General features: G+C 67.4%; 31 protein-coding genes. 16 read left to right on the top strand and 15 right to left on the bottom strand.

Annotated features, from left to right (window positions below; genetic code table 11):
* Positions 1-2,565 (top strand): 2-oxoglutarate dehydrogenase E1 component (locus tag RKE40_RS04035; protein ID WP_316016941.1); only part of this gene is annotated, 2,565 nt, incomplete at its 5' end.
* A gap of 90 nt (positions 2,566-2,655) precedes the next feature.
* Positions 2,656-3,438 (top strand): helix-turn-helix domain-containing protein, encoded by a 783-nt coding sequence (locus tag RKE40_RS04030; RefSeq protein WP_316016940.1) that lies wholly within the window; start codon positions 2,656-2,658, stop codon positions 3,436-3,438.
* Between the two features lie 253 nt (positions 3,439-3,691).
* On the opposite strand, the gene RKE40_RS04025 is transcribed toward RKE40_RS04030, so the two are convergent.
* Positions 3,692-4,705 (bottom strand): LacI family DNA-binding transcriptional regulator, encoded by a 1,014-nt coding sequence (locus RKE40_RS04025; RefSeq protein WP_316016939.1) that lies wholly within the window; start codon positions 4,703-4,705, stop codon positions 3,692-3,694.
* Positions 4,706-4,861: 156 nt separating this feature from the next.
* On the opposite strand from RKE40_RS04025, the gene RKE40_RS04020 reads away from it, so the two are divergent.
* The 5 genes from RKE40_RS04020 to RKE40_RS04000 all read left to right on the top strand — a co-directional run bounded on the left by RKE40_RS04020 (position 4,862) and on the right by RKE40_RS04000 (position 11,730).
* Positions 4,862-6,139, top strand: a complete 1,278-nt coding sequence (locus tag RKE40_RS04020; protein WP_316016938.1) for an ABC transporter substrate-binding protein — start codon at positions 4,862-4,864, stop codon at positions 6,137-6,139.
* A gap of 5 nt (positions 6,140-6,144) precedes the next feature.
* Positions 6,145-7,173: a carbohydrate ABC transporter permease gene (locus RKE40_RS04015; RefSeq protein ID WP_390893215.1), complete on the top strand. Its 1,029-nt coding sequence runs from the start codon at positions 6,145-6,147 to the stop codon at positions 7,171-7,173.
* Positions 7,170-8,222, top strand: coding sequence for a carbohydrate ABC transporter permease (locus RKE40_RS04010; protein WP_316016937.1), 1,053 nt, complete (start codon positions 7,170-7,172; stop codon positions 8,220-8,222). The genes RKE40_RS04015 and RKE40_RS04010 overlap by 4 nt, the downstream gene beginning before the upstream one ends.
* Positions 8,222-9,289 (top strand): ABC transporter ATP-binding protein, encoded by a 1,068-nt coding sequence (locus RKE40_RS04005; protein WP_316016936.1) that lies wholly within the window; start codon positions 8,222-8,224, stop codon positions 9,287-9,289. Before RKE40_RS04010 ends, RKE40_RS04005 begins: the two co-directional genes overlap by 1 nt.
* A 152-nt stretch (positions 9,290-9,441) precedes the next feature.
* Entirely contained in the window at positions 9,442-11,730 is a 2,289-nt protein-coding gene (locus RKE40_RS04000; RefSeq protein WP_316016935.1) for a glycoside hydrolase family 31 protein, read from the top strand.
* A gap of 47 nt (positions 11,731-11,777) precedes the next feature.
* Here the strand turns inward: RKE40_RS04000 and pobA are convergent, their stop codons facing one another.
* The 8 genes from pobA to RKE40_RS03960 all read right to left on the bottom strand — a co-directional run bounded on the left by pobA (position 11,778) and on the right by RKE40_RS03960 (position 22,517).
* Positions 11,778-12,947, bottom strand: a complete 1,170-nt coding sequence (gene pobA, locus RKE40_RS03995) for a 4-hydroxybenzoate 3-monooxygenase (protein WP_316016934.1) — start codon at positions 12,945-12,947, stop codon at positions 11,778-11,780.
* Positions 12,948-13,085: 138 nt separating this feature from the next.
* Positions 13,086-14,678, bottom strand: coding sequence for a gamma-glutamyltransferase family protein (locus tag RKE40_RS03990; protein ID WP_316016933.1), 1,593 nt, complete (start codon positions 14,676-14,678; stop codon positions 13,086-13,088).
* Positions 14,679-14,851: 173 nt separating this feature from the next.
* Positions 14,852-15,736: a DMT family transporter gene (locus RKE40_RS03985; RefSeq protein ID WP_316016932.1), complete on the bottom strand. Its 885-nt coding sequence runs from the start codon at positions 15,734-15,736 to the stop codon at positions 14,852-14,854.
* Between the two features lie 210 nt (positions 15,737-15,946).
* Entirely contained in the window at positions 15,947-17,236 is a 1,290-nt protein-coding gene (locus RKE40_RS03980; RefSeq protein WP_316016931.1) for an ArgE/DapE family deacylase, read from the bottom strand.
* Between the two features lie 130 nt (positions 17,237-17,366).
* On the bottom strand, positions 17,367-18,974 hold the full coding sequence (locus tag RKE40_RS03975; protein ID WP_316016959.1) for an ABC transporter ATP-binding protein: 1,608 nt from the start codon (positions 18,972-18,974) through the stop codon (positions 17,367-17,369).
* A complete protein-coding gene (locus RKE40_RS03970; RefSeq protein WP_066476234.1) occupies positions 18,974-19,810 on the bottom strand; it encodes an ABC transporter permease in 837 nt (278 codons plus the stop codon). Before RKE40_RS03970 ends, RKE40_RS03975 begins: the two co-directional genes overlap by 1 nt.
* A complete protein-coding gene (locus RKE40_RS03965; RefSeq protein WP_390893214.1) occupies positions 19,807-20,784 on the bottom strand; it encodes an ABC transporter permease in 978 nt (325 codons plus the stop codon). Before RKE40_RS03965 ends, RKE40_RS03970 begins: the two co-directional genes overlap by 4 nt.
* Before the next feature lie 176 nt (positions 20,785-20,960).
* The gene (locus tag RKE40_RS03960) at positions 20,961-22,517 is read right to left on the bottom strand and encodes an ABC transporter substrate-binding protein (protein WP_316016930.1); all 1,557 of its coding nucleotides are present in this window, start codon (positions 22,515-22,517) and stop codon (positions 20,961-20,963) included.
* A 217-nt stretch (positions 22,518-22,734) separates the two neighbouring features.
* Between RKE40_RS03960 and RKE40_RS03955 the strand changes: the two genes are divergently transcribed.
* The 7 genes from RKE40_RS03955 (at position 22,735) to RKE40_RS03925 (ending at position 31,662) form a co-directional block, all read left to right on the top strand.
* Positions 22,735-23,547, top strand: a complete 813-nt coding sequence (locus RKE40_RS03955; RefSeq protein WP_316016929.1) for an IclR family transcriptional regulator — start codon at positions 22,735-22,737, stop codon at positions 23,545-23,547.
* 41 nt (positions 23,548-23,588) lie between these two features.
* A complete protein-coding gene (locus RKE40_RS03950) occupies positions 23,589-24,503 on the top strand; it encodes a LysR family transcriptional regulator (protein WP_316016928.1) in 915 nt (304 codons plus the stop codon).
* A 148-nt stretch (positions 24,504-24,651) separates the two neighbouring features.
* Positions 24,652-26,292 carry a hydantoinase B/oxoprolinase family protein gene (locus RKE40_RS03945; RefSeq protein ID WP_316016927.1) on the top strand — a complete coding sequence of 547 codons (1,641 nt, stop codon included), beginning with the start codon at positions 24,652-24,654 and terminating at the stop codon, positions 26,290-26,292.
* 16 nt (positions 26,293-26,308) lie between these two features.
* The gene (locus RKE40_RS03940; RefSeq protein WP_316016926.1) at positions 26,309-28,375 is read left to right on the top strand and encodes a hydantoinase/oxoprolinase family protein; all 2,067 of its coding nucleotides are present in this window, start codon (positions 26,309-26,311) and stop codon (positions 28,373-28,375) included.
* 147 nt (positions 28,376-28,522) lie between these two features.
* The gene (locus RKE40_RS03935; RefSeq protein ID WP_316016925.1) at positions 28,523-29,566 is read left to right on the top strand and encodes a TRAP transporter substrate-binding protein; all 1,044 of its coding nucleotides are present in this window, start codon (positions 28,523-28,525) and stop codon (positions 29,564-29,566) included.
* A gap of 189 nt (positions 29,567-29,755) precedes the next feature.
* Complete coding sequence (locus tag RKE40_RS03930; protein ID WP_316016924.1) at positions 29,756-30,376, top strand: TRAP transporter small permease subunit; 621 nt, start codon at positions 29,756-29,758, stop codon at positions 30,374-30,376.
* On the top strand, positions 30,376-31,662 hold the full coding sequence (locus RKE40_RS03925; RefSeq protein WP_316016923.1) for a TRAP transporter large permease: 1,287 nt from the start codon (positions 30,376-30,378) through the stop codon (positions 31,660-31,662). The genes RKE40_RS03930 and RKE40_RS03925 overlap by 1 nt, the downstream gene beginning before the upstream one ends.
* An 87-nt stretch (positions 31,663-31,749) precedes the next feature.
* Here the strand turns inward: RKE40_RS03925 and RKE40_RS03920 are convergent, their stop codons facing one another.
* Positions 31,750-32,517 carry an AraC family transcriptional regulator gene (locus RKE40_RS03920; RefSeq protein ID WP_316016922.1) on the bottom strand — a complete coding sequence of 256 codons (768 nt, stop codon included), beginning with the start codon at positions 32,515-32,517 and terminating at the stop codon, positions 31,750-31,752.
* 258 nt (positions 32,518-32,775) lie between these two features.
* Between RKE40_RS03920 and RKE40_RS03915 the strand changes: the two genes are divergently transcribed.
* Positions 32,776-34,962 (top strand): TonB-dependent siderophore receptor, encoded by a 2,187-nt coding sequence (locus RKE40_RS03915; protein WP_316016921.1) that lies wholly within the window; start codon positions 32,776-32,778, stop codon positions 34,960-34,962.
* A gap of 4 nt (positions 34,963-34,966) precedes the next feature.
* Entirely contained in the window at positions 34,967-36,151 is a 1,185-nt protein-coding gene (locus RKE40_RS03910; protein ID WP_316016920.1) for an ABC transporter substrate-binding protein, read from the top strand.
* A 43-nt stretch (positions 36,152-36,194) separates the two neighbouring features.
* On the opposite strand, the gene phnE is transcribed toward RKE40_RS03910, so the two are convergent.
* The 5 genes from phnE to RKE40_RS03885 all read right to left on the bottom strand — a co-directional run bounded on the left by phnE (position 36,195) and on the right by RKE40_RS03885 (position 42,592).
* Entirely contained in the window at positions 36,195-37,820 is a 1,626-nt protein-coding gene (gene phnE / locus RKE40_RS03905) for a phosphonate ABC transporter, permease protein PhnE (RefSeq protein ID WP_316016919.1), read from the bottom strand.
* Positions 37,817-38,605, bottom strand: coding sequence for a phosphonate ABC transporter ATP-binding protein (phnC, locus tag RKE40_RS03900; protein ID WP_316016918.1), 789 nt, complete (start codon positions 38,603-38,605; stop codon positions 37,817-37,819). Before phnC ends, phnE begins: the two co-directional genes overlap by 4 nt.
* A gap of 20 nt (positions 38,606-38,625) precedes the next feature.
* Positions 38,626-39,627, bottom strand: coding sequence for a phosphate/phosphite/phosphonate ABC transporter substrate-binding protein (gene phnD, locus RKE40_RS03895; protein WP_390893220.1), 1,002 nt, complete (start codon positions 39,625-39,627; stop codon positions 38,626-38,628).
* 146 nt (positions 39,628-39,773) lie between these two features.
* Positions 39,774-40,871, bottom strand: a complete 1,098-nt coding sequence (locus RKE40_RS03890) for an ABC transporter ATP-binding protein (RefSeq protein ID WP_316016916.1) — start codon at positions 40,869-40,871, stop codon at positions 39,774-39,776.
* Positions 40,872-40,873: 2 nt separating this feature from the next.
* A complete protein-coding gene (locus RKE40_RS03885) occupies positions 40,874-42,592 on the bottom strand; it encodes an ABC transporter permease (protein WP_316016915.1) in 1,719 nt (572 codons plus the stop codon).
* Positions 42,593-42,663 lie beyond the last annotated feature (71 nt).

Below are 42,663 nucleotides of genomic sequence, written 5' to 3'. Positions count from 1 at the left end.
CGCGGGAATGGCGAGGCTCTCGGTCTGCGGCTGGTCGACACCTATCGCCGCTTCGGACATCGCGAAGCGGCGCTCGATCCGCTCGAGATCACGGCACCTACGCCCGCCGTGCCGCTCGAGCGCCTGCGCGCCGAGGTGGCGGCCCAGCCGGGCCTGACCACCCGCGTCACCCTCGCCGGCGAGACATGCGAGACCAGTCTCGGAAGCCTCGCCGGCGATTTGCAGCGCCTCTATGCCGGCAAGGTCGGGCTCGAGGCGCAGCAGGTCGAGGACGACGAGGCTCGCGACTGGCTCTACGGCGCCTTCGAAGCGCTGTTTGCGGCGCAGACTCCGGTCGACCTGGCTAACCGCGCGCTCGACGCGATCGTGCTGGCCGATACGTTCGAGACTTTCATCAAGGTCAAGTTCCCGTCGAAGAAGCGCTTCGGCGTCGAGGGCGCCGAAGGCGCCATCGTCTTCCTGCGCGAATTGCTGCGCGAGGCCTGCCTCGCCGGCTTCGATGAAACCGTGATCGGCGGCATGCATCGCGGCCGCCTCGCGACGCTCGCCACCGTTCTCGGCAAGCCGGTCGGTACCTTGCTCGCCGAGATCAAGGGCCGGGACCTGACCGATGGCGGGCCCGACTTCACCGGCGACGTGCCCTACCATCTCGGCTATGCCGGCGAGGTCAGCCATGGCGGACGGCAGATGAAGCTGTCGATCTCGCCGCACCCGTCGCATCTGATGACCGTCGCGCCTGTGGTCACCGGGCTGGCGCGGGGCAAGCGCGGCAAGGTCGGCGACGACGTCCTGTGCCTGCTGCTCCATACCGACGCCGCCTTCTCCGGCCAGGGGCTGGTCGGCGAAGTGCTGCAGCTCGGCGGCCTCGCCGGCTACGAGGTCGGCGGCACGGTCCATCTCGTCGTCAACAACCAGATCGGCTTCACCACAAACGCCTCTGAAGGCCGGACGTCGCGCTATTGCACCGATATCGGCAAGATGGTCGGCGCGCCCGTTCTGCATGTGAACGGCGATGATCCGGTTGCCGTCGCACGGGTCGCCGCGCTCGCTCTGGCCTGGCGCAGGCGTTACCACCGCGACGTGCTGATCGACCTCGTCTGCTATCGCCGCAACGGCCATAACGAACTCGACGAGCCGCGCTTCACCCAGCCGAAGATTTGGGCCGCCATCGACGCTCGCCCCTCATTGCGCGACAGCTTCACCGCGGTGGTCGCCGGCCTCGATGCCGCGGCGCCGGATCGGGTCGCTGGGCTGGCGGAAGCCTTCAAGGCGGAGATGCAGGAGGGCTATGCCGCCATCGAGAGCCAGCGCCCGAATGCCTCCTCAGTGCGGCCCGAGGGTTGGGCCGGGATCGCGAGGGCGGGCGCGGCAGAGATGCTTGCCCGCATCGAGACGGGTGTAGCGATCGAGCAGCTGCGCGCGATCGGCCGTGAGGCCAGCCTGATTCCGGATGAGCTCAAGCCCCACGCCAAGGTCGCGCAGTTCTACCGCACGCGCCTCGAGACGATCGAGAGCGGAGGCGACATCAACTTCGCGACCGCCGAGGCACTCGCCTTCGCCTCGCTGTTGTCGGAAGGCGTGCCGGTGCGGCTCTCCGGACAGGATTGCGCCCGCGGCACCTTCACCCAGCGCCATCTCGGCGTGCACGATGTCGAGACCGGCCAGCATCTCATGCCGGTGGCGGGCCTTGCCTCCGGCGGCGCCGGTTTCGAGGCGGTGAACAGCCCGCTCTCCGAATATGGCGTGCTCGGCTTCGAATATGGCTACAGCCTCGCCGATCCGAACCGGCTGATCCTCTGGGAGGCGCAGTTCGGCGACTTCCTGAACGGTGCCCAGATCATGGTCGACCAGTTCATCGTTTCGGCGGAAGCGAAATGGGAGTTGATGTCCGGCCTCGCCATCCTGCTGCCGCATGGACTGGAAGGCCAGGGGCCCGACCATTCCTCGGCCCGGATCGAGCGCCTGCTGCAGCTCTGCGCCGGCGGCAACATGATCGTCGCCAATCCCTCGACGCCTGCCAATCTGTTCCATCTGCTGCGGCGCCAGGTGAAAGCGCCCTGGCGCAAGCCGCTCTTCGTGATCGCACCGAAGGCACTGCTCCGGCAGAAGGCCTGCGTCTCGACGCTGGAGGAGATGGCGGCCGGAACCGCCTTCCGCCCGGTCGTCTTCGAGAAGGCCGCAAAGCCGGCGCGGCGCGTCGTGCTCTGCTCGGGCAAGATCGGCTACGAACTCGCGGCCGCCCGCGCCGGGCTCGGGCTGGAGGACGAGATCGCGATCGTCAGGGTCGATCAGCTCTATCCCTTCCCGGCCGACGAACTGGCCGGGGCCCTGTCCCAGCATGGCGACGCGGAGCTGGTCTGGTGCCAGGAAGAGCCGGAGAACCAGGGCGCGCTCGCCCATGTCGCGCAGCAGCTCCGGCGCGATCCGCGTTTTGGCGACCGCGCGCCGGCGATCGTCGCCCGGCCGCCTTTGCCGGTCGCGGCGGGAGGCTCGATCGAGCGCCATGAAGCCGAGCAGGCCGCCCTGATCGCGCGCGCGCTTGACCTGACGGGAGGCAACGCCTGAAGTGGGACATGGCGCGTATGCGCCCCGCATTTTCCTTTTGTCGCCGGCCGGGGCCCGCCCCGGCGCATCACAGGGCCCGACAACGCCTCCATGCCCTCCTTTGAGCCTGTTCGCGCCATTACGCGCGGCCTGACGGTCCTTCGCCTCGTCAGCGAGCAGAGCCCGATCACCGCGACCGATCTGGCGCGGGCCGCCAAGCTGCCGCAGCCGACGGTGGTGCGGATCCTGGAGACGCTGATCGAGGCGGGCTATGTCTATCGCCGCACGGATGGCGTCACCTTCGGCGTGACCGCGCGGACCAAGCTGCTGAGCAACGGCTATGACGGCACTTCGCGCCTGCTCCAGCTCGCCGAGCCGCTGATCGAGAATCTGCGGGCCGAGATCGGCTGGCCCTCCAATCTGGCGACGCTGGAGGACGATGCGATGGTCATCGTCTACACCAACCGCAACGCCAAGGGGCTTTCCATTCCGGGCCGCCTCGGCGCGCGCATCCCGCTGCTCGCCACCGGCGTCGGCATCATGCAGCTCGCCGGGCTGGCGCCGGACGCACTGCAAGCCCAGCTCGAACGCCTCCGGCAGTCGAAGGAGATCTGGGACGCCTCGCCCGAACTCTGGGAGGGCCTCGAGGAGCGGCTCGCCACGGCCCGGCAGAATGGCTACGCCTTCGCGCATGAGCGCTATCTCGATGCGGTCTACCAGTCGCAGATCTGGGCCGTGGCCGTGCCGATCATCGTGGACGGGCAGACGGTGGCGGCCCTGAGCAGCCTTGTCCTGCGCGGAGCCGGGCCGCGCCAGCGCCTGCTGGACGGCATTCTGCCCGCCCTGCGCCGCACCTCCGCGACCATCGCCTCGCAACTTGCGGCGGAAGCTTGAAATCCTATCGGGCGCGGTTGCCCCGGTTACAATCCTGCTGCCGCCGTAGCTGAGGCTGCCCGCAAGGTTGGCTTGTCGCCCGGAAGATCGCCGCGCGCTTGTCCGTGCGCCGAACCGACAGAGGGATGGATCAGCAACTGCCCTAGGGCATCCGAGCAGAGAGCCAGCAAGCAACCTCGCCCGGCCTCGGACGGCAAGCAGCATGGCCGGCTGCCGCGCTCCGCAGCCTCGAATCGTTGGGTCTGGTGAGGTTTCAACTCGTCAGGCTGCCATGGGGGACGCGGATCTCGGCGGTCGCGGCGCCGCCCCAGAGCGAGCGCAGCTGGTCGACGACATGGCGCCCGAAATTCTCGTAGGGCACCCTGATCGAGGTCAGCCAGGGCGCGATCCAGGCATTGATCGCATTGCCGTCGACGCCGACCAGCATGCAGTCCTGCGGGACGCGCACGCCGGATTCGCAGGCCAGCCGATAGGCGCCATAGGCGATCATGTCGCTGACGCAGAACAGGCCGCGCGGCCAGTCGCCTTCGCGCACGAGGCTGCTCGCCGCCGCATAGCCGACCTCGACATGCGATAGCCCGGGCACGCTGGCGCGCCTGATCGCCTCGTCCGGCACACCGCGCGCGACCAGCCGGGCGATGAAGCCTTCGGCGCGCTCGGCGGTGCTCGAGGCATTCTGCGCCGCCATCAGCACCGCCGGACGGTCTATGCCCTGCGCCAGCAGGAAATCGGCGGCGTCGGCGCCGGCGGCCCGGTTGTCGATGCCGACATAGGCGCCGCCGCCGAGCGGGTTGTGGCGGGCGACGAAGACCATCGGGTCGCCGCGGCCGATCGCCTCTTCGAGACCGCGGCTGCGCAGCGCGCCGACCATGACGTAGCCGGCGACGTACTGGCCGCGCATCGCCCGCAGATAGTCGTCCTGCAGTTCGGCGCGGTCATGGGTGTCGCAAAGGATCATCACATAGCCGGCATCGCGCAGCGCGGCCTCGGTCGAGACCGCGATCGCCGCCATTGCGGGGTTGTCCAGGTTCGGCGAGAGCATGGCGACGACCCGGCTGGCGCGGCGCTTCAGGGCCCGGCCGACGGGATTCGGCCGATAGCCGAGGCGGGCGATCACCTCCTCGACCCGCGCCACGGTCTCGGCGGAGGCCCGTCCGTTCTTGCCGTTGACGATGCGCGAGACGGTGGCGACCGAGACGCCGGCATCCGCTGCCACAGTGGCAAGCGATGCCGTTGGCTCCATCGATTGTACAGGCCTCGCCCTCATCGGTTCCTCCGGCCGGCTCCCTTGCGCGGGGCGGGCTCATTTTCCGAGCGCGCAGCAATGACGCCGGCGGGGTCGGTTGACAATCTAGGCAAACGTTTGCCTTAATGATTGTCAAGACGCCCCGGGAGGCGTCGGTTCAAGCGGGATGGAACGCTCATGCACAGCAAGCATTGGATTTCGGCGCTCGCCTTGACGGCCGGCCTCGTCATGGGCGGGATCGCGCAGGCCCAGACCACGGTGCGCATCGCCTGGTACTCCGACGGCAATGAGGGCGAGGTCATTACCGACCTGCTCAAGCGCTTCGAGGCCCAGAACAAGGACATCAAGGTCGTGCTCGACCAGGTGCCCTACAAGGCCATCACCGAGAACCTCCCCGTCCAGCTCGCCTCCGGCCAGGGGCCTGACATCGCCCGCGTCGTCGATCTCGGCGGCGTCGCCCGCTACGCACTCGACCTGCGTCCTCACCTCAAGGACGCCGCCTATTGGGAGAAGAACTTCGGGCCGTTCCTGCCCTGGATGCGTCCGGAGGGCGACAACAGCGCCATCACCGGCTTCATGACGCAGCTCACTGTCTCCGGTCCCTTCGTCAACAAGACACTGTTCGAACAGGCCGGCATCGCCATGCCCGGCGCCAAGGCGACCTGGGAGGAGTGGGGCAAGGCGGTCAAGGATGTCGCCGCCAAGGTCCAGGCGCCGTTCCCGCTGGCGATGGACCGCTCGGGCCACCGCTTCTTCTCGGTCGCGATCTCCGAGGGCGCCAAGGTCTTCGACGCCAAGGGCGAGCCGGCCGTGATCGACGATGGTTTCAAGCGCGGCGCCAAGCTGGTCTATGACTGGCACAACAACGGCGTGATGAAGAAGGAGCTCTGGGGCTCGGTCTCCGGCACAGCCTACCGCGGCGCCAATGACGAGTTCAAGAACGCCCAGGTCGTGATGTACCAGTCGGGTTCCTGGCAGATCGCCCAGTTCGACAAGACGGTCGGCGACGCCTTCGACTGGGTCGCGGTTCCCGCGCCTTGCGGCGCCGCTGCCTGCTCGGGCATGCCGGGCGGAGCCGGCCTCGTCGCGATCAAGACGACCAAGAGCCCGGAAGCCGTCGCCAAGGTGATGGAATATCTCGCCAGCGAGCCGGTTCTGAGCGAGTTCTATGCCCGCTCGCTGTTCGTGCCCGGCCATCTCGGCATCGCCGCCAAGGGCCTCGACTATCAGGGCGCCAGCGCCCCGGCCAAGGCTGCGCTCAAGGTGTTCTCGGACCAGGTCGCCCAGCTCTCGCCGGTCGCCTATCAGCTGCAGGGCTATGTCAACAACCGCGTGATCTTCAACGCGGTGATCAGCCGGCTCGGCCAGGCGATCTCGGGCGAGGGCAGCCTCGACGAGGCCTTCAAGCGGATCGAATCCGACATCGCCCAGCAGATCGCCGAGCGCAAGAAGTAAGCCGGATGGCCTCCGACGCTCCCATCCCGGCGGCGCAGGCGGAACGCGCCGGCGCAGCGAGCCTCTTCGCTGCGCCGCTCGCGGTCCTGATGCGGCTGATTGACTGGCCGATGCAGGCGCTGCAGCGGCTGATCGGCGAGCGCCGGATGGCCTATATCTTCCTTCTGCCCAATCTTGCCTTCTTCTCGCTCTTCGTCTTCCTGCCGCTCATCATCAACTTCATCTTCTCGGTGACGGGCGGGGCAGGGCTGTTCCCCTCCGAGCGGCCTTTCGTCGGGGCGCAGCAATACGCCTATCTCTTCGATTGCGGCTCCTTCCTCGATCCGTCCTCCTGCCGCGAGGACCATTTCTGGCGCGGCGTTTCCAATACGGCGCGCTTCACCGTCTTCCAGGTCACGGCGATGGTTCTGTTCTCGCTGCTGACGGCGGTGGTGCTGAACATGAAGATCCGGGCGCGCGGCTTTTTCCGCGCCGTCTACTTCTTCCCGGTGCTGCTCTCGCCGGTGGTGGTGGCGCTGACCTGGAAGTGGATCCTGCAGCGCGACGGCCTGCTCAACGCCGCAATCACCTCGCTCGGCGGCGAGCGCATCCTGTTCCTGGTCGATCCGAGCTGGGCGATGTTCTGGATCGTGTTCGTTTCGATCTGGGCCCATATGGGCTTCTACACGCTGATCCTGCTCGCCGGCCTGCAGGCGATCCCCGCCGATCTCTATGAAGCCGCCGAGATGGACGCGACGCCGCGCTGGCGCGTGTTCTGGCGCATCACTCTGCCGCTGCTCTGGCCGAACATGATCGTCGTGATCGTGCTGGCGCTGATCCGTGGCGTGCAGACCTTCGACGAGGTCTTCGTCCTGACCGGCGGCGGCCCGGGCACCGCGACGCTGATGGTCGTGCACTACATCTACGAGACCGCCTTCGCCAATCAGGTGCAGAATTTCGGCCTCGCGGCAGCCGCCTCCGTCGTGCTCGGCGTCGTGCTGTTTGCGCTGACGCTCCTCCAGCTCGCGGCGAGCCGCCGCAAGGGGGCAGCATGAACAGGCTCGCTCGCATGGCGGTCGCCCGCCGCAATCCCGGCCGCTGGCACTGGACCGATATCGCGGCCTACGCCTATCTCGCGTTCGGCGTCGTGCTGATGTTCGGGCCGGTGCTCTGGCTCGGCCTGTCCTCCTTCAAGACGCAAGCCGGCCTGCTCGAATTCCCGCCCTCGCTTTTGCCGATGTCGCAGAAGGAGGTCCGGGTCGAGGGCCATGCTCAGCCGCTGCCGCTCTTCGAAGTGACGATGGAGGACGGCTCGAAGCGGGTGCTGGCGCAGGTTCGTCGCATCGGCATCCAGGCGCAGATGATCGACCCCGCCAATCCCGGCCAGAGCATCCGCGTGCCGATCGACAAGCGCGTCCCGGTGCGCGAGTTCAAGCTTGCGACCGAGAACTACACCGAGCCGCTGGAGCGCTTCGCCTTCACGCGCTTCCTGTGGAACTCGGTCTTTGTCACCGTGGTCGCGACGCTGATCACCCTCGTGATCAACTCGATGGCCGCCTATGCGCTCTCGATCTACGAGTTCCGTGGCAAGACGGCGGTGATGCTGATGGTGATCGGCACGCTGATGATCCCGATCACCATCATCCTGGTGCCGGTCTATCTCGTCATCACCAAGCTCGGCCTGGTCAATTCGCTCTGGGCGGTGATCCTGCCGGGCGCGGCGACGCCGACCGGCGTCTTCCTGCTGCGCCAATACATGCTGACCCTGCCGCGCGACCTGATCGAGGCGGCGCGCATGGACAAGGCCTCGGAGTGGCAGATCTACTGGCGCATCGTCATGCCGCTCGCCATGCCGGCGCTGGCCGTGCTCGCGATCTTCTCGATCATGTGGCGCTGGAACGAGTTCCTCTGGCCGCTCGCGGTGCTGACCAAGACCGAGGCCTATACGCTGCAGATCGGCCTCAACGCCTTCCAGGGCGAATTGCAGACGCAGTGGCATTACCTGCTCGCGATGACGGTGGTGACGCTGCTTCCGGTCGCGCTGGTCTTCGTCTTCCTGCAGCGCTTCATCACCACCGGCATCGCCAATACGGGAATGAAATAATGGCGGGACTGAGCCTCTCCGGCGTCCGCAAGAGCTATGGCGCGACCACGGTGCTGCATGGCATCGACCTCGATGTCGCGGATGGCGAGTTCGTCGTCTTCGTCGGCCCGTCCGGCTGTGGGAAGTCGACGCTGCTGCGCTCGATCGCCGGGCTGGAGAGCATCACCGGCGGCACGATCGCGATCGACGGTGCGGACGTCACCGGGCTGCCGGCTTCCGAGCGCGGCCTCGCCATGGTGTTCCAGTCCTATGCGCTCTACCCGCATATGAGCGTCTACGCGAACATGGCCTTCGCGCTGGAGAATATGGGCTTCAAGCGCGACGAGATCGACAAAAGGGTGAAGCGCGCCGCCGGCATGCTGCGCCTGACCGATTATCTCGAGCGCAAGCCCAAGGCGCTCTCCGGAGGCCAGCGCCAGCGCGTGGCCATCGGGCGCGCCATCGTGCGCGATCCAAAAATCTTCCTGTTCGACGAGCCGCTCTCGAACCTCGACGCGGAACTCCGAGTCGCGACCCGCAAGGAGCTCGCCGCGCTCCATGCCGAGATCGGCGGCACGATGATCTACGTCACGCACGACCAGGTCGAGGCGATGACGCTGGCGCACCGCATCGTCGTACTGCAGGGCGGCAAGATCGAGCAGGTCGGCACGCCGCTCGAACTCTACAACCGGCCCGACAATCTCTTCGTCGCCGGCTTCATCGGCTCGCCGCGGATGAACCTGCTGCCGGGCAAAGTGGTACGGTCAGGCGCGGTCGCACTGGGCGAGGCCGGCCACGAGGTCGCCTGCGCGACCGGGAGCCTCCCTGCAGGGGCGTCGGTCACGCTCGGCATCCGGCCCGAGCACCTTGCGCTCGCCGCGCAGGATGGCGGCGTGCCGCTCGCCATCGAGCTGGTCGAGCGGCTCGGCGGTGAGAGCTATCTCTACGGCGCATCACCCGGCCTGCCCCAGATCACGCTTCGGCTCGACGGCCAGAGCGAGCACCAGCGCGGCTCGGGCGTCGCGCTCGCCTTCCCGCAGCAGCATCTGCACCTGTTCGACGACGCGGGCAAAGCGGTCCGGGTTTGAATTTTCACGCTGTCATCCCGGACGGAGCGAAGCGGAGATCCGGGATCCATTCCTGAGCCTTTCCGAAAGAGGTTCCGGAATGGGTCCCGGGTCTCCCTCCGGTCGCCCGGGACGACGGCGCGGTTGAGATTGAGACGTTCGGAGACCTCCACATGAAAGCCCTGACGCAAGGCCGTTATCTCGGCCGCGACGGCGAAGCCGCCTTGTTCGATGTCGGCCTCGGCGCGACGATCGCCGTCCGCATCCTCGAAGGCGATATCGGCCGGGTGACGCTGAAGCCGCAGGACGGCTACCGGCTCGACCGCGGCTGGTCGATCGCGCCCGGCGGGCTCGAGCCGGCCTATGAAGGGCGTCCGCGCGACGATCTCTCCGGCTTCACTTGCCCGCAGGCGAGCGTCAGCGAGAGCGAGGGCAAGGTCACGCTCTCGGCCGGCGGCCTCATCGCCGAGGTCACGCTCTCGCCCTTCGGCATCGCCTGGCGGCGCGAGGGCGAGGCGAAGCCTTTCCTGCAGGACCGCACGACGCAGGCCTATCTGATCTCGCCGCGCACCGGGGCGCTGTCGCACTTCATGGCGCGCGACTATGCCGAGCGTCACTACGGGCTCGGCGACAAGGCCGGCCCGCTCGACCGGACCGGGCGGCGCTTTTCAATCGACGCGGTCGATCCCTGCGGCTTCGATGCCGAGCTCTCCGATCCGCTCTACAAGATGCTGCCCTTCTTCATCGTCGACGGGAAGGCGGGCGCCCATGGCGTCTTCTACGACAATCTCTCGACCGGCAGCGTCGACCTCGGCTGCACGCTCGACAACTACCATGGCCTGTTCCGCTCCTGGAAAGGCGACGATGGCGATCTCGACTATTACGTGATGGCCGGCCCGACCGTGCCGGATGTGGTCAAGCGCTTCTCCTGGCTGACCGGCGGGCAGGCTTTCGCACCGCGCTGGTCGTTCGGCTTCGGCGTGACCTCGATGGCGATCGCCGATGCTCCCGACGCCGATGCCAGGATCAGCGACTTCATCGCCAAGTGCCGCAAGCACGCCATCCCCTGCGACAGCTTCCATTTCGGCTCGGGCTACACCCAGATCGGCCAGCGCCGCTACGCTTTCAACTGGAATCGTGAGAAATTCCCGGAGCCGCTGGCGACGATGAAGCGGCTGAACAAGGCCGGCATGCACACCGTCGCCAACCTCAAGCCCTGCCTTCTCGACGACCATCCGCGCCTGAAGGAAGCGCTCGACCAGGGCTTCCTGGTCAAGGATTCCAAGACCGGCGAGCCGGCCGTGGCGCAGTTCTGGGACGGGCTCGGCTTCCATATCGACTTCACCAACCCGAAGGGCCGGGCCTGGTGGCGCGCCGGCATCGAGACGGCGCTGCTCGACCATGGCTTCACCACGGTCTGGAACGACAACAACGAATACGAGATCTGGGACGAGGACGCGGTCTGCGACGGCGATGGGCGGCCCTTCCGGCAGGCGCTGGCGCGTCCGGCGCAACCGCTGCTGATGACCAAGCTCTCTTATGAAGCGCAGGCTGCGCGCGAGCCGGGCAAGCGCCAGTATTCGATCACGCGCGGCGGTTGCGCCGGCATCTCGCGCTATGCCCAGACCTGGTCGGGCGACAACGAGACTGCCTGGAAGACGCTGCGCTACAACCTGACCCAGGGGCTCAATATGAGCCTCTCGGGCATGTTCTCGATCGGACATGATGTCGGCGGCTTCCATGGCCCGACGCCGGGTCCGGAGCTCTTCGTCCGCTTCAACGAGTTCTGCGCGCTCTGGCCGCGCATGGTGATGAACTCCTGGAACGATGACGGTGTCGTCAACCTGCCCTGGATGTATCCGGAGATGGTGCCGCAGGTGCGCGAGGCGATCTCGCTGCGCTACCGGCTGATGCCCTATCTCTACACGCAGATGTGGCGGGCGAGCCGCGACGGCATCCCGGCCGTGCGGCCGCTGCTCTATGATTTCCCTCGGGATGCCTCTGCCGTGGCGGTCGACGACGTCTTCATGCTCGGCCCGGACGTGCTGGTCGCGCCGGTGCTGGAGGAAGGCGCACGCGAGCGTTCTGTCTATCTGCCGGTGCATGAAGGCGGCTGGTACGACTGGCATAGCGGCACGCATCATCAGGGCGGTGCCATGGTCACGGTTCCGGCGCCGCTCGGCCGGCTGCCGCTGTTCGTGCGGGCCGGCGCGCTGATCCCGCTCGGCGACGCCAAGGGCATCAGCACTGAGCGCGAGGTCCTGGTCTGCGGCGTGATCGAGGGCGCCTCGGGCGAGCTCTACGAGGATGACGGCGAGACGACCGACTGGCGCGGCGAGGGCGCAACGATGGTGCGCTTCAAGGTGCGCGCCGGCGAATTGCTGATCCAGCACGAGGGGCAGGACAGACCGGGCCTCACCAGGATCGCCGTTCGGCAGATCGGCGATGGCGGCTTGTCTTGAACCCGTCGATTCTGCGCAGGGCAGGTTCCTCCTAAGGAACCTGCCCCTCAGAACGGCAGGCCGACATAGTTCTCGGCCAGGGCCGTCATGGCGGCCGGCGAGGAGATGAGATAGGCGCGCTCGGCCTGCTGGATGCGGCCGCCGAAGCCGTCATGGTCGGGGAAATGGTGCATCAGCCCGGTCAACCACCAGGAAAAGCGCTCGGCCTTCCAGACGCGGGCGAGGGCGCGAGTTGAGTAGGCGTCGATGCCGGCGGATGAGCGCTCGGCATAGTGCTCGCGCAGGGCCTCCGAGAGATAGTGGACGTCGCTGGCGGCAAGGTTCAGGCCCTTGGCGCCGGTCGGCGGCACGATATGCGCGGCATCGCCGGCAAGGAACAGTCGGCCGAAGCGCATCGGCTCGGCGACGAAGGAGCGCAAGGGCGCCAGCGATTTCTCGAGCGAGGGACCGGTGACCAGGGCCTCGGCGGTCGCAGGGTCGAGCCGGCGGCGCAATTCGGCCCAGAAGCGCTCATCCGACCAGTCGTCGACGCGCTCGTTCAGAGCGCATTGCAAGTAATAGCGGCTGCGGCTGTTCGAGCGCATCGAGCAGAGCGCGAAGCCGCGCTCCTCGCCGGCATAGATCAGCTCATGCGAAACCGGTGGAACATCGGCGAGCAGACCGAGCCAACCGAAGGGATAGACCCGTTCGAAGGTCTTGAGCGCGCGGCTCGGCACGCTGGCGCGCGAGACGCCGTGATAGCCGTCGCAGCCGGCGATGAAATCGCAGTCGAGGCGCTTTTGCTCGCCGCGGTCGAGATAGGTGACATAGGGGGCGTCGCCGTCGAAATCGTGCAAGGCGACCTTCTCCGCCTCGTAGACGGTGAGGGCACCCTGGCCGGCACGTAGCTCCATGAGGTCGCGGGTGACCTCGGTCTGGCCGTAGACGGTGACATGCTTGCCGCTCAGCCCGGCAAGGTCGATCCGGTGACGCGCGCCGTCGAAGAGCAGGTCGAAGCCGTCATGCGGCAGGCCTTCGGCATGCAGGCGGGCGCCGGCCCCGACCGCATCGAGCAGCCGGACCGTGCCGCTTTCGAGGACGCCAGCACGGATGCGCGACAGCACATAGTCGCCGCTGCGCTGCTCGAGAATGACGTTGTCGATCCCGGCCGCATGCAACAACTGGCCGAGCAGCAAACCGGCCGGCCCGGCGCCGATAATCGCGACTTGCGTGCGCATTCTGGTTACGTCCTCGGCCGTCCCGGCTCGGAGCTGGCCGGGTACGCGTTCCCCGCGCGCATCCTGCGCGGAGTTCCGAAGCTGCGTCCAGAGCGCCGACCGCCGGCCTTTCGTCGTAGTTACCGGCGCGGTAAAGGCTCAGAAGCCGGCGGCGTGGCCATCCTTGCGGAAATCCGAACCGCCGACATAGCCGCCCTCGATGCGATGGACGAGCTGCGCGCCGCCGAAGCCGAAGCTCGAATCGGGGGATTCGAGCGCGATGCGGTGGCCGAGCGCGCCGAGCTTCTGCACCACGGCAGGGTTCATCGCGCTTTCGATGGCGACATCGAGGCCCTCGATCACACGCCAGCGCGGCGCATCGGCCGCCGTCTGTGGGTCCTGCCCCCAGAGCTGGGTGCGCAGCATCATCTGCAGATGCCCTTGCGCCTGCATCGGTCCGCCCATCAGGCCGAAGGCCATGATCGGCTCGGAAGGACCCATGACGAAGCCGGGGATGATGGTGTGGAAGGGGCGCTTGCGCGGGCCGACCTCGTTGGGATGCCCGGCCTGCATGGTGAAGCCGAAGCCGCGGTTCTGCAGGCTGATGCCGGTGCCGGGCACGACGACGCCCGAGCCGAAGCCGGCATAGTTGGACTGGATGTAGGAGACCATCATGCCGTCGGCGTCGCCGGTGGCGAGGCAGACCGTGCCGCCCTGCTTCGGCGCGCCGACGGGGAACTCGGTCGCGCGGCTGCGGTCGATGAGCTTGGCGCGGGAGGCTAGATAGGCCGGGTCGAGCAGATGCGCCGTCGTGATCTCCTGCATGCTGCCCTCGTCGGCGACATAGGTGTCGACGTCGAGGAAGGCGAGCTTCATCGCCTCGATCTGGAGATGCAGCGCCTCAGCACTGTCGGGCGCGAAATCTGCGACATCGGTCTCCCTGAGCATGCCGAGCGCCATCAGCGCGGCGATGCCCTGGCCGTTGGGCGGAATCTCGTGCAGCGCGGCCTCACCGAAGCGCTGGCTGATCGTGCCGCACCAGTCGTTGCGATGCGCAGCGAGATCGTCCTCGGTCAGCGCTGCGCCGTGCTCGCGCGCGAAGGCGGCGATCTTGCCGGCGAGCTCGCCGCGGTAGAAGGCTTCGCCGCGGCTCTCGGCGATCAGGCGCAGGCTGCGGGCCATGTCGGGCGTGCGGAAGATCTCGCCGGCGAGCGGGGCCCTGCCACCCGGCATGAAATGCTCGGCGAAGCCGGGCTGGGCGTGCAGAAGCTTGGCGCCGCGCTGCCAGAGCTCGCCGATGATCGGGCTGACGTGGAAGCCCTTCGAAGCGTATTCGATCGCCGGCTCGAACAGCGTCTCGAAGGGTAGCTTGCCGAAGCGCTGCGACAGCTCGGCCCAGGCCGAGACGGCGCCGGGCACGGTGACGCTCTCCCAGCCGCGCTGCGGCAGGCCGGCCTGGCCGGCGAAGCGCTGCGGTGTCCAGGCGGCGGGCGAGCGGCCCGAGGCGTTCAGCCCATGCAGCTCCTTGCCGTCCCAGAGGATGCAGAAGGCATCGGAGCCTAGACCGTTGCCGGTCGGCTCGACCACAGGCAGCGTGATCGCCGCGGCGAGCGCCGCATCGAGCGCATTGCCGCCCTTGCGCAGCATCGCAAGCCCGGCCTCGGTCGCGAGGGGATGCGAGGTCGCGACGAGGTTACGGGCGAGGACGGGGGAGCGCCGGGACGGGTAGGGCGCATCGATCGGGAACTTCATGGCAAGGCCTTCAGCGGAGTTTTTGCGCACGTACGCGCGGCAAGACGGAGAGGCGGCGAGGCCGACCGGGTGATTGGTGAAATCCGGGTGCGACCGGAAATGACAAGGGCTCCGAACCTGCCGTGAAGCCGCGCCGTCAGCAAGCCTTCGAGGCTGTGTCCGGGGCTGGCCGGCTATGCCTTGCGCGAAGCCGGGATCATGATCGCACCGGAGGCGGCGACGACGAGCGCGAGGCCGAGCCAGTCCGTCGGAGTCGGGCGCTCGCCGAGCAGCAGCACGGAGCCGAGCACGCCGACCGCCGGCACCATCAAGGTGCCGAGGCTGGCAATGCCGGCCGGCAGGCGCGCGACCACGACGAACCAGAGGAAGTAGGCGAGGGCCTGCGCGCCGAGGATGTGGAAGCTCAGTGCCGCCACGACTTTCGGCGAGAGCAGCTTGGGCACGGGGAGCCCCTCGAAGACGAGCATGCCGAGGCCGGCTGCGGCGCCGCCGACCAGCAATTGCCAGGCAGCGATGGTGAGTGCCGGCGCCGCCACCGGCCAACGCTTGGTGACGATGGTGCCGAGCGCCCAGCTCAGCGCGGCGAGCAAGGCGAGCGCCAGCCCGGGCGAGAGCTGGCCGCTGCGGATCAAGGGCAGGCCGAGGCAGACGAGGCCGGAGATGCCGAGGCCGAGGCCGAGAAGGCGCCGCCGGTCGAAGCGCTCGCCGAGGATCGGCAAGGCGAGGAGCGTCGCCCAGATCGGCATGGTGAAGGTCAGGATCGCGGCGCGCGAGGTCGGCGCCATCAGCTGGGCGAAGGCGAGCAGGATGTTGAAGGCGGCGATCGAGAGGAAGCCGGCGATGATCAGCCGCGGCCATTGCTCCCTTGGCACGGCGAGCGGGGTGCCGCGGGCGAGCGCGACGGCGACCAGCACCAACCCGGCGAAGGTCATGCCGGCGGCGCGCAGCGTCCAGGGCGCGATCTCGGTGAGCGATATCCGCACCGCCGGCCAGTTGAAGCCCCAGAGCAGGCCGAGCAGCGGGACGAGCAGGAGCGAGCGGGAGGCGGTGGACGGCATGGCGGGACTATGCGGGATGGCGGGCCACGGGCGTCATGTCATTTCGATGGAGGCTCGATGCACGAACGATGCGCGCTCGTCGTCACCAACTGCGGCGTCATCCCGGCCGAAGCGAAGCATAGAGCCGGGATCCATGCCGGAGCCTTTCCGAAAGTGGTTCAGGCATGGATCCCGGGTCTCCCTCCGGTCGCTCGGGACGACATCGACGTATTAGCCGGCCACTGGCTCCACCCCGCACCATTCGGCGACGAACAGCGCCATGGTGCCGGTGATGCGCTTCAGCGAGGCGAGGCTGACGCGCTCGTCGAAGGCGTGGATGTTCTCCGAGATCGGCCCATAGCAGAGCGCCGGGATCTTGTCGTAGAGCGCGTAGACGCGGGTATCGAGATAGCCGGGGGTCATGAAGCTCTTGAGCGGCTTGCCGGTCGAAGCCTGGTGGGCGCGGCCGAGCACGGTCTCCGCCTCGCTGCCGGGCTCCAGCACATAGCCTTCGGAATAGAAGCCGTTGAAGGTCAGTTTCGGCGGGTTGTTGGCGAGGAACTTGTCGCCGCGCGCATAGGCGAGGACAGCCGCCTCGATCCGGCGCGCCAGTTCCTCGGCGCCGACGCCCGGGTAAAGCCCGATGCGGCAGTCGATCCTGCACCAGCAGGGCACCGAGGAGGCCCAGTCGCCGCCCTCGATCTTGCCGATGTTGAGGTTGATCGGGTGGGCGATCTCCTCGAAATGCTCGCGGCCGGCCTTTTCGCGGTTGAGTTCCTCCTCGAGCCCGCGCAGCGCGCCGATGACGCGGTAGGCGGCGTCGATCGCATTGGCGCCGGCCGCCATCTCGCGGACATGCATCGGCACGCCGCGGACCTCGACCTGGAACCAGAGCACGCCGGTGTTGGCGCGGACCAGCATCTCCTCTTCCGGCTCCGGGATCAGCACGGCATCGGCCTTATAGCCACGCAGATGGGCCATCAGCGCGCCATTGCCGGTCGATTCCTCTTCGACCACCGACTGGACATAGACGGTCGCCGCCGGCTGCAGGCCGATGCGACGGAGCGCGTCGAGGCAGAAGAGATTGGCGGTGCCGCCGGCCTTCATGTCGGCGCCGCCGCGGCCATAGAGCCAGTCGCCGTCGATCGCCGGCTCGAAGGGCGGATGCGTCCAGGAATCGGCCGGGCCGGCCGGAACCACATCGACATGGGATTGCAGGATCAGCGAGCGGCCCTTCTCCTCGCGCGGATGATGGATGCCGACGACGATCGGGGCTTCGGAGTGCGTATCCGAGAAGGGAGCACCGCCGGGATGGGCGGCGATCGCCTCACGGTTCATGGCGAAGCGGTCCATGGTGAAGCCGCGTGCCTTGAGGGCGCGGAAGACGAAATCCTGCACGGTGTGCTCTTCGCCGCGCACCGAGCCGAAGCGGATCATCTCCTGGGTGAAGGCGACCTGTTCGGCAAAGCCGGCCTCTACGGAGGCGAGGATGCGGTCACGAAGGGTGGGGTCGAGCGGCATGGGCATCTCCGGCAGATCGTAGGGCTATGCCGTCATGCTCGCTCTTGTGGCGAGCATCCACGTCTTGAACACCGCCTGTGAGCGGCGAAGACGTGGATGGTCGGGACAAGCCCGACCATGACGAGTTTGATCACCGCCCGAACCATTTGCCGCCGGGGACGGCGGCGAGGAGCTGGCGGGTATAGTCGTGCTGGGGCGCGGCGAAGAGCGCGGCCGTCGGGCCGCTCTCGACGATCTTGCCGCGCTGCATCACCGCGATCTTGTCGCAGATCTGCGCGGCGACGCGCAGGTCATGGGTGACGAACAGGATGGCGAGGCCGAGCCGCTGCTGGATGTCCTTGATCAGGGTCAGGATCTGCGCCTGAACGGAGACGTCGAGCGCCGAGACCGCCTCGTCCGCGACCAGCACGTCGGGTTCCAGTGCGAGCGCCCGGGCGATGCCGATGCGCTGGCGCTGGCCGCCGGAGAACTCGTGCGGATAGCGGTCGATCGCATTGGCCGACAGACCGACCAGCTCGAGCAGCTCCTTCGCCCGCGCCAGTGCCTGGGAGCGCGGCGTGCCATGCGCGACAGGCCCGTCCGAAATGATGCGGCCGACCGTCTGGCGCGGATTGAGCGAGGCGAACGGGTCCTGGAAGACCATCTGGATGCGCTTGCGGTGCTGGCGCAGAGCGGCGGCGCCGAGATCGCTGAGCACGAGATCGCCGAGCATGATCCTGCCGCCATCGGGCTCGATCAGGCGCAGGCAGCAGCGCCCGACCGTCGACTTGCCCGAGCCGGATTCGCCGACGAGCCCGAGCGTCTCGCCGCGCGCGAGGGTGAAGCTGACATCGTCGGCCGCCTTCACCTCTCGTCCGGGACGGAAGAGGGAGCGCTTGCGATAGACCTTGCCAAGCTTCTCGACGGTCAGCACCGGCTTGGTGTCGGGCAGCGCCGGCCGCTCGGGCGGAGTCAGCGAGGGCACGGCGGCGAGCAACTTCCGGGTATAGGGATGGCGGGCTGCGCCGAGCACCTCGTCGACCGTGCCTTCCTCGACCAGCACACCCTTTTCGAGCACGGCGATGCGGTCGGCGATCTCGGCGACCACGCCCATATCGTGGGTGATGAACAGCACCGCCGTGCCGTGCTTGTGGCGGATATTGTCGATCAGCTTGAGGATCTGGGCCTGGGTCGTCACGTCGAGCGCGGTAGTCGGCTCGTCGGCGATCAGCAGCTTGGGTTCGAGCGCCAGCGCCATCGCGATCATCACGCGCTGGCGCTGGCCGCCGGAAAGCTCGTGCGGGTAGGCGCGCGCCAGCCGCTCGGGCTCGGGCAGGCCGACCTCGGTCAGAAGCGCGAGGGCCCTGGCGTAGCGCTCGGGCTTGGCGAGCAGGCGATGCGCCTCGAAGGTCTCGACGATCTGGTCGGCGACCCGCATCACCGGGTTGAGCGAGGTCATCGGCTCCTGGAAGATCATGCCGACCTCGCGGCCGCGCACGCCTTCCATCGCCGCTTCGTCGAGCGAGAGCAGGTCGCGCCCGGCGAGCCGGATCGCGCCGCCGGCCGGCTTCACCGCCTTGGGCAGAAGCCCCATCACGGCATGGGCGAGCATCGACTTGCCGGAGCCGGATTCGCCGACGACGCAGAGAGTCTCGCCGGGCGCGATCGAAAGCGTGACGTCCTCGACCGCATAGGGACGGTCGGCGAGGGCGGGGAGCGCGAGCCGCAGCCCTTCGACGGCGAGAGCCGGAGCCACCATCATTCCCTCTCCCGGGCAAGACGCGGGTTGAGGGCGTCGTTCAGCCCTTCGCCGGCGAGGTTGAGCGCGAGCACGGTGAGGAAGATCGCCAGGCCCGGGAAGAAGCTGATCCACCAGGCGTCGAGCAGCCGGGTCCGCCCCGCTCCGACCATGTAGCCCCAGCTCATCAGGTTGGGGTCGCCGAGCCCAAGGAAGGAGAGCGAGGATTCCAAAAGGATCGCGGAGCCGATCATCAGCGAGCCCATGACGATGATCGGCGCCAGCGTGTTGGGCAGGACCTGGCTGAAGATGATGCGCGGCGTCGACTGGCCGATGGTGACGGCGGCTTGGACATATTCGCGCGTCCGTAGCGAAAGCACCTCGCCGCGCACCAGTCTCGCCACCGGTGGCCAGGAGACGACGCCGATGGCGAGCACGATCGAGCCGAGCTGCGGCTGCAGGATCGCGACCAGCACGATGGCGAGCGCGAAGGAGGGGATGGTCTGGAAGAACTCGGTGAAGCGCATCAGCGCATCGTCGACAAAGCCGCCGGCATAGCCGGCGACGGCGCCGAGCGGTACGCCGATCAGCAGGGCGACGAGCGTCGAGACCACGCCGATCATCAGCGAGACGCGGGCGCCGTGGACGAGGCCTGAGGCGAGGTTGCGCCCGAGCGTGTCGGTGCCGAGCGGGAAGCGCTCCATCACGAACGGCGCAAGGAAGGGGCGGCCGACGGTGCGCCAGGGCGATTGCGGGTAAAGCCAGGTCGCGAGCAGCGCGAAGGCGATCACGACGAGCAGGATCAGGACACCGATCAGGGCGCCGCGATTGCGGGCGAAGCGCTTGAGGAAGCTCATGAGGTCGCCTCGATGCGCGGGTCGACCAGGCGATAGACGAGGTCGGTCAGGATGTTGAAGCCGACGACCATGGCCGAGGAGATGAAGAAGACGCCGAGCAGCACCGAATAATCACGCTGCACCAGCGCGTCGAACATCAGCCGGCCGATGCCCGGCCAGGCGAAGACGGTCTCGGTCAGAACGGCGCCGCCGACGAGCTGGCCCGCTTGGAGGCCGGCCAGCGTCACCACCGGCAGGATCGCATTGCGCGCGACATGGCGGCGCGAGACGACCGCTGGCGAAAGCCCCTTGGCGCGCGCGGTCTTGACGAAGTCGGCGCCCGCAACTTCCAGCATCGAGGCGCGCATCATGCGGGCGTAGAGCGCGGTGAAGAACAGGCCGAGCGTCAGAGCCGGCAGGATGAGGTAGCGGCCGATATCGAGCGCGCGGGCAAGGCCGGTATAGTTCGCGCCGATGGTCTCGTAGCCGACATTGGGAACGAGACCGAGCTTCAGCGCGAAGGCGATCTGGCTCAGAAGCGCCACCCAGAACAGCGGCGTCGCGTAGAAGACGAGCGCCAGCGTCGTGATCAGACTGTCCTGCCAGCGCCCCGCCCGGCGGGCGGCGAGGGCGCCCATCAGGGTGCCCAGCACCAGCGAGACGATGAAGGCGGCGCCGGTCAGGAGCAGCGTCGCGGGCAGGCGCTCGAGGATCAGGTCCAGCACCGGGCGCTGCTGGCGATAGCTGAAGCCGAGATCGAGTGAGGCATAGCCCTTGAGATAGATCCAGAGCTGCTGGAGCAGCGGCTGGTCGAGGCCGAAGCGTTCGCGCAGCTGCTGCAGCAGCACCTCGTCGGCGGCGCCGGCCTCACCCGCCAGCACCTGCGCCGGGTCGCCCGGCGCGGCCCGGATCAGGAAGAAATTGAGCACCGCAATGGCGAAGAGGACGATGATCCCCTTCGCGAAGCGGCCGGCGAGGAACTGGGGCAGGTTCATTCAGACGATCCGAAGAGACTGGCGATCTGCCGATCGATCGCAGGCCGCCGGGGCCTCACCCGTCATGGTCGGGCTTGTCCCGACCATCCACGTCTTCATTGGTCGAGGGCGGAGTTCAAGACGTGGCTGCTCGGCACAAGGCCGAGCATGACGGGACGGTGCGACGGTCGAAGCCATCACTCCTTCCAGGCATCCCGGAAGCCGTCGTTGACGCCGACGCCCGTGGTGACGAGGTTCTTGACGTTGCAGCGATAGATGGTCGGGAAATCCATCTCGAGCAGCCAGAGCACCGGCAGTTCGTCGGCGAGCAGCTTCTGCACCTTGGTGTAGAGCTCCTGCCGCTGGGCGTCGGTCGGCGCGATCGCGGCCTCAGCGAAGAGCTTGTCCACTTCCGGGTTGGAGTAGCCGCCGACATTGGCGAAGGGATTGCCCTTGGCGATGTTGGACGAGATGTAGCTGCGGGCCACGCCCATTGCGGGGTCGCCGAGCTGGTAGAGGAAGTTGAAGTTGAGATCGAAGTCCCAGTTGCTGGCCTTCTGGGTCCAGCCGGGGACGTCGGTGTTCTCGATCTGGACCTTGACGCCGACATCCTCGAGGTTCTGCTTGATCGCCTCGGACCAGCGGCTCCAGGTCTCGCCATAGGGCAGGTTGAGCAGCTTGATCGTCTCGCCCTTGTAGCCGGAGGCCTTGATCAGCTCCTTCGCCTTCTTCGGGTCGAAGTCATATTTCGGCACGTCGGCGGAATAGAAGCGGGTCTTCGACGAGATCGGCCCGGTCGGCAGCTTGCCGAGGCCGCCCCAGACCACCTCGCGGCCGAATTCGCGGTCGATCGCGTGCATCAGGCCCTGGCGGAACTGCTTGTTGCCGAGGATGCCGTTGCGGACGTTCGGCGTCAGCCAGGCATGGGGAGCGAACATCTCCCAGCCCTTCGTCGTCATGCAGGTATTGGGCAGCTTGGAGAGGCGGGCGACGTCGTAGACATCGACCGAGCCGCCGGTCAGGACGTCGACCTTGCCGGTCTCGTAGGCGACGGCGCGGGCCGCCGCGTCGGGGATGATCTGCCAGTAGATCTCGTCGATGTTCGGCTTGCCCTTCAGCCAGTAGTTCTCGTTCTTGACGAGGTGGATATAGGAGCCCTTCTTCCACTCCTTGAACTTGAACGGGCCGGTGCCGATCGGCGTATTGTTGGCCGGGTTGGCGCGGTAGTCCGTGCCGTCATAGATGTGCTTCGGGATCATCGGCGCCGAAGCGACTTCCTGCGTCATGATCAGCGGCCCGAAGGGCTGCTTCAGCGTGATCCTGACGGTGAGGTCGTCGACCTTCTCGATCTTGTCGACCTGGGCGTTGACGATCGGGCGCCAGCGCGGATGGACCTCGCGCAGGAACTTGTCGAGCGTGAAGACGACGTCGTCGGCGGTGAAGGGCTTGCCGTCATGCCAGGTCACGCCCTCCTGGAGCTTGAAGGTGTAGACCTTGGCGTCCGGCGAAATCTCCCAGCTCTTGGCGAGCGAGGGCTGCGGCTCGAGCTTCTCGTTATAGCGCAGCAGCGATTCGTAGATGTTGCCGGCGACCATGTTGGTCGGGCCGTTCTGGTTCAGCCCCTGCATCAGCATTGGCGGCTCGGGCTGGACCACGACATGGACGGTGCCGCCCTTCTTCGGTTCCTGCGCGGTCGCGGCGCCGAGCGCCAGCACCGACACGGCGAGGGCGAGTCCCAATCTCGATACCGTCATCGTCGTTCTCCGTTCCCCGTGGCCTGCTCTCGGCTGCGACTGAAGCCCTGCCGAGGCGACTCTGTTTCGACCTGTTCTCTCAGCCTGACGGGATCGCACCCGATCATGCGCCGATTGGCAAGCTCCATGCCATTGAAAGCGAGAGTCAAAATTCGTGTCAATGATTGACATGCCGTGTTGTCAGACGACACGATAAGGCTGTGATGGTGGACCGGTCGTGAGCACAGCCGATAGGGTGAAGGAGGGGCGGGCTGCCCGCCTGCCGCCAGGTGTCCCGATCGTCCGGGCGGTCGACCGCGCGATCGCGCTGCTGCGCGCCTTTCGTCCCGACCAGTCGCGGCTGGGCCTCAGCGAGCTCGCGCGACAGGTGGGGCTCGACAAGGGCACGACGAGGCGGCTGCTGCAGACGCTGCAGCTCAACGAGCTGGTCGAGCACGACGAGCGCACGCAGACTTATGCGCTTGCGGTCGGTCTCGCCGAACTCGGCAGCGCGGTCACGACTGGGCGTGAACTGCGCGACATTGCCGGCCCCTATCTGACCGAAATCGCCGAGAAGACCGGCGCCACTTCTTTCCTCTGGGTCCATGTCGCCGGGCGCGGCCTCTGTGTCGACCGCGTGCGTGCCTCGCTGCCGCATGTCGACGCGACCTGGTTTGCCGTCGGGGCGCAGGCACCCCTGAATTGCGGCGGCGGCCCGCGCGTGCTGCTCGCCTATCTCGATGACGAGCAGCGCAGGCTCGCGCTGTCGATCGAAATGCCCAGGCGCGCGCCGGCGAGCCAGACCGATCCGGAACTGCTCCGGCGCGAGGCTGAACGGATACGCGCGCAGGGCTGGGAGCTGGCGGCGGATGATTTCTTCATCGGCCTGACCGGGGTGGGCGTGCCGATCTTCGACAGGTCGGGCGCGCTTGCCGGCGCGCTCAGCATCTCGTCGCTGACCTCGATCGTCGCGCCGGACGGCCATCCGGCGCATCTTGACGCTCTGTTCGATGCGGCCAGGCGTATCGGCAGCAAGCTCCTGCCGGCCTGAACGGGCTTGGCGGTTCCGGCTCCGGGCTGTATCAGCCAGCCATGGAACTGAGGCATCTGCGCTATTTCGTCGTGCTGGCCGAGCAGCGCCATTTCGGCCGTGCGGCCGAGATCCTGCACATGGCGCAGCCACCGCTGTCGCAGCAGATCAAGGCGATGGAGGAGGAGCTTCAGGTCACGCTGTTCGACCGCAGCGTGCGCCCGATCGAACTGACGCCAGCCGGCAAGACGCTTCTGCGCGAGGCCCGCCAGATCCTGCAGCAGATGTCGCGCGCCCAGGCGATGACCAAGCGCGTCGGCCGCGGCCAGGAAGGCAGCCTCGTCATCGGCGTCACCGGCTCGGCGGCGGCGGAGTTCCTGCCGCCGATCCTCGAGGCCTTCTATGAGCGCTGGCCGGATGTGACGCTGTCGCTGCGCGAGATGTCCTCTCCGGCCCAGCTGCTGGCGTTGGAGAAGGGCGAGATCCATCTCGGCTTCGTCCGCCCACCGATCCTCGACGACAGCCTCGGCATCCGCCTCGTCCATCAGGAGCCGTTCCTGGTCGCGCTGCCGGACAGTCACTCGCTGGCTGCCTCGCCTGCGGTCCGCCTCGCCGACCTCAACGGGGCGGCGCTGGTGATCTTCGACCGCGACGAGGCGCCGGGCTTCCGCGACCTGATCATGCATCTGTGCCAGAGTGCCGGCTTCTTTCCCGGACGCGTCCAGGAAGCGCACCAGATGGTGACGATCCTCGCTCTGGTCGCGGCGCGGGTCGGGGTCGCGCTGGTACCGCGCTCGGCCAGGCATCTCACTCCCGAGCGTGTCGTGCTGCGGCCGATCCTCGACGACACGCCGCTGATCGAGCTCTACGCCGCCTGGCCGCGCGACCGGCACTCGGTGCTGATCGAGGAGTTGCTGGCGGTGATCGACGAGGCGCGCATTACCCAGGCAGTCGATCTCGACCCGACGCCGGTATAGTGGCCGGCCGGCGCGATATGCGCAGCGCTATAATAGGATAGAAACTCGATATTGGACCGTGGTCCGAGCCGCCAACTAGCCTCATCGCGTCGGTGTTGCCTCGATAATCATATCGATCCCAGCGCCTTCAGCGATGAGAGGCCGAGGCGTGAGCAATTCCGTAGATCCGATCACCCGATCCGTCGTCCAGCACCGGCTGATTTCGATCGTCGAGGAAATGGGCGAGGCGATGCTTCGCACCTCCTACTCGCAGATCCTCAACGCCAGCCGCGACTTCTCGATCGGCATCTGCGATCCGCAAAGCCGGCTGATCGCGCAGGCCGACCATATTCCGATCCATGTCGGCGCTCTGACCTGGGCGGTGCGCGCGGTCGAGGAGAAGTTCGGCGACGCGGTGCAGCCGGGCGATGTCTACCTGCTCAACGACCCCTATTGCGGCGGCAGCCATCTGCCTGACGTCACCGCCTTCGTGCCGGTCTATGGCGACGGCAAGCGCCTGCTCTGGAGCGTGGTGCGGGCTCATATGGGCGATATCGGCGGCGCGACCCATGGCGCCTACAATCCGCAGGCGACGGAGATCTGGCAGGAAGGCCTGCGCATCCCGCCGATCCGCCTCGCCGAGGCCGGGCGGATGCGCGAGGACATCCTCGACATGTTGGCGCTGAACGTCCGCTTTCCCCGCGATTTCCGCGGCGATCTCGCGGCGATGATCGGCGCGGCCCATCTCGGCGAGAAGCGGATCGGCCGGCTGTTCGCCGATGTCGGCACCGAGACCGTCTCTAATGCGATCGAGGCGGTCCTCGACGGCGCCGAGCGCCAGTCCCGCGCCATCGTCGAGAGCTGGAAGGACGGCGTCTATCACGGCGAGGCGCTGCTCGACGATGACGGGCGCGGCCGCACCGACATCAAGGTGGTCGCCAAGGTCACCAAGCGCGGCAGCGATCTCGAGATCGACCTGACCGGCAGCGATCCGCAGTCGAAGAGTTTTGCCAACTCGCCCCATGCCAACACACAGGCGGCGGTGGCGATGGCCTTCGCCTATCTCGTCGATGCCGAGATCCCGAAGAACGATGGCTGCTTCCGGCCACTCTCGGTGAAGCTGAAGCCGGGCACGATCGTCTGCGCCGATAACAATGTGCCTGTGACGCTGTGCACCACCCATCCCGCCAACGAGATCGTCGAGGCGGTGATCCGCGCGCTGAGCCAGGCCTGCCCCGACCGCGCGATGGGCGGCTGGGGACGACGCTTCCGGATCTCGATCACCGGAGACAATCCGCGTACCGGCAAGCGCTTCATCTGGCACATGTTCCACGCCAGGCCGGGTGGCGGCGGCTCGCCGCGCGGCGATGGCTGGTCGGCGGCCGGCGAATGGCATTCGGTCGGCGGTATCAAATTCGGCAGCATCGAGGTCGCCGAGGCGCGCTTCCCCTTGCGCTTCGAGAGCCACGAGTTCCGCCCAGGCTCCGGCGGTGATGGTGAGCATCGTGGTGGGCTCGGCACGAGCATGGACCTCGTGGTCGAGGTTCCGGCCTATGCCCATACTGCGGGCGAGGGCGCCAAGCACGGTTCGGCCGGCATGCTCGGAGGGCAGGATGGCGCGCCGCATGACTACCGGATCGTCTCCGGGGACAGCAGCCGTGCCTTGAAGACCAAGGAGTTCGGCATCGGCATCGCGGCGGGCGACCGGCTCGAGATCCGCTCCTCCGGCGGCGGTGGCTGGGGCGCGCCGGAACGGCGCTCCGCCGAAGCGCGCCAGCGCGACATCGACACCGAATTCACGAGCGCCTGAGCGGAGCCCACGCGTCATGACCAAGCTTTTCCGCGTCGGCATCGATGTCGGCGGAACCTTCACCGATCTCGTCGCGATCGACGAGGCCGGCGTCACCACCTTCACCAAGTCGCCCTCGACACCGCAGGACCAGTCTATCGGCGTGCTCAACGGCCTCGCCGATCTGGCGGGGCGGGTCGGGCTCGACCTGCCGGGCTTCCTGGCGGCCATCGAGCGCATCGTCCACGGCACCACGGTTGCGACCAATGCGCTGCTGGAAGGCAAGGGTGCCAAGGTTGGCCTGCTGACGACGCAGGGCCATCGCGACGTGCTGGAAATGCGCGAGGGGTTGAAGCCCGAGCGCTATAACCTCCTGTTGCCGCCGCCCGACCCGCTGGTGCCGCGCCAGCTGCGGCGCGGCGTCAAGGAGCGCGTCGCCTTCGACGGCAGCATCTCCGTGCCGCTCGACACAGGTTCGCTCGATGCAGAAATCGCGCGCCTCAAGCAGGAGGGCGTGACTTCGGTCGCGGTCTGCTACCTGCATTCCTACCGCAACGCCGCGCATGAGCGCGAGACGGCGCTGGCCTTGGCGGAAGCCCTGCCGGAGGCCTTCATCTCGCTGTCGAGCGAGGTGCTGCCGCAGATCAAGGAATATGAGCGCGTCTCGACGACCGTCGTGAACGCCTATGTCGGTCCGGCCGTGCGCAAATATCTGCAGAGCCTCGAGACGCGGCTGGAGCAGGCGGGCTTTGCCGGCTCGCTCTTCATCATCCTCTCGCATGGCGGCATGGCGCCGCTGCAGGAGGCCGCGCGGCTTGCCGCCGCGACGGTGCTTTCCGGCCCGGCCGGTGGCATTGCCGGCTCGCGCCGCGTCGCGGAGCTGATCGAGACCCGCAATCTCGTGCCCTTCGACATGGGCGGCACCAGCACCGACATCTCGCTGATCGAGGATGGCGAGATCGCGCTTTCAGCCGAGCGCGGCCTCGCCGGCCAGCGGATCGCGCTGCGCAGCCTCGACATCGCCAGCATCGGCGCCGGCGGCGGCTCGATCGCCTATGCCGATGCCGGCGGCACCTTCCATGTCGGCCCACGTAGCGCCGGCTCGGTCCCGGGCCCGGCCTGTTACGGCAATGGCGGGGAGGAGCCGACCGTCACCGACGCGAACGTGCTGCTCGGCTATCTCGGCGCCGAGACCTTCATGGGCGGGCGTCGCAAGCTCGACACCGCCGCGGCGGAAGCCGCGGTCGACCGGCTCGCAGCCCGCCTCGGCATCGACCGGATGCACTGCGCCGCCGGCATCTACCGGCTGATCAATCTGAAGATGGCCGACGGCATCCGCCTGATGACGCTGCGCCGCGGCGTCGACCCGCGCGGCTACACCCTGCTCAGCTTCGGCGGGGCCGCGGGCCTGCACGCCGTCGAGGTGGCGCGCGAGATGGAGATGCGCCGGGTCGTGGTGCCGACCGTCGCCTCGGTGCTCTCGGCCTGGGGCATGCTCGCCAGCGATCTGCGCTACGAGGTGACGCGCAGCCATCTCGGCGACATGGCGCAGCTCGACGGCAAGACGCTGCGGGCCGCGTTCGAGGCGCTCGAGCGCGAAGCGTCGGAGCATCTGACGGCCTGGTTCAAGGGACCGCTGCGGATCGAGCGCTCGGCCGAGATGCGCTATGGCGAGCAGATCTTCGAGGTCGACGTGCCGCTCGACGGGCTCGATCTCGACGATGCGGGGGCGATGACCGCGCTGGTCGAGCGCTTCCACCGCCGGCACGAGGAACTCTACACCTATTGCTCGCCCGGCCAGGAAGTGGTGCTGGTCAATGCCCGCGTCGCGGTCGTCGGCCTGGTCGAGCCGCCGCGTGACGAGCCGCGCGTCGCCGCGGCCGGCGGGGCACCGGAGCCGGCGAGGATGCGGCGTGCCTTCTTCGGCGAATGGCGCGAGGTCCCGGTCTTCCGTTTCGAGACCCTGGGCCCCGGCAACGAGGTCGAGGGCCCGGCGATCGTCGAGGCGGAGACGACGACCGTGGTGCTGAATGATGGGGACAGATTGAGCGTCAACGGGCTCGGCTGGCTCGATATCGCGCTGAAGCCGCGGCCGGGTGCTTGAAACCCGGCCAGTTCGCCGCTTTCGGTGGCATCATATGCGCAGGCTAATAATCGCATACGAACTGGGTATTTGACGGACAAACTGCCGAAATTTCAGGGTATTCCGCCAAGAACTCGGAAGACTTCAACCAAGAAGAGGGGTCGTGTCATGTCCGTCCTGAACTGGCTCGGGGGAGCCTTAATCACTGCGGCCGTGGCCGTAAGCGGCCAGGCCGCCGCGCAGACCAGCCTCAAGGTCGTGGCGCCCTGGTCGAACCTCAACGCCTATGGCAAGGTCGAGCAGCCCTTCTGGTCGAAGAAGTTCGGCGAGCTGACCGGCGGCCAGGTCACGGCTCAGGTCACCTCCTATTCGGAGCTCGGACTGTCCGGCGTCGAGCTGCTGCGCCTCGCCAAGCTCGGCGTCTTCGACATTGCCCATATCGTTGTCGGCTATTCGGTGGCGGACGATCCGGTGATCGAAGGCCTCGAGCTCTCGACCCTGATCCAGGACATTCCGACCGGCCAGAAGGCGCTGGACGCCTACCGCCCGGCCGTCGCCGAGACGCTGCTGAAGAAGCACAACCTCGTCCTGCTCGGGGCCTATCCCAATCCGAGCCAGGTGCTCTATTGCCGCGAGCCGGTGAAGAGCCTCGCCGATCTGAAGGGCCGCAAGGTCCGCTTCTATGGCGCCAGCATGAACGACTTCATTTCGGCTGCGGGCGCGGTCGGCGTCAGCGTGCCGCTGGCCGAGGTCGTGCCCTCCCTGCAGCGCGGCGTCGTCGATTGCGGCATCACGGGCACGCTGACCGGCTATTCGTTCAAATGGCCGGAAGTGACCAAGAACCTCTACACCATGCGCTTCGGCTGGGGTCTGACCCTGATCGCCGCCAGCAAGGCGAAGTGGGACGCGCTGCCGAAGGATCGGCAGGAGGCGACCCGCAAGGCCGTCGGCACGCTCGAGCAGGAACTCTGGGCCCTGGCGGCCTCGGACGACAAGGCAGGGCTCGACTGCAATACCGGTCGCGCCGCCTGTGCATACGGTGCGCCGGCCGCGATGGCCCTGACCGAGCCCTCGGCGGCCGACGAAGCCGAGCGCAAGCGCATCCTCCAGGATGTCGTCCTGAAGAAGTGGGCGGCGCGCTGCGACAAGGCCTGTGTCGAGCAGTGGAACGCCACGGTCGGCAAGGTCGCCGGCGTCACCGCGGCTCCTTGACGGTTTCCTCGCCCGGCGCGTCATGCGCCGGGCGAGATCGCTTGTGGGCGCTGGCAAGCGGGCATTGCCAGACGGGCCGCGATCCGGTCTTTCGCCCTGGCGCCAGCCGGATGGCTGGCGCGGCCCCACCAATCGCATCGCAGTGCTGCTGACCCGATGCGAGCGCAATCAGCACGAGGGAAGAGATTGATGGATCCGGTGACGCGCCCGCAAGGGCGAGAGAGCGGCGCGCTGGGCCGGCTGGACGATGCCCTGCGCCGCCTCGCGCGGGGAATGTTGCTGGTCGCCGGCTGGGGGCTACTGCTGCTCGGCATGCTGGTCGCGGTCGATGTCGCGGCGCGCAACACGATCGGCCGCAATATCGGCGGCGTCGACGAGATCGCCGGCTACATCTTCGCGATCGGGATTTCCTGGTCGCTGGCCGAGGCCTTCTATGCCCGCAGCCATGTCCGGATCGACTTCCTCTACCAGAAGGCGCCGCTGCGCCTGCGCTCCCTGCTCGACGTTCTCTCGATCCTGGCGCTGGGCTTTGCCGCCGCCTTCCTCGCCTTCAGCGGCTGGCTGGTGGTGTCCGGCTCCTGGGGCATGGGCTCGCGTTCGGCGAGCGTGCTGCAAGTGCCGCTGGTGATCCCTCAGGCGCTCTGGTTCGCCGGGATGGTCGTCTTCCTGGCGGCGCTGCTGGTTTCCTCGCTTCAGGCCTGCCTTGCCCTCGCCGCCGGACGGCATCCGGAGCTGGCGGCGCGCTTCGGCATCATGTCGGCCTCGGAAGAGGCCCAGGAAGCGCTCGGCGCTCGTGAGGAGAAGGCCTGATGCTCGCCAATGCCTCGCTTCTGCTGGCCGTCCTGATCGGTGCGAGCCTGCCGATCGCCGCGACGCTGATCATCTGCGCGCTGCTGCTCAGCTCGATCTATTCGCCGCTGCCGCTCTTCCTCGCGGCTTCCGAGATCTTCTGGAAGGTCTCGACCGAATTCACCCTCACCAGCGTGCCGCTGTTCATCCTGCTCGGCGAGATCCTGCTGCGGGCCGGCATTGCCGAGCGCATGTACGGCGCCGTCGCGCTCTGGCTCAACCGCCTGCCCGGCGGCCTGCTGCATGCCAATATCGGCGCCTCGACCCTGTTCGCCGCGACGTCCGGCTCCAGCGTCGCGACGGCCGCGACGATCGGAACGGTGGCGCTGCCCGAGGTGCGCCGGCGCGGCTACAACGAACGGCTCTTCCTCGGCAGCCTCGCCGCCGGCGGCACGCTCGGCATCCTGATCCCGCCCTCCATCCACCTGATCATCTACGGGATGATCACCAATACCTCGGTGCCGAAGCTCTATCTCGCCGCGGCCATTCCGGGCCTGCTGCTGGCGGTGCTGTTCTCGCTGATCATCGTCGTGATCTGCATGGTCAAGCCCGGCTTCGGCGGCGAGCCGATCAAGGCGACCTGGCGCCAGCGCTTCGTCAGCCTCGTCGATCTCGTCCCGATCCTGCTGCTCTTCGTCGTCGTCATCGGCTCGATCTATGCCGGCTTCGCGACCCCGACCGAGGCGGCCTCGCTCGGCCTCGTCTTCGCGGTCGTGCTCGCCTGGTGGTATGGCAAGCTGTCGCTGGCGCTGCTGCATGAGAGCTTCATCGGGGCGATGAAGGCGACGGCGATGATCATGCTGATCGTGCTCGCCTCCTATTTCCTCAACTTCGTGCTCTCGGTGATCGGGCTGTCGCAGCAGCTCACCAGCTTCATCTCGGGGCTCGGCCTGTCGCCGCTGCAGACCATGCTGGTGATCATCGCCTTCTTCGTGGTGCTCGGCTGCTTCCTCGAATCGCTGTCGATGCTGGTGACGATCACGCCGCTGGTCGCGCCGATCGTCATCGGCCTCGGCTATGATCCGATCTGGTTCGGCGTGATCCTGACGATCCTGCTCGAGCTGGCGCTGATCACCCCGCCGGTCGGCATCAATCTCTATGTCGTCCAGGCGATCCGCGGCCGCGGCAGCATCCAGGACGTCATCGCGGGCTCGGCGATCTTCGTGGTCAGCATGTTCGCGCTGATCGGGCTGCTGCTCGCCTTCCCGGACATCGCGATGTGGCTGCCGACGCATTTCGGCGAGTAGCTCCGCCCTTTCCGGTCGGGTAGCGCATCCGCGCTGCCCACAAGGGCGGGTGGCTCCCCGCATTGCCGCCGGCACCGGCGGGGTCGCTCAGCTGCGTGCGCGCAGTGTTTCCGGCATGGTTCGCCGCATCATGTCGCGCAGAGCGTTAGGACTTTGGTACCCCGCCGTGCGCGCCGCTTCGCGCAGCGTCATGCCGTCCGCCTGTAAGGTCAGTGTGTAGAGCATGCGCAGGCGGCGGCGCCATTCGGCGAAGCTCAGGCCGGTTTCCGAGCGGAAGCGCCGGGTGAAGGTCGAGCGGCTTACGCCGACTGCGTCGGCCCAGCCATCAAGATCGAGGTCGAGAGCCGGCTTCTGGACCATGTCGCGGCAGAGCTTCTTGAAGCGCGGGTTCTGCGGCATGGGCAGGGCGATCTGGATTTCCGTGGCGCTGCGGATCTCCTCGACGATGAGGGCGGCGAGATGGCCGCCACGTCCTTCGACATCGTAGAGTTCCGGTCCGCTGGCGAGCGTGCGCAGCGCAACGTCGAGCAGTTCCGAGACGGCGATGACGCGGCATTCGCTCGGCAGCGCCGTACCGAGGGTCTCGTCCATCAGGAAGGCGGCGCGCATGTCGCAGCAGCCATAGCCGGCGAGTTCATGCGGAACATTGGCCGGAACCAAGAGCGCATGCCCTGCCGGAGCAGTCCAGGTCCCGCTCTCCGTATGCAGCACCAGCAGGCCGCCTGAGGCGTGCAGGATTTCCGTCCGCCGGTGGCTGTGCCAGCGGGTCCGCGCCCCGCTGTGGAAGGCCTGGTGGAAAGCCACGACGGGGCGCGGCGCTTCCTCGTAAAGCGGCAGGCGGTCGACGGTCGGCAAGGCGCTTTGACCCGATCGCGGTGATTTTTCTGGAACTGGCACCTGGGCGACCAAATTTGACCCGATCCCGATCGACTCTGAGCCACGGCCGAGAATGGGGCGAGGTTACAATATAAGTGGTTCGGCCTAGTTTAAAATACATCTAAATTAGGTCCGTTCCAAGAATAATGTAGCGACAACGAAAGCAACTCAAGAGTGGTTTGGGCAAAAGAACTTATGGCCGGCGGATTTGGATCGAAGCGCAGTGCGGATCTTTCGATGCCCGTGCGCCTGGCAGGGACATATGGTGCGTCCATTGCGGCGCTGTTCATCCTGTCGATGGAGCCGGCACAGGCGCAGGACGCTTCCGGGCAGATCCGGCTCGACACCATCGAGGTCCAGGGGCAGGGCGAAACCGGGACAGGCCCGGTGAACGGCTATGTCGCGACCCGCAGCACAACCGGAAGCAAAACCGACACGCCGATCCTGGAAGTCCCGCAGACAATCAACGTCGTCACCGCCGACCAGATCCGGGCGCAGGGGGCGCAGAGCGTCAGCGAGGCGTTGCGCTACACTGCCGGCGTGCGCACCGAGCTCTATGGTGGCGCCTCGCAATTCGACAGCTATACTCAGATCCGCGGCTTCAAGGGCGACCTCTTCCTGGATGGCATGCGCCTGCCGGACGGCGCGGCGACGGCCGACTGGACGACTTCGGTGATCGAGCCCTATGGGCTCGAGCGCATCGAGGTGCTGAAGGGGCCGTCTTCGGTGCTCTATGGCCAGAGCGGGCCGGGCGGTCTCGTCAACATGGTCAGCAAGCGCCCGCTGGCGACACCCTTCCGCGAAATCCAGCTCCAGACCGGCAGCCATGGCCGAGCGCAGGCAGCCTTCGACTTTTCGGGGCCGATCGATCCGCAGGGCCAGTTCCTCTATCGCCTGACAGGACTCGGACGAATCTCGGAAACGCAGACCGACTTCATCGACGATAATCGCCTCTTCATCGCTCCGGCCTTCACCTGGCGGCCGAGCGCGGACACGACGCTGACCGTGATGGCGCAGTACATGCGTGAGCGAGACGGCAAGACCAGCTTCAACTACCTGCCGAGTTCCGGCACGCTCTACCCCAACCGTGTCAATGGCCGCCTGCCGTGGAACCGCTATGCCGGCGAGCCCGGCTTCGACCGTTTCGATCGCGATCAAGGCTCGGTCGGCTATGCCTTCGAGCATCGCTTCAACGATAGCCTGAGCTTCAGCCAGAACCTGCGCTATACGCAGAACGACATCTATCTGCGCGCCGTCAACCGCAATGGCGAATTGCTTGCCGATAATCGCACGCTCAACCGCGCCGCCTTCCGGATCGACGCTGCCGCGCGCGCCCTGACCCTCGACAACCGGCTGGAAGCGAAGTTCGGCACCGGGCTGCTTTCGCATACCGCCTTGCTCGGCCTCGATTACCGTAACGAGACCAGCGAGTACGATGTCGGCCGCGGTCCGGCCGCCTCGATCCAGATCTTCAACCCGGTCTATGGCGCGGCGATCGCCGACCCCGGCATCAACTTCCAGCGCAAGGACGCGGAGCTGCGCCAGCTCGGCTTCTATGTACAGGATCAGATCAAGTACGAACGCTGGATCGCGACGCTCTCGGGCCGTTACGACATCGCCGACACCAAGACCCGCACGCATACGCTGACGACCAATGCACTGGTGCGCTCCAAGGCGAATGACCGCGCCTTCAGCGGCCGCGCCGGGTTGAGCTATGTCTTCGACAACGGCATCGCGCCCTATGTCAGCGTCTCGACCTCCTTCCAGCCGACCGCCGAGACCGATTTCTACGGCAACGCCTTCAAGCCGCTGACGGCAACGCAGTACGAGGCCGGCATCAAATACCAGCCGAGCTGGATCAACGCATCGCTGACCGCGGCGGTGTTCGACATCCGCCAACAGAATGCGCCGAGCGCCGACCCTAACCCGGCTCACTCCTTTGCCCGCGTGCAGCTCGGTGAAGTCTCGGTGCGCGGCTTCGATATCGAGGCGCGTGCACAGCTGACCGAAGGCCTCGGCCTGATCGCCTCCTACGCCTTGCTAGACCATGAGGTCACCAAAAGCACGGTCGCGGCCGATATCGGCAAGCGCCTGCCGGCGACGCCGATGCATCAGGGCTCGCTGTGGGCCGATTACACTTTCCAGGGCGGGGCGCTTGCCGGGCTCGGCTTCGGAGGTGGCATCCGCTATGTCGGCAGCACCTACGACACCAACAACACGGTTCGGATTCCATCCTATACGCTCGTCGACGCCAGCCTGAGCTATGATCTCGGCAAGCTCGCGCCGGCGCTGGACGGCGCGAAGCTCGCGGTCGTCGCCAAGAACCTGTTTGACCGCTACTACGTCTCGCAATGCGGCAACGTGCCGGGCTGCACGCTCGGCTCGCGCCGCAGCGTATTGGCGACCCTGACTTATCGCTGGTGAGGTCATGAGCGAGATACATGCCCGGGTCATGTGGGCAGCAGCCGCCAGCCGACTCCGATCGCATCTCGTCGCCCTGCTCGCGCTACTGGCCGTCGCCTTGGCGCCGGCCGGCTTGCCGCTGGCGCAGGAAGCCGCGCCCGGCCCGATCCGCGTCACCGATATCGCCGGGCGCGAGATCGTGCTGGCGCGGCCGGCGCAGCGCATCGTGCTCGGTGCCTGGGTTAGCTTCGACGCGCTGTCGCTGCTGCATCCCGACCCGGTCGGCCTGCTCGCCGGCTGGGCCGAGGGTGGCGCCAACGCGATCCAGCCGGCGATCCTGCGGGAGCGCTTTGCCGCGATCGACAAGGTTCCCTTGATCGGCCGCGGCTCCTTCGAGTCCATTTCGGCCGAGGCGGTGATCGCGCAGAAGCCCGATCTCGTTCTGCTCAGCCGCTTCGACGCCTTTCGCTATGGCGCGGAGGCGCCACCCGCCATCGCCCAGATCGAGGCTGCCGGAATACCGGTCGCGATCGTCGATTTCTTCCTCGACCCGCTGCGCAACACTGCGCCGAGCCTGCGCATCCTCGGTAAGCTGCTCGGCCGAGAGAAACAGGCGGAGGCCTTTCTGGCCTTCTATGGCGAACGCCTCGCCGGAATCGAGACGCGGTTGCAAGCTGCTGTCACGTCCCGCCCGTCGGTCTTCCTGCATGCTTTCGCAGCGCGGCCGGAATGCTGCTTCTCGGCTGGGCCGGGTACGATCGACGGCTTCATCCGGCTCGCCGGCGGCCACAATATCGGTGCGGAGAAGCTCAGCGCGCCGGTCGGCCAGCTCAGCCGCGAGTTCGTGCTGACGCGCAATGCGGAACTCTATGTCGCGACCGGCATCTCGGAGGGCATCGATGGCAGCGGGTTCGTGCTCGGCCCGGGCATCTCGGCCGAGCGTGCGGCCCGGGGCCTCATGACGCTGCTCGAGCGCAACGACCTTGCCGCGCTCGGAGCCGTGTCGCGCCGGCAGGCTTTCGGGCTCTGGCACCTTTTCGTGCATACGCCCGTCCACATCGTCGCGATCGAGGCGCTGGCGAAATGGACGCATCCTGATCTCTTTGCGGGGATCGAGCCCCAGGAAACGCTCGACGAGATCAATCGTCGCTTCCTCGCCGCCCCGCTGCGCGGGACGTTCTGGACCGGCCCGGTGAGGCCGGCTCCGTGAAGTGAGTTCCGGCGCCACTGCGCCGGAACTCATGGGGCCAGTGTCAGATGACGCGGGCGCGGATCACGGAGGTCACGAGTTCGGTCACGACGACGACAGCGAAGATCACCACGAGGACGAGGCCGACCTGGTCCCAGTAGAGATTGTCCATCGCCGCCTGCAACGCGACGCCGAGGCCGCCGGCGCCGACGAGGCCTAGCACCGCGCTCTCGCGGACATTGATGTCCCAGCGGAACAGGCTGACGGCTAGGAAGGCCGGCTTGACCTGTGGCCAGAAGCCCTTGAGCAGCACGGCGCGACGCGGCGCGCCTGCCGCCCGCAGCGCCTCGATCGGACCCGGCTTGGCCTCCTCGATCGCCTCGGCCAGGAACTTTCCTGTGAAGCCGATCGAGTGGACCGCGACGGCCATGACGCCGGCGAGCGCGCCGGGGCCGAAGACCGCGACGAAGAGCAGCGCCCAGACCAGGGTGTGCACCGAGCGGGTCGCGACCAGGATGAAGCGGCCGAGCGTGTTGACCCAGATCGAGGTCGATACGTTGCGGGCGCACATCAGCGCGACCGGCGTCGCCAAAAGGATCGCGAGGATCGTGCCGAGCGTGGCGGTGTGCAGCGTCTCGACCAGCGCGGTCTGCACCGTGCTGGCATAGTAGCTCCAGTCGATCGGCCACATCCGGGCGAACAGGTCGGCCGTCTGCTGCGGCGCGTCGTAGAGGAACTCCGGGATGATCTCGATGGTCTGGAAGGACCAGCCGAGCGCCAATGCGGCGATGCCCCAGAAGGCGAGCCGCAGCGTCCGCTCCGTCGTGGTGAAGCGGTGCCAGATCGGGCCGGCGGGGCCGCGCTTGACCTCGCCCGTCGGCGCCTCGTCCTGGTAGATCCGGCGCATGAAGGCCGAGAGCACCTCGCCCGCCATCACGGCCGCGATGATCGCGATGATGATGGTCAGCACGAAGTCGTAGTCGAAGCGCTGGAAGGCGGTGAACAGGGTGGCGCCGATGCCGCCGCCGCCGACGAGTCCGACCAGCGCCGAGTTCCTGAGATTGGAATCGAGTTGATAGGCGGCAAAGCCGATGAAGCGCGGCAGCACCTGCGGCACCACGCCCATGATCACCACGGACAGGAAGGGCGCGCCGGCGGCCCGCAGCGCCTCGATCGGCTTCATCGACATTTCCTCGATCGCCTCGGCGATCAGCTTGGCGATGAAGCCGAGCGTCGCGACGATGAGGGCGAGGATGCCGGCGAGGGCGCCGAAGCCGACAGCCTTGACGAACAGGATCGCGACGATGACCGGGTGGAAGGTCCGGCAGAGGGCGATCAGGCCGCGCGCCGCCACGGTGACCGGCAGCGGCATCAGGTTGCGGGCGGCGAACAGGCCGAGCGGCAAGGCGAGCAGCACGCCCGCGCCGGTCGCGATGATCGCGATCTGCAGCGATTCCAGCATGCCGTCGAGCAGGAGCTGCATCTTGTCGGCGGCGGTATTGGGCGGGAACATCCGCCCGAGGAAGCGCGCGCCGTTGTCGAGGCCCTGAACGAAACGCTCCCAGCGGATGTCGAGGATCTGCGCGGCATAGGCGACATAGGCCAGGAAGAGCACCGCGGCGATGCGCAGCGGCCAGTTCGGCGGGAAGGCACGGCTGCGCAGGCTGCCGGTGGCGGGAAGCGCGCTCATTCCATCCAGCCTTCGCCGCCATAGATATCGGCGAGATGGGAATCCTGCAGGCCGGCAGGCGGGCCGTCATAGACGATCAGGCCCTTGGACATGCCGATGATGCGGCGTGCGTAGCGCTTGGCCAGCGCGACATTGTGGATGTTGACGAGGACCGGGATGCCGCGGTCGCGGCCGACCTCGGCGAGCAGCTCCATGATCTCGACCGAGGTCTTGGGGTCGAGCGAGGAGGTCGGCTCGTCGGCCAGGACGAGATCCGGCTCCTGCATGACGGCGCGGGCGATGCCGACGCGCTGGCGCTGTCCGCCGGAGAGCTGGTCGGCCCGGCGGGTCGCGAAATCGCCGAGGCCGACGGATTCGAGCAGGGCGAAGGCGCGGGCGATGTCGGCTTCCGGGAAGCGCCGGGTCCAGCTGCGCCAGACCGGGACATAGCCGAGCCGGCCGCAGAGCACGTTCTCGATCACGGTCAGCCGCTCGACGAGATTGTACTCCTGGAAGACCATGCCGAGGCGGCGCCGCGCCTGGCGCAGCGCATCCCCCTCGAGCTTCGCCAGATCGACGCCGTCGAGCATGATCGAGCCGGAGGTCGGATCGACCAGCCGGTTGATGCAGCGGATCAGCGTCGACTTGCCGGTGCCGGACGGGCCGATGATGGCGACCGTGCCGGGCTCGTCGATGGTCAGGGAGATATCGCGCAGGACGGGCTGGCCGGCCCGGTATTCCTTGACGAGATTGCGGATGATCAGCGTCCGGCAAGTGCCGGACGCTTCGTTTGGCAGGGCGCTCATGAGATGCGGCTGCTTTCCGATCAGGGAGCCTTGGCCGGCGCGGGCTGCGCCTTCTTCTTGGCGGCGGCATCGGCCTCGCGCTTCGACTCGGCGTCGTAGGCCGCCTTGTTGTAGGGCGTGCCCGATTTCTCGGCGACGTCGCGCACGATCGCCCAGTCCTTCTGGTAGGTGATCGGCAGGAAGCGGTCGTCGCCGTTGAACTCCTTGGTCATTTCCGGCGTGAAGCGGAAGGAGAAGAAGCAGTCGGTGAGCTTCTTGGCGAGCTCGGGCTTCAGATCGTGGGCATAGGCGAAGGACGAGGTCGGGAAGACGGCGCTACGATAGATCTCGCGCGTGTCGTCCTTCTTGATCGTGCCACGCACGATCATGCGCTCATAGACGTCGCCGGCGACGGCGCCCATGTCGTAATCGCCCGAGACGACGCCGAGGATCGACTTGTCATGGCCGCCGGACATCAGCGGCTTGTAGTCCTTCTCGGCTTCCAGCCCATGCTCGGGGAAGAGCACGCGCGGCGCGAGATTGCCCGAGTTCGACGAGGGCGAGGTGTGGGCGACCTTCTTGCCCTTGAGGTCGGCGAGCTTCTGGTAGGGGCTGTCTTTCTTGACGACGGCGACGAGGTTGTAGCCGCGCACGCCCTCCGCGGAGCCCTTGGCGGCGAAGGGGATCGCGCCGGCGAGGTTGACGGCGAAGCCGGTCGGGCCGGTCGAGAAGCCGGCGAAATGCAGGCGGCCCGAACGCATGGCCTCGATCTCGGCCGAGTTGGACTGGACCGGGTAATAGACGATGCGCTTGCCGGTGCAGGTCGCGAGATGGTCGGTCAGCGGCTTGAAGATGTTGGCGTAGACGGCGGGGTCCTCGACCGGGGTGTAGGCCCAGACCAGCGCGGAGGGATCCTTCAGCTTGGAGGCATCGGTCGGGACGTCGGCGACGAGATCGTTGTTCGCATCGCAGTAATTGGTGTCGAGCTGGCCGCGGTTGGTGCAGCTGTCCTGCGCCTGGGCAGGGATCGCGGTCGACGCCATGAAGGCGAAGGCGAGCGGGGCGGCCGCGGCGAGGCGGACAAATTTCAGATCGAACAAGGCGTCTTCTCCCGTTGGACAGGCTCCTCGCGGAGCCGTGCTGATAACATGTGACACAAAATCGTCATAATCCAGCCGTGGCCGGTAGCTCAGGCGGCCAGCCACATCAAGGCGTGCCGGGGCAGCGTCAGCGTCGCATCCGTGCCGATCTCGTGGAGATCGCTGCCCGACTGAAAGGGCAGATCGACCGAGACCTCCGAATTGCCGATGCGGGCGCCGTAGCGGACGCTCGCGCCGAGGAACTCGCGATGCACGACACGGCAGGGCAGGGCAATCAGGCCGGGTGCGGCGGCGCCGGCCGCGACGAGGCCGGCATGCTGCGGCCGGAAGACCAGGCGGGCGCCTTCGGGCACCGTGCGGTCGGCCGGAACCGGGACGGAGAAACCGCCCTCGATCTCGAAGACGCGGGTCTCGCCGGAGCCGGTAACCTTGCCTTCGAGGATGTTCGCCGTCCCCAGGAAATTCGCGACGAAGAGGTTGGCGGGCCGCTCATAGAGCGCCATCGGCGTGCCGACCTGCTGGACCACGCCATCGCTCATCACGGCGATGCGGTCGCAGATCGTGTTTGCCTCCTCCTGGTCGTGGGTGACGAAGATCGTCGTCAGGCCGAGGCGCTGCTGCAGGTCGCGCAGCTCGCGGCGGACCTGGACGCGCATCTTGGCGTCGAGATTGGAGAGCGGCTCGTCGAGCAGCAGCACCTTGGGCTCGACCGCAACGGTTCGTGCCACGGCGACGCGCTGCTGCTGGCCGCCCGAGAGCTGCGAGGGCCGCCGGTCGGCGAGATGGGCGAGGCCGACGAGGCCGAGTGCGGCCTCGACGCGGCGCTCGACCTCGGCGCGCTTCACACCGCGCTCTTCCAGCCCGAAGGCGACGTTCCGGCGCACCGTCATATGCGGCCAGAGCGCATAGGACTGGAAGACCATGCCGACATCGCGCTTCCAGGGCGGCAGGTCGGTGATCTCCTTGCCGCCGATGCGGACATGGCCGGTATCGGCCTGGTTGAAGCCGGCGATCAGCCGCAGCAGCGTGGTCTTGCCGCAGCCGGACGGGCCGAGGAAGGCGAAGAACTCGCCCGGCCGGATCGCCAGATTGACGTCCTTCAGCACATGGTTGGTGCCGTAGGACAGGTTGACGCCTTCGATGTCGACGGAGACAGCCGGCGTGGTCAGGGAGACGTTTGCGTTCATGGTCAGTGGCCCATTCCCTTGGCCTTCTGGCTGCGTTCGATGATGAGATGCGAGAGGAAGGTGCAGGCGGCGACGAGGATGACCGCGACGACGCCGAGCGCGGCGCCGGGCCCCCGGCCGGCGGCCGACTGCATGAAGACGTAGAGCCCGTAGGCGAGCGGCGCGTCGGAGTTCGACTGGACCAGCATCAGCGTTGCCGAGAGCTCGACCGCCGCCGTCGAGAAGGAGGTGACGAAGCCGGCGAGGATGCCGCCGGCCATCAGCGGGACGACGATGCGGCGCACCGTGTGCGCCTTGGTGGCGCCGAGGTTTTCCGCCGCTTCCTCTAGCGAGACCGAGATCTGCTGGAGCGCCGCATAGCAGGCGCGCAGCGCATAGGGCAGTCGCCGGATGGCGAGCGCCAGCACGATGGTGATCCAGAGCGAGGCCAGCGGCGTGCCGTCGGGCAAGGTGACGCCGTAGAAGGTCCGCAGGTACCCGATGCCGAGCACGACGCCGGGGATGGCGAGCGCCGCCGAGGCCATCCAGTCGAGCCATTCGCGGCCGATCAGCTTGGTGCGCAGCACGAGATAGGCGATCGCGACGCCGAGCACGATGTCGATGCCGCCGGCGAGGGTGGCGTAGATCAGCGTGTTCTTGATGTAGACCGAGCTCTCGCCGAAGACGCGGCCGTAATGGGCGAGCGTGAAGGCGTCGGGCAGCGGCGAGTACGACCAGATCGTCGCGAAGGAGAGCAGCAGCAGGCCCATATGCGGAGCCAGCACCAGTGCCAGGATCAGGAAGACGGTGCCATAGCCGAGCACGGCCTCCCAGCGCGTCATTTCGCGCTTGGCGAGCCCGCCGCCGCCGCGCTGGGTGGTGGCGTAGTCACGCCCCTTCAGCGCCCGCGCCGAGAGCCACATGGCGGTGACCGAGGCGACGATCAGCACGACCGAAATGACGTAGCCCATCGGGTCGGCGATGCCGATCGAGGTGACGCGCAGATAGGCCTGCGGCGCCAGCATGTCCTTGACGTTGAGCAGGAGCGGCGTCGCGAGATCGTCGAAGACCTTGACGAAGACCAGCGAGGCGCCGGCGAGATAGCCGGGCATGGCGAGCGGGAAGACGATCCGCCGGAACAGCCGGAAACCCGAGGAGCCGAGATTCTGCGCGGCCTCCTCCATGGCGCGGTCGATATTGCGCAGCGCCGCCGAGAGATTGATCAGGATGAAGGGGAAATAATGGACCGACTGGACGAAGATGACGCCGTTCAGCCCTTCCATGAAGTCGATCTTGAAGCCGAACCAGTCATCGAGCAGCAGGTTGATCGAGCCGTTGCGGCCGAAGAAGAGCTGCATCGCGACGGCGCCGACGAAGGGCGGCATGATCAGCGGCAGGAAGCCGAGCGTCTGGACGATGGCGGCGCCGCGGAAGACGAAGCGCGTCGTGAGGTAAGCCAGCGGCAGGGCGAAGACCGAGGCCCAGACCACCGACATCGCCGAGACGTAGAAGGAGTTCCACAGCGAGCGCATGAACAGCTCGGTGCGGAAGAAGTCGTAGAAATTGACCAGGGTGAAGGTCGAGGTGCCCTTCTCGGTGAAGGCGACGTAGATCACCGTCGCCACCGGCAGCACCAGGAACATCAGGAGGAAGGCGGCGATGGCGAGCGCCAGCGCGATCTGGCCGGGCGTGGCCGATAGCGTCTTCCGGCGCGGGAGTGCCTTGGCAGGTATGGCGGTCATGGTGGTCCTGATCGTCGGCCGAAGGGCGGGCCGTCATCCCGGCCGCAGCGAAGCGGGGCGCCGGGATCCAT

This window comes from Allobosea rubneri (assembly GCF_032464875.1).
GTDB lineage: Bacteria > Pseudomonadota > Alphaproteobacteria > Rhizobiales > Beijerinckiaceae > Allobosea > Allobosea rubneri.
Note: the sequence above shows the minus strand (reverse complement) of the source record. Positions and strands in the feature narration are given on the sequence as shown.

Excerpts from the sequence above, each read along its gene's own strand:
- RKE40_RS03970 (WP_066476234.1), bottom strand. The coding sequence starts at position 19,810 with ATGAGCTTCCTCAAGCGCTTCGCCCGCAATCGCGGCGCCCTGATCGGT.
- RKE40_RS03910 (WP_316016920.1), top strand. The coding sequence starts at position 34,967 with ATGAGCGAGATACATGCCCGGGTCATGTGGGCAGCAGCCGCCAGCCGA.
- RKE40_RS03990 (WP_316016933.1), bottom strand. The coding sequence starts at position 14,678 with ATGAAGTTCCCGATCGATGCGCCCTACCCGTCCCGGCGCTCCCCCGTC.
- RKE40_RS04010 (WP_316016937.1), top strand. The coding sequence starts at position 7,170 with ATGAACAGGCTCGCTCGCATGGCGGTCGCCCGCCGCAATCCCGGCCGC.
- RKE40_RS04020 (WP_316016938.1), top strand. The coding sequence starts at position 4,862 with ATGCACAGCAAGCATTGGATTTCGGCGCTCGCCTTGACGGCCGGCCTC.
- RKE40_RS03985 (WP_316016932.1), bottom strand. The coding sequence starts at position 15,736 with ATGCCGTCCACCGCCTCCCGCTCGCTCCTGCTCGTCCCGCTGCTCGGC.
- RKE40_RS03965 (WP_390893214.1), bottom strand. The coding sequence starts at position 20,784 with ATGAACCTGCCCCAGTTCCTCGCCGGCCGCTTCGCGAAGGGGATCATC.
- RKE40_RS03930 (WP_316016924.1), top strand. The coding sequence starts at position 29,756 with ATGGATCCGGTGACGCGCCCGCAAGGGCGAGAGAGCGGCGCGCTGGGC.
- phnD (WP_390893220.1), bottom strand. The coding sequence starts at position 39,627 with ATGGCGTCGACCGCGATCCCTGCCCAGGCGCAGGACAGCTGCACCAAC.
- RKE40_RS03980 (WP_316016931.1), bottom strand. The coding sequence starts at position 17,236 with ATGCCGCTCGACCCCACCCTTCGTGACCGCATCCTCGCCTCCGTAGAG.
- RKE40_RS04025 (WP_316016939.1), bottom strand. The coding sequence starts at position 4,705 with ATGAGGGCGAGGCCTGTACAATCGATGGAGCCAACGGCATCGCTTGCC.
- RKE40_RS03885 (WP_316016915.1), bottom strand. The coding sequence starts at position 42,592 with ATGACCGCCATACCTGCCAAGGCACTCCCGCGCCGGAAGACGCTATCG.
- RKE40_RS03915 (WP_316016921.1), top strand. The coding sequence starts at position 32,776 with ATGCCCGTGCGCCTGGCAGGGACATATGGTGCGTCCATTGCGGCGCTG.
- RKE40_RS03890 (WP_316016916.1), bottom strand. The coding sequence starts at position 40,871 with ATGAACGCAAACGTCTCCCTGACCACGCCGGCTGTCTCCGTCGACATC.
- RKE40_RS04015 (WP_390893215.1), top strand. The coding sequence starts at position 6,145 with ATGGCCTCCGACGCTCCCATCCCGGCGGCGCAGGCGGAACGCGCCGGC.
- pobA (WP_316016934.1), bottom strand. The coding sequence starts at position 12,947 with ATGCGCACGCAAGTCGCGATTATCGGCGCCGGGCCGGCCGGTTTGCTG.
- RKE40_RS04030 (WP_316016940.1), top strand. The coding sequence starts at position 2,656 with ATGCCCTCCTTTGAGCCTGTTCGCGCCATTACGCGCGGCCTGACGGTC.
- RKE40_RS03940 (WP_316016926.1), top strand. The coding sequence starts at position 26,309 with ATGACCAAGCTTTTCCGCGTCGGCATCGATGTCGGCGGAACCTTCACC.
- phnE (WP_316016919.1), bottom strand. The coding sequence starts at position 37,820 with ATGAGCGCGCTTCCCGCCACCGGCAGCCTGCGCAGCCGTGCCTTCCCG.
- RKE40_RS03975 (WP_316016959.1), bottom strand. The coding sequence starts at position 18,974 with ATGGTGGCTCCGGCTCTCGCCGTCGAAGGGCTGCGGCTCGCGCTCCCC.
- RKE40_RS03960 (WP_316016930.1), bottom strand. The coding sequence starts at position 22,517 with ATGACGGTATCGAGATTGGGACTCGCCCTCGCCGTGTCGGTGCTGGCG.
- phnC (WP_316016918.1), bottom strand. The coding sequence starts at position 38,605 with ATGAGCGCCCTGCCAAACGAAGCGTCCGGCACTTGCCGGACGCTGATC.
- RKE40_RS03950 (WP_316016928.1), top strand. The coding sequence starts at position 23,589 with ATGGAACTGAGGCATCTGCGCTATTTCGTCGTGCTGGCCGAGCAGCGC.
- RKE40_RS03935 (WP_316016925.1), top strand. The coding sequence starts at position 28,523 with ATGTCCGTCCTGAACTGGCTCGGGGGAGCCTTAATCACTGCGGCCGTG.
- RKE40_RS04000 (WP_316016935.1), top strand. The coding sequence starts at position 9,442 with ATGAAAGCCCTGACGCAAGGCCGTTATCTCGGCCGCGACGGCGAAGCC.
- RKE40_RS04005 (WP_316016936.1), top strand. The coding sequence starts at position 8,222 with ATGGCGGGACTGAGCCTCTCCGGCGTCCGCAAGAGCTATGGCGCGACC.
- RKE40_RS03925 (WP_316016923.1), top strand. The coding sequence starts at position 30,376 with ATGCTCGCCAATGCCTCGCTTCTGCTGGCCGTCCTGATCGGTGCGAGC.